Source organism: Flammeovirga sp. AWQ4_249 (assembly GCF_056161045.1).
In genome coordinates this window covers 115,343-173,013 of the sequence record NZ_JBSWYJ010000009.1, presented here as the reverse complement: position 1 = coordinate 173,013, position 57,671 = coordinate 115,343, and the positions used below count along the sequence as shown (strand labels likewise).

The following is a 57,671-nucleotide window of genomic DNA, read 5'->3' as shown; positions in this document are numbered from 1 at the left end:
TATATTCAGAACTTGTTTTTAATGCAGGGATCTTAACTTTACCGTTAAAAGACCACGCCATAGAGATGGCATATAATTTTCCATCGTTAGTAGTAAATCTAAAATCATCAGCTGTAAGGTCTTTATTTTTACCTTCAGTATGATGGCCTGTTGCTACTTTTGTTGGACCATCTCCATATATTTTCCAAGGTCTAGAACCATAAATTGCCTTACCATTAATTGCTAACCAATCTCCAATTTCTAATAAAATAGCTTTTTGATCTTCAGGAATTGTTCCGTCAGCTTTTGGTCCAACATTAAGTAGTAAACAGCCGTTCTTACTTACAATATCAACCAAGTCATCAATTAATGTATTCGCATTTTTTGATTCCCAATTAGTAACATAACCCCAAGAGTTTTTACCAATAGAAGTATCTGTTTGCCAAACTTTATCTTTAATGTCCGACATTTTACCTCTCTCAATATCTAAGACATGCGTACCTTCTGGGAAAGTCACCATCTTGAAATTTTTTGTTTGTAGCACAACATCTTTTTTCCACTCTATACCTTTATTATAATAATATGCTGCTAATTTAGGGTGATAAGGCATAAACTCTTCACGATCAATGTAAAAATCAAACCATAAGATATCTGGTTGATAAGAATCTATGATATCTTGAGTTCTTTCCCACCAATGTGCTAAAAATTCTTGATCTGCAGGAGCATAATGCTCATGAGGTTTACTGTATAGATCACTATACTCAGGGTCCATTGTATCAAACCCTTTTTTATAGGTGTAGTAGTTCCAGTTAAATGCATAATGAGAAGAAGCACCAATTTTTAAATCTCTGCTTCTTGCCTCTTTAGTAAGTTCTCCTAAAATATCTTTTTTAGGACCCATGTTTACAGAATTCCAGCGTGTATGTTTTGATTTGTACATAGCAAATCCGTCATGATGTTCAGCAACTGGTACAATATATTTAGCTCCTGATCTCTCAAATAAATCTACCCATTCTTTAGCATTAAATTTTTCAGCTTTAAACATAGGGATGAAATCTTTATAACCAAACTTATCTAAGCTACCAAAATTCTTTTCATGATATTGATTCATATTAGTTGGCCCAACTTTTTTGGCAACTCCTTTGGGGTCCCATTCTACACTATCCATATACATCATCCTTGGATACCATTCAGAACCATATGCAGGAACCGCGTAAGCTCCCCAGTGGACAAATATTCCTAGTTTAGCATCCTGAAACCATTCAGGCACTTCATATTGTTGAAGTGATTCCCAATTGGGCTCAAATACCTCTTTATCGGAAGCTACATTCTCTTTTTGAATGGAACATGCTCCGAGAAAGGCTGCCATAATCAAAATAACTACATTTCTCATACTATCTTATTTATAATTAAGTAATCTTTTATCAAGCATTAATAAACTCTATGATTTATTACAGATGACCTAAAGTTGTTTGTATTAGAGTCAAGTTTGCTTTTATCATTTACCCAAATTTAAAGTTGATTATGTTGAAGTGTTGGAAATTATCTTTTTGAATAGAGGGGTTGTAATTACTATTACACTATTATTCCACCTTTTTTGAACTCAAATAGGGTGATATGAAAAAAATACCCCTCTTAATTTATCAAGATTAGTAAAAACTTCCTTAATTCTTTAACAAGACCTTGTTTTTATACTCAAAACTTTATCTAAATACATAATTTGATAGGTATTAGATAAAAAGAAGTGTTTAATGGGGGGGGGTAAAATTTAATTTTAACAGGGGGTGTTTATAATGTTATACTCCTAAATATTGTTATGTAGGGGTATTTTTTATAGTTTTATGACGAAGATTTTTTGAAATGATCAGCTAAACGGCTTGTATGAATTATTATGACTATGAATTTACTACCATTTTTCACAAGAAGTTTTTTTGTGAAAGTCTACTTAATTATTACTACTTTTTTCTTAATTGTTCAAACATCAAATTTGTATGCTTTTGATGTATCTCCAGTATTTAAGCATTACACAACGAAACAAGGGTTGTCTCAAAATGATGTTAATTGTATTTATCAAGATGTAAAAGGGCTTATTTGGATTGGTACTAATGATGGATTTAGTAGATTCGATGGCTATGAGTTTAAAAATTATAGAATGGATACTCATGGTCTACCTTCAAACCTTATTAATAATATTATCCAGGATAATTTCGGTAACTTATGGATAGGTTCAGCAGATGCGGGTTTATTTCGTTTTGATCTTACAACTGAAAAATTTACTTTTTTTTCAAATAATGAGGCTTCTCCAAAATTATTTACGGAGAATAATGTAGTTACATTAGTAAAAGATCACTCTGGCAATTTGTGGTTTGGTAATCTTAAAGGATTAAATAAAATCGCTTCTTCCTCTCTTCAAGATAATAATTTACTTGTAAATAAGTTTTATCATAATCCACATAATTCAGAAAGTATTCTCTCAAATCATATAACTGAACTATATGTTGACAAAAGAGGGAATTTATGGGTAGGAGGAAAAAAAGGTATACAGATACTTACAAATCCTAAAAAAAACAACGAATTCAGTATTTTTAAAAGCTTTACGAAAGATTTAGATAATAGTGTATTAGCGATCACTGAAGGGACAGAAGGTCTTCTTATTGCTTATTTTGATGGAATTTATGAGTTAACAGTAAATGATAAAAATAAAGGGATTGGTACATTTAAGAAATTGAGTGACATTAAAGCAGAGGCACTATTACAAGATCAAGATGAAGTAGTTTGGGCAGGAACGGGTCACGGATTATTTCGTTATCATCTTGAAAGAGAAAGTTATACACTTCAGCAAATTGATCACTTTAATAGTAATAATCACGAATCATTTGGAGCAAATATTATTACCTCAATTTATAAAGATCAACTTGGAGTAGTTTGGGTAGGAACAAATGGTAGTGGTATCAACAAATTCAATCCAAGAAGAAAAAAATTCAAACATTTAAAAAAAGGAACAGAACAAAATAACCTTACTTACAATAAAATAAGAGGTGTTTTTCAGGATGATCATGATAGAATTTGGATAGGCACTGAAGGTGGTGGCATTAATGTTATTGAAAATGGTAAAGTACAACCTATTGATATTGCTTTAAATAGTAAATCTCAAAATGTAGTTTATGCTATTGAACAATTTCAAGATAAAATGATATTCGGTATTGGATACCCTTTTAAAACCTTAGCAATACCCTGTAAAGATGCTACTAAACTAGAGGATAAATTGTTACAAAGTGTTTTTCATCCTCAAAATCATAATAATACTACTTTTGATATAGAAAATGATGGTGATTCTTTGCTATGGATGGCCACTTATGGTGGAGGATTAATTAGAGGTGTTGAGAAGGAAAATAAAATGTTTTGGTCTTTCCCTAAAATAATTGATAACGATAAAGAAGAAATCAATATAATACGTAGTTTAACTACTGATAAAAAAGGTAATTTATGGATAGGAACTAATGCGGGGTTAGTTTATTTACCAAGGGATGAGAAAATTAAAGAAAATCCTAATTTTAAAATTATCCAAAATAAATCCAATGACTCAAGTAGCTTAAGTTATAACTATGTTATGCCTATTTTTGAAGCTTCAAATGGTGAAATTTGGATTGGAACAATGGGTGGAGGTCTAAATATTATTCAAGCCAAAGGTATTGAAAAAAACACTATTATCTTTGATCACATTTCTACAGAAAATGGTTTACCAAGTAATGTGATAAAATCTATATTAGAAGATGATTACGGTAATTTATGGATAGCAAGTAATAGAGGGCTTTCTAAAATTAATTTAGAGACAAGATCAATTAAAAACTTTGACTTTTCGGATGGTCTGCAAGATGATGAATTTGGGGAACTTTCTGCTTTTAAATTAAAAAATGGAGAACTGTTATTTGGAGGTGTAAACGGTATTAATATCTTCAAACCTCATGAAATTATTGATGATAATACCATAGCTGATGTGATTTTTACTGAATTAAAAGTATTAAACACCAAAGTGAACATTTACGATGAATTTGATGGAAAAGTAATTTTAAATACTTCATTACAGACAACTGAAGAAATTGAATTGGAGTATAGTCATAATAGTTTTTCGGTAAAATTTGCTTCATTACATTTTGGTTCATCGGAAAATAATCATTACAAATATAAATTAGAAGGTTTCGACAAAGATTGGGTAATTGCTGATGCAGAACAACGAGAGGCAAAATACACCAATTTATCTCCAGGGGAATATACATTATACGTAAAAGCTTCCAATGGAGATAATATTTGGAACCCATCCCCTATTACTCTGAGTGTAAATGTACTTCCTCCGTTGTGGTTAAGTTGGTGGGCAAAAATTATTTACTTTATTTTATTAATAGGCATTATTGTATTCTTCTCAAGGTACTCTGTGATAACAGCTAGAAAGAAAGATCAGCTAGAAATGGAGAAGTTTGAAAGAGAAAAACTGGAAGATCTTAGTCAATTAAAACTTCAATTTTTTACTAATATCTCACATGAATTAAGAACGCCACTTACCTTAATTCATACGCCAATTGAACAACTTATTAAGAAAGGTAGTGCACTGTCTCAAACAGAAAAAGAGAAAAGTTACCAGTTGATATTCAAGAATGTACAACATTTAATGCGTTTAGTAAATCAGTTATTAGATTTTAGGAAAGTGGAGCAGGGACAGATGAAACTACATCTTTCGAGGGGGAATTGGTCTACTTTTCTAGATCAAGTGTACCATTCGTTTAAAGAATTTGCAGAGCATGAAAATATTCATTTTTCATATGAAGTATCTTCCAATAATATTCACGGTTATATGGACACGGATAAACTTGAAAAGATTTTATACAACCTATTATCTAATGCTTTCAAATTTACTTATGATGGTGAGATAAAGTTATTCTTAAAACAAGAAAACAATAAAGTTAAGATTGAATTACAAGATACTGGTATAGGTATCTCTGAGGAGAAATTGGATTATTTATTTAATAGATTCTATCAAGTATCTAACCTTAAAAAGGCAAAAAATAGAGGAACAGGTATCGGTTTAGCTTTCACAAAAAGCTTAGTAGACCTACACCATGGAGAGATAAGTGTTAAAAGTGAGATAAACAAAGGGACCACTTTCTTTTTAGAATTTCCAATTGATAAAGAGGCATATGATGGGGAAGATTTCAGTGATCTTGAAATCGGAAATTTAACTAATGAAGAAGTTAATGAGCACCATGAAGAAGATGAATTAGAGTTTGCGACTAAACCAAAAATTCTTGTTATCGATGATAACTTTTCCATAAGAGAAATGTTAAAAGGTATTCTTGAAGAGGAGTATGATGTAACAACTGCTGAAGATGGCCAAAAAGGATTAAAATTAGCAAAAGAAATAATGCCCAATTTAGTCCTATCAGATATTATGATGCCAATTATGGATGGCTATGAACTCACAAAAAATATTAGAGGAAATAAACAACTGTGTCATTTACCTATTATTTTACTTACTGCAAAAAACTCTGAGAACAGTAAATTAAAAGGTTATGAATATGGTGTAGATGCATATGTTACTAAACCTTTTAATTCAGATGTTTTATTAGCAAGAATTCATTCTCTAATTGAAAATAGAAAGAATCAGCAAAAGAAATTTAGAACTAAGGTTGATGTAAAACCTAGTGAAATCACTTACACTTCAATCGATGAAAAGTTCTTGAAAAAGTTAGTAGCTATTGTTGAGGAAAATATTTCAGATTCCGAATTTACAGTAGATAAATTAGCGTCTGAATATGGAGCAACTCCAATACGTCTAAACCAGAAATTAAAAGCATTGACTGGACAAACCGCTAAAGGCTTTATCAGAAATATTAGGTTGAAAAGGGCTGCTCAAATGTTAAAATTAGGTAGATTTAGTGTTAGTGATGTAACCTATGAGGTAGGCTTTAATGATCTGAAATATTTCAGAAATTGCTTCAAAAAGGAATTTGGCGTACCACCTTCGGCCTATTTGAAAGAAAATTTAGAAGAAACAGAAAATATTGATGTCATGGAAGAAATTGAGTTAAGTTAATTTTAACAGTATGTGGCATACAATATGCTGCATACTTTATTTTCATGGTTTATATCAATTACAATTTTTTAAGCATAAATTTTTTACTATATCATTAAATTAAAACATTCTATTCATCATTATATTAAGGCTATGAAAACTTATTAATAGAGAGGGGGTATTTTTTTTTAAACGACACATATCTTTCTATTTAAATTACAATTATTTTTTTCCCCCCTATTTTATAATAGTTTTTTCAACACTTGTAAGATTTTAACACTCTAGTTTTGAGTTGTCAATGAAAAATGAATTGAATTATAAACATTAGTATGTAGAGACTATGAGTTGTTATTTTACAAAAGCAAATCTATCCAAATACTTAGGAGTAACATTCTTCTTGGTATTGATCTCTTCTTTCCAGATTATGGCACAAGGCATTATTTTAAAAGGTAATGTGATTGATGAAGAGAATTCTCCTTTAATAGGAGCGTATGTAATCGTTAAAGGTACTTCAATAGGTACTGTAACTGATTTTAATGGAAATTTTGAATTAAAAGTTCCTAATAATGAAGGAACTTTGGTTATTTCTTCCATCAGTTATAAAACACAAGAGTTCACGATTGGTGACAGAACTACCTTTGATGTTGTTATGGCTTACGACCAAAAATCACTTGATGAAGTTATTGTAATTGGTTATGGTGAGCAAGAAAAAAGGGAAGTGACTGGTGCAATCACTCAAGTTAAATCTGAAGATTTAGATAAACTAGCTACTTCAGACATTGGTACAGCATTACAAGGGCAAATGGCTGGTGTAAGTGTAAGATCAGCAGGTGGTTCCCCAGGTGCAAATTCAACAATTACTATTAGAGGTGTGACCTCATTCCAAGATGGTGGTTCTGAGCCTTTGTATGTTGTTGATGGTGTTACTTACACGACTAATCCAAACATTTCTCCTCAAGAAATTCAATCTATAGAAGTCCTTAAAGATGGTGCATCTGCGGCAATTTATGGATCAAGAGCTTCAGCAGGTGTAATATTAATTACTACAAAGAGAGGTGAAAAAGGTTCGTTAAAAGTAAACTTTGATGGTTATTATGGTATTCAAAACATTACTTCTGGAGTCCCTTTAGCAAACACAGTAGAGTCGTTATATATTAATAATATAATTAACGATGGAAAAGAATCAGGAAAATTTAACCCACTTGAAACTGCTCCAAATGGTTTGTATTATAATACAGACTGGATGAAGGAATTACAGGTTGATAATGCACCTATTCAAAATTACAGTGTTAGATTATCTGGTGGATCTGAATATCTAACTTATAATATTACAGGGACAATTTTTGATCAGAAAGGTGTTTTGATCGGATCAGAATATGGTAGACAAACATTAAGAGCCAATACAACTTTCAAGAAAGATAAATTTAGACTCCAAGTGAATATGGGTCTGAATAATAGTCAGAAGAAAAACGAGCCATGGGCTTTACAATATGATGCCATTCGTCAAGCGCCTTACAGACCAGGTATTACTGCTGGAGGTACGGATTATGTTGTGCCAGGTTCTAACCCTGAGACTATGGGTCGATTCATTGGTAAATTAAATGAGGTAAATGAAACTGATGTAAATGGATATAACGGTAATGCTATTTTAAACTATGAATTATTTGATGGTTTCAAATTGAACGCCAATGTAGGTGGATCAGTTTCTAGAAACGAAAATAAATGGTTTAAACCGACATATTCAGTTTATAACGAGGATGGTGAATACTTATTAAATGCATCAAATCCTATATCTGAACTAAAATATAATGATTATGAGTATATAAGAACAATTCAAGAATATACAGCTACTTACAACAAGTCATTTGGTAAACATAAAGTCGGTTTTGTAGGGGGTGTTACTTTTGAATCAGCAAAAGCTAGTAAAATTTTTATCTATGGAGCAGATTTCCCAAGTAATTCAGCACAATCATTAGGTGCAGCAAATGAAATTAGAGCATCTGATGAACGTTATTCTGAAAATAGAAATATTGGTATGTTAGGTCGTATTCAATATAACTATGACAACCGTTACTTATTAAGTGCTTCAATTCGTAGAGACGGTTCATCTCGTTTCCACTCAGATAATAATTGGGGTACCTTCCCTTCAGTTTCTGCAGGATGGAATATATCAGAAGAAAAATTCTGGGAACCATTAAAAAAGGCCGTTTCAAACTTTAAAGTTAGATATGGTTATGGTGAAACAGGTAGTGATAAAGCAGGACAAGGTTTACAGAATTTAATGGCAGATCTTCCATACCAGTCTATCGTAACACCACAAGTAGATTATACTTTAGGCCGTGAAGGAAGTGATAATTTATATTACGGTTCTACTGCTCCTACTTTCGTAGATAAGTCTATCCAATGGGAAACAAACATCTCTCAAAACTTGGGTATAGATACAGAGTTTTTTGATGGTAGATTAACATTCTCAGCTGATATATATAAAGCAGAAAAACGAGATATGTTATTAGCTGTAACAATTCCTCCTTCTACGGGTGCAACTCCATCAAATAGTTATAATAGAGTATGGCAAAATGTAGGCAACCTTACAAACGAAGGGATAGAATTAGCTTTAGGATACAATAACCATATCGGAGATGTTCATTTTACAGTAAATGGTACTTTTACAAAAAATAATAACCGTGTTGTATCTCTTGCTCCTTCAATTGAATCTATTTCAGGAGGAGAACCTATAATGGTTAGAGGTAGTGAACCAACTACATTCTTAAAACCCGGCTTTACAGCAGGTTCATTCTTCTTAATTCCTACTGAAGGAACAATAAAAAATGAAGAAGAATTAAGCGCTTATCAAGAATTAGTACCAACGGCAAGATTAGGTGATCTTAAATATGTTGATGTGAATGGAAACGGTGAAATTGATCAGGGTGATAGACAATATATGGGAAGTGGAACACCTGAATGGGAAGCTGGTTTAAGTTTAAATGTTAGCTACAAAGGTTTTGATTTAGGAGTACAATTATTCGCTGCTTACGGTGCAAAAGTTTACAATGGTTCAAGAGCATATTCTTATTTAGTAAAAAGAAATAAAGAGTTAACAAATGCTTGGCAACCTGTTAATCCAACTTCTGAAATCCCAACTCCACGTGATGAAATTGAACACTATAATACACGTACTTTCTCGGATTACTTCCTTGAAGATGGTTCTTATTTAAGAATTCAGAACCTTTCTTTAGGTTACACATTCCCAGAGCGTTGGATGGAAAAAGTAAAAGTTAGAAACCTGAGAATATATGCAAGTGCTCAAAACCCTTTTACATTTACAAATTATAAAGGTTTTGATCCTGAAGTAGGTTCACAAAACATATTCTTAAGAGGTGTAGATAGAGGTAACTATCCAATATCTGCAATCTATAGAGGTGGTTTATCATTAGAGTTCTAAAAACTGTATTTGAAGTTATGAAATATATATCAAAATTAATTATTGGATTCTTACTCTCATCATCATTAATGAGTTGTAGTGATTACTTCAATGTAGAGAATCCAAACACAATTACAGAAGAATCTTTTTGGCAAAATGGAGAGGATGCTTTTAAAGGTTTAATGGCAACTTATAGTGCATTACAGCACTCTGGTTCCATGGGTGGTACAGCTGCGGCAAGTTTGCCTGTACGTTCTGACACTGGTAGACCAAATAACTGGAATGCCGGTGCTCAAGCTTTGCAAAAGTTGTCTTTCAATGACAATACGAATGTCGTAAAGGAAATGTGGTCAGACCTATATACAGGTATTCTAAGAGCTAATCAAGTAATTGAAAAACTACCTGAAATTGAAATGGACGAAACTGAAAAAGCACTTTACATTGCTGAAGCCCGCTTCTTAAGAGGAGTTTATTATTATTGGTTGTTTAGCTCTTACAACAAGGGTAATATTATCCTCCATCTTACCGTACCTTCTTCTAAAGAAGAATTTGCTAAACCACTTTCTGATAGAGAAGAAGTACTTGCAGTTATTCTTGATGATTTAAAATTTGCTCAAGAAAATTTACCTGAAACTTGGGATAAAGAAATGTTAGGTAGAGCCACTTGGGGTGCAGCAACTGCTTTTTTAGGACATGTTTATATAAATGAACATGATTATCAAAAAGCACATGACGAATACAAAAAGGTAATAGATCGAACAGACCTATATCAATTAACACCAGAAATTTCTTGGAACTTTGATATTGAACATGAATTTAATTCTGAATCTATTTTTGAGGTAGTATTCTCAGCAGTACAAAAAGCAGGTTCTACAGGCTATGTTGATGATGGTCCTACAGGTACTGAAGGTACTACTAGAGCAAGACAACTTGCACCTACAATCGCTGGTGGATGGAGAATTATCATGCCTTCATATTGGATGACAATGCAATTTAAAGAAGAAGAAATGGATATGAGCGATCCTCGTAATGCTGGAAGAGTTTATTCATTAAGAACTGAGGCATCCATTGCATTAGCAGATGACGGAACGACTTTCTATCAAAAGGAAGTAGAAAAAGCTGGGTTTAACAATAATGAAGCATCTTACTTAAGAAAGTATCAAAATCACTGGAGTGATAACGATGGTATGGGTGATATCGCTAACTCAGGTATTAATGAAAGAGTGATCAGATTAGCAGATATTTATCTGTTATATGCAGAATGTCTTTTAGAACTAAATGGTGATGGCGGAGTAAATGAAGCTGTTCAATTAATCAATAGAATTAGAGCTCGTTCTGGAGTTGTACAACTTGATCCAATCGATTATAATTCAAGATCTCTTATGGAGCATATTATGTGGCAAGAAAGACCACTTGAATTAATGTTCGAAGGACATGACACAAGATGGGTTGATTTAAGAAGATGGGGTAAAGTAAAAGAGCAGTATGAACGTCTTGCAGATATGGAGTTCATTATTGAAGAAAAAGTAATCAGATACGCAACCATTGATGATATAGGTACACCAACAGTAAAGGAATATGTTGAAGGTGCTGAATCTTATAATTCTGATGCTCATGATTACTTCCCTATTCCGGTAGATGAAGCATTAACTAATCCAAATATCGGGTCAACTAGTAATTAATCTTCTCTGAGAGTATAAACGATTAAACAAATGAAACAATTTAAAAATATATTAATCAGCGTATTTTCTGGTTTGTTGTTTATGACAGCCTGCCAGGAAGACGAGGTAATTCCTTATGGTGACTTTACTGATATTGCAATCTTTTCTCCTAAAGATGGTGGTGTAACTGTACAAGTTGAAGGTAGAGCATCTTTCGCAGATGGATCAAGAGGTACTTCTTCAAGAATGTGGTCAGTACCTTCTCCATCGTATTTCATTAACAATGAAGAATCTGAATTAACTGAGGAAATTGCACATATCCAATTTATGGAGGTAGGTAAAATCCCAGTTACATTACACTTAGAATTCCCTGATTCTACTTTAAATACAGATTCAGTAATGATGGTTACAGTACTTGATTCTATTACAACAGATATTGAAGTACTTGAAGTTGTGGGTAATTATGAAATGAATGGCGATAAGTACATCTTGGAAGCAGGGTCAATAATTTCAATGACAGATACAAGTTCTGGAAGTCCTGATACTTACGAGTGGATCTTAGAAGGTTTTGAAGGGCAATCATTTACTTCAAAAACAGTGCAAGCTCAATATAAAAAACTAGGTACTTATGATGTAACATTAGTATCTTCAAGAGTAACTCCATATGGACGTCCTGATACATTACACTTAGCTGATTTCATAGAGGTTGTTCCTTCTAGCCTACCAGTTGTTGTTACGTCTGTAAATGAAACTGCTGAAGGTGTAATTCAACTTCAATTCAGTAGAGAATTAGACCCACTTGGAGATGAACTTTCCAATTTTTCAGTAATGGTTAATGATGCACCAGCAACAATAACTTCTGTAAGGTTGAATGCTAATGATCCAAGTATCCTTGAAGTAACAACTGAAGAAGAACTTCTAAATTCTCAAACGGCAACAATAAGCTATAATGCTGATAATGGAGCGGTGAAGTCATCAGATTATGTTGATGTGGATACTTTTGAAAACCTTCCTGTTACAATATATGCATTGAACTTATTTACGTTGAATAATGATTTTGAATCAGGTGAAATTTTCCCTTTTGGAGCTCCTTACATAGAAAATGCTGCAGCAGGTGGAGCTGGATCACATGAAATTATTTCAGGTGGTGCGATTAGTGGTGATAACTCATTATATATTTCTATGGAAGAAAAATCAAAAATGTCATTCGCTTTAATTGATGGCTTCTTCCCTATTGAAAAAGATAAAGTTTATGCTTTCGAATTCTGGGTTAAGATAAATGAATCTCCAAAATTCGAAATGACAGTAAGGTTTATGCCTTCAGACTCATGGAGTGATGGTTATAAACAATGGATGGGTGACTGTTGTACCCCACAATTAAAATCTGAAAATCACGGTGAGTGGCAAAAAGTGACTATTCTAACGGACAAAGTTGCTCCTGCAGATTGGGAGCTTACTAAAATTCACTTTCAGCTATTTAGTGGAGCTGGTGGCCAAAGTAATCTACAAATCGACAATATGAGATTCTTTGAATATGAGGTAGGACCGACCGAGTAAAATAAAGAAAAATCTTTGAGCCAGTCTCTTCTAAAATTTATTATTGTACAGGGCATCTTTAATTAGATGTCCTGTCACTTTTTTTATAATAATTATTGAAAAATCTTTAATTAAATGCCTTGGGGCTATATTTTATAAATAATTACCCCCCTATTTTAAGAGAAATTTTACCCATATTTGATTTACTAAATCATCTATATTTGAAATATGAATTATTACTTATAAGCAGTCAATATGAAAAATTTTTATAAACCATTAAGCAAGATATTGGCTTGTGTTTCTATATTTTTTTATACAAATGAAACTACAGCACAAACTGCAATATCTATCGACTTTCAAACACAACGCTACTTGGATGATGTTTCTGAATTAGATCGTGAAAAGTATTTTAATATTCATATGATTCCTAACAAAGATCATACGGATGCTGATATGCAAGTATTAGAAGATTGGGGGGTAACACAAGGTAGATCATTCTGGGGTGCTTTTGGTCGATATAGAGAGTTTCTTAAAACGAATAAGATCTTCCCACAAGATTCTCAAATAGAGAAAGATGGTTTAAAAAATATTGAATATACAAAATCACAACATTTCTATAAGCATATAACACGTCAAATGGTGGTTACAGATCACCCTAGTGCCATGATTCATATGGGTATGGATACTGAAGAAGCAGGTCATTTTGCCGCTCATTACTTTAAGCATAATTATGAAGACCATCTAAGACCATTATACTACGAACCTGTAAACGAACCATATGTACATGCTGATGAATTTACAAATGATGGAGAATATACAGAAGGTGAAGTACGTAGAAAAACAGCTGAATATTTTAGGGATATAGGTAAAGCATTTAAAGAAGAAGGACTTGATACCAAAATTTTAGGGTATTCTTCTGCTTGGCCATCAATGGAACTTTGGGATTTTGGTCACTGGCAATCAAGAATGAAAATGTTTATGGATGTTGCAGGTGATTATGTAGATGGTATATCTACCCACCTTTATGATGGTATAAACGTTACCGGTCAAGCTACAGAAAGATCTGGTAGTAATGCTGATGCTATTCTCGATCTAATTGAAACATACAGTTTCATAAAGTGGGATTCTGTAAAAGATCATGCAATAACTGAGTACGGAGGAATTTCAAAAGGATACGAAGAAGGTTATTCTGATATTGAAAGTATTCAAACGGTACGCTCTATAAATCATTTAATTTTTGGTTTAATGGATAGAGAAGATAGAATGCTCATAACTATTCCATTTATAACAGGTAAATCTACATGGCATTACGGTAATAATTTTGAACCTTATGGAGCAGATTTATGGAAACCCGTAAAAGAATCTGTAGTGAATGGAAAAGCGACAGAATTTGAGTTTACTGAAAAAGAAAAATTTTATGATTTATGGGCAAATGTAAGTGGAAAAAGGGTAAGATGTTCATCTTCTAATCCAGATGTATTTGTTCAAGTATTTGTACAAGACACTAAGGCTTATATATGTTTAAATAATATAGCAGAAGATAATCAAGATGTAGAACTTCAATTTTTATCCTCACTAGGCGATATAAATGCCGTTAATAAAAGATCATTGAAGATCTATCAGAATGAACCTGCTGTATATATTGATGAAAATTTATCAAATTCCCCTTCAAAGGTGACTCTTGAATCTCATGAGACTGTTATTTTAACCTATGATTTACAAAGAGCAATCACTTTCAATAAAAAATCAATTCGAAAAGATTATTATTCTAAAACCTATATGCAAGAAATTGAAGTTGGTGAAACTTTAAAGTTTGATTTCAATAATATTTCAGGATTAACAAGTGAAGGAGAAGCACGTTTAAGAATGTCAATCGGAAGAAAACATGATGTATCGAAAAAACCAACTATAAAATTCAATGGTGTTAGTGTTAGTACACTAGATAATTGGAAAGGATATGATCAAGCTAATAGAGATGATTTCTTCGGTGCTATTGAAATACCAGTCCCATATCATTTAGTAAAGAAAAATAATACTGTAGAATTCAAATTCTCTGATGAAGGTGGAATGGTTTCTTCTGTTGTTCTTTCTGTGAATAGTATTGATAAAATCGGTAATAAAAGACCTTTTTTAGGTAATAAATTCGAATTGCCAACTACCATTGAAGCAGAAGATTTTGATTTAGGTGGTCAAAATGTAGGTTATTATTCTTTAGATAATAGCAATTCAACAAAGAGATATAGATTGAGTGAAGGTGTTAATATTCAAGACAGAGGTGAAGGTTATGAGATTGTATTAAATGAGAAGGAATGGACATCTTATTCTCTTTCCGTACCTGAAAACGCTGTCTATAATTTATCAGTTTCAGGTAGAGCATTAAATGAAAATGCTGCATTAGAAGTTACAGTAAATAATGAAGCACTTACAGAACCCCTAGTTTTATCTACTGATGGTATTAGTGAAACATCTATAGAATTACCTTCTGGTGATTACGCTATACAAATGATGGCTGATAAAGGAATGATTTCTATAGATAAATTTGAGTTGAGCAATGCACAAACACTTTCTGATGAAATATCTTTTACCTCAAACAATACTGAAGTAAAAGCAGGAGAAACTAATACTTTTGAAGTAGATTATACTACAAGTAAAAATAGAGATATTATCATAGAATTATGGGGAGATGCTTTTATGTTGGGACAAGTAAAAACTACGGTTGAAGCTGGGACATCAACGCTATCACTACCAATGTATGTTTTTGCAGAACCTTTAAACTATGAAAATCTAGAGGTAGTCGCTCGTATAGTAAATGTGAATAGTATGAACCCTGTTAGTATAGCAGAAGATGTTTTATTTGAATTTGAATATGATCCAATTTTAAGTTTAGAAAATGATCTGCTAGAGCACTATGCCCTCACAGTATTCCCTAACCCATCTTCTAATAATCAAAAGATGGGAATAAGAGGAAAAACACTCATTCATAAAATTGATATTATTGGTATGGATGGAAAAGTTTATGATCAGTTTAATTATTCAATTCCCAATAAAGAAGTGAATTTTAATTTAAAAGCCTCTTATCCCAAAGGAGTTTATCTGATAAAAGTATATGGAAACGAAAATAATTTCGTTAAAAAAATCATCATACAATAAAATGAGAATAGTAATTAAAACAATAAGGATACTTCTTTTTAGTAGTATCCTTATTTATTCGAATGTTTTTGCACAATCAACTCAAGAGTTAATACAAGCTAGAACAAAAATTGACATCAATGATCAATGGTCTTTTTTTAGAGGGGAATTAAGTGAAGAAGAAGTTACAGCTATAGATTTTAATGATGAGGCGTGGGAGAAAGTGAATGTACCTCATAGTATGAAACTATCTTCAAATGATTTAGATAATTGTCAAGATTCATCCTATCAGAAAACTTTCCACCGCTATATTGGCTGGTACAGGAAAACGTTAACTGTTGATGCAGGTGCTGATCAAAAAGTGTTTTTAGAATTTGAAGGTGCACATCAGCATACAAAATTATGGGTAAACGGAAAATTTGTAGGTGAAGATATGGTAAGTGGTTATACTCCATTCCATTTCGATGTGACAGATTTTATTCATAAGGATGGTAAAGAAAATAGTATTGTCCTTAGTGTAGATAATAGACTTAACCCTAATATTCCACCCGATGGTGATAGAAGAGACTATATTTTATTTAGTGGTTTATACAGAGATGTTTATTTAGTAGTGAAGAACCCTTTAAATATTACTTTTGATTGGGAAAGTAAATATGCAGGAGTTTACATCACTACACCTACTGTTTCTAGCTCTAATGCTACAGTAAATGTCAGAACTACAGTAAGAAATGAAAAAGATACTCAGGTGAAGGCAAAGGTTATTCAAAGAATAATTGATAAAGAAAATTATGTTATTGCTAAAGTAGAAAACAAACAAACAATTTATCCTACATCAGACTTCACCTTTCAACAAACAACAGGCATAACTGAAAATCTACATTTATGGTCAATAGATGACCCTTATTTATACAGAGTACAGACATTGGTTTATCAGGAAGATAAACTTATGGATATGGTTGAAAATCCATTAGGTGTAAGAAAGTTTGATTTCGTTGATGGAAAAGGGTTTTTATTGAATGGGGAAAATATTGAACTTGTTGGTGTAAATAAGCATCAGGCCTACCCTTTTATTGGAGATGCTGTACCGAATAGTTTACATCGGAAAGATGCTTTGCAATTCAAAGAAACAGGTTATAATGTTGTGAGACTTGCACATTATCCACATGATAATTCATTTATTGAAGCTTGTGATGAATTGGGAATTCTTTTAATTGAAGAGGCTCCATCATGGATTCACTTTGTAGAAGGAGAATGGTTTGATAACCTTGAACAAGCAACAAGAGTGATGATCAGAAACCACAGAAATCACCCTTCTATATTAATGTGGAGCGGGGGATTAAACCATAGAGGTCCTGTAGAAAGGTTACATTATGCTTGTAAAGAAGAAGATCCAACAAGAATGACAGGTTCCAATGGTGCTCCATGGACAGGCCCAGTACATTCAGGAATATGTGATATATATACACCAATGGATTACCAGAATATGCCGATTACCGAAGATGATTTTTCATTTTTATGTGAACATGGTTCTTCAGCAGATGCATTAACTAATCAGTTTGAAGTATCTAAATCTAAGGCTTCTGCTAATCGTTTTGGTGTGGCACTTTGGACTGCACATGATTATTTTTCTTTTCAAAAAGATTGGGGAATGCAAGTAAGAAGACCCTATTCAATATATAGAGTGCCAAATCCTGTAAATTATTGGTATAAGTCAGAAATGACAAAAACACCAATGGTATATATTGCTGATGAACGTGCTAGTACAGATCAGAAAGTAGTCATTTTTAGTAACTGTGATGAAGTAGCATTATACAATAATGGGAAATTAGTAGCTACACAAAAACCGGATACTGATCCTAATAGAAGATATTGTAATTCACCATCTTATACATTTAAATTAGAAGAAAAGAAAAGTGACTTACATGCTGTAGGTTATATTAGAGGTGTAGAAGTAGCAAAATATGATCTAAAGGAATATGGAAAAGCTTTTAAGTTAAAACTAGAAATTGAAGATCAGAATATGTCTATGCTAGCCAGCGGTTCGGATATGAGAATGGTTAGAGCTTATATACTTGATAAAGAAGGGAATCATGTAATTAATAATACCAGTGATGTTTCATTTACAATCGAAGGAGATGCTGTATTAATTAGTGAAAACAATATTGGAGCTAATCCTAATAAGGCTTATTGGGGTACAGCATCGATTATTTTAAGATCAACTCTAAAAGCTGGAAAATTTAAAATAACAGCAAAGGCAAAAGGCTTAAAGTCAGCGATAGTTGAAGGTGAAATTTTACCATATGACAGAAATGTTCGATCACAAACTATAAAAGAAGTATATGATTATCCTATAGTAAAAATAGACATGGGAGGAAATGATCAATTATTACAATTTGATTGGAATAGATGGGACGGTTCTCAAAATAATACCTACCATCTTACCGAATATAATAATGCTTCAATTACTGTAAATGCAGATAAAGATGAACTTGAATGGTCAACTGCTTTTGGTCTATTAGGTAATAAACCTTACCTAGCAATGGATGCAGTAAAAGTAAAGGGTGATGATCAATTGATCCTTACTTTTAAGGGGTTACCTAAAGGATGTTTTGAAGTAATTTCATACCATCATTCATTTAAAGTCTTGGCTAAAGTAAAAGGGAATGCCATTTTGGAAAAAAAGCTTAATACTTATCAGATTGGTGTTATTGATGCTAATGGTAAACGTAATGTTGTAGATGCGATTGAACCAACAAGTGGATCAAAATTACGAAATTTGTATCCTGCAAGTGCGAAATATAAATTATACTCAGACGGTGAATCAGAAATAAAGTTAATTATTCAAAATCATGCACAAGATGTTCCTGTGGTCTTAAACGGAATTGAATTAAGACAATTAACCTCTTCTGAAAACACTATAAAGAAAACATTATAACAGTAATTAATAATTTCATTTCATTATAGTTTTCCCACTATTTCTTTTAGAAGTAGTGGGATTTTTTATGAGATCTATACAATGTTTTCATTTTCAGCATAAAATTTATTATTAAAAATTACACCCCTCTTTTTACATGAAATTTATACCCATCAATTAATGTAGGTTAAGGTAAATTTAAGTATCAAAATGAAATGATTAAACCTTTTTTAATAGTTGTATTGAAATGAATAAATTTTTTAAAATAGCTAGTTGTCTAATACTAACATCAATTTCAATTTCTGTGAATGCACAAGAGGAGTTTATTTGGTTAGACCCTTATAGAGATACAGATGAAAGAATTGATGCCTTATTAAATGCTATGACTTTGGAAGAAAAAGCTTCTCAAATGGTTGATGTGAGTGAAGGAATTCCGAGGTTACAAATTCCAACATACAATTGGTGGAATGAGGCTTTACATGGTGTAGCTAGAAATGGAAGAGCAACGGTATTTCCTCAGGCAATTGGAATGGCAGCAAGTTTTGATAAAGAACTTATTAAAGATATAGCAACTGCAATTGGTAACGAAGCTAGAGCGAAGTTTTTAGTTGCTCAATCTATGGACAATAGATCTAGATATGCAGGTTTAACATTTTGGTCTCCAAATGTAAATATTTTCAGAGATCCTCGCTGGGGTCGAGGTCAGGAAACATATGGTGAAGACCCCTATTTATCAGGACAGATGGGCCTAAATTTTGTAAAAGGTTTACAAGGCGATCATGATAAATACCTAAGAGCAGCGGCATGTGCCAAACATTATGCTGTACATTCAGGCCCTGAAGAAGATAGACATGTTTTTGATGCATCTCCAACACTTCAAGATTTAAGAGAAACCTATTTGCCTGCATTTAAAACCTTAGTGGAAGAAGGAAAAGTAGAAGCTGTTATGGGTGCTTATAACAGAGTTTATGGTGATCCTGCTTGTGGAAGTGATCTATTACTAGAACAAATTTTAAGGAATGAATGGGGATTTGATGGACATGTGGTTTCTGATTGTGGTGCAATTAAAGATTTCTATGCTCATCATAAAGTATTTGAAACACCAGAAGAAGCAACTGCTGCAGCTATTTTAGCAGGAACAGACCTGAATTGTGGTAAGGTTTATAAAGAAAATATTGTAGCTGCTGTAAACAAAGGTTTAATTTCAGAAGATATTATTAATGAAAGAATGAAAAACCTTCTTTCAACAAGAATAAAATTAGGTTTACTTGATCCAGCAGAAATAAACTTATATAATAAAGTTAGCCCAGATACAGTAGAATGTTTGACTCATAGAAATTTAGCTTATCAAGCAGCATTAAAATCAATAGTTCTTTTGAAGAATGATGATAATGTTCTTCCACTAAATAAAAATATAAGAAGACTATATGTAGTTGGACCCAATGCCAATAATAGTGAAGTATTATTAGGGAATTACTTTGGTGTAAGTGGAAATATGACAAATATACTAGAAGGAATTGTAAGTAAAGTTAGTTTAGGTACTAGTATTAATTATAAACAGGGTATTATGCTTGATAGGCCAAATAATAATCCAATAGATTGGTCTACAGGTGAAGCTGCAGGAGCTGATGCATGTATAGCTGTTTTGGGAATTTCAGGATTAATTGAAGGTGAAGAAGGTGAAGCAATCGCTTCTTCTAGTAAAGGGGATAAGAATGATTTGAAACTTCCTAAAAATCAAATTGATTATCTGAAAAAAATCAGATCAAAATCTAATAAGCCACTCATCGTAATTATTACTGGAGGGAGTCCAATAAATCTAACTGAAATCGCTGATGTTGCAGATGCCATTTTATTTGCCTGGTATCCTGGACAAGAAGGAGGAAATGCTATAGGTGATATTGTTTTTGGTAATGCTTCACCATCTGGAAAACTGCCAATTACATTTCCAAAATCAATAGATCAACTCCCTGATTATGATGATTATTCTATGAAGGGTAGAACGTATAGATACATGGAAAAACAGCCTATGTATCCCTTTGGTTATGGAATGACATACACTAAATTTGACTACTCCCCTATTACTTTTTCTTCTGAAAAAATTAAAACAAAGGATTTATTAAAAGCAACTATTACAATTACAAACAAAGGTAATATTGAGGCTGAAGAAGTTGTTCAACTTTATCTTTCAGATTATGATGTAAAATTTAATGCTCCAAACTTTTCTTTAAAAGGATTTGAGAGAATTAACCTTAAAGCAGGAGAATCAAAAGAAATAGAATTTGTATTGAATCAAACTGACAGACAAATTTTTGATAATGAAGGTAAAGCAGTTGACCCTAAAGGTAAACTAACAGTATTGATTGGAAATGCTTCACCTATGCAGAGAAGCATTGAATTAGGTGCAGAATTTCAACGAAAAAGTGTGACTATAAAATAGCTGTGAAAGACACAGAATAGTTAAGAATGCAGGAGGCGACTTTTGTGCCTCCTGTTATTTATTTAATTCATTAGCGAAACATGAAAAATCTATTCATTTTTTTTGTCTTTTGTTCATTATTTTCATGTAATAATACCTCTAAGCCCAATGTAATTTTAGTTGTGGTTGATGATCAAGGATATGGTGATATTGCTGCTCATGGGAATAAAGTTATTGAAACTCCTAATATTGATCAATTACATAATGAAAGTACCCGTTTAACCAATTTTCATGTAAGCCCAACTTGTGCACCTACAAGAGCTTCAATTATGACAGGAAGATACGCTAATCGTGTTGGAGTTTGGCATACTGTTATGGGTAGATCTCTTTTGCGTGAAAAAGAGACTACTATTGCTGATATTTTTAAGCAAAATGGTTATTCAACAGCAATATATGGGAAATGGCACCTTGGTGATAATTACCCTTTTTCACCTCAATATAGAGGTTTTCAAGAATCTTTAACACATGGTGGTGGTGGTGTTGGTCAAACACCTGACTATTGGAATAATGATTATTTGGATGATGTATATCTTCGTAATGGAAAAGAAGAGTTAGTACAAGGGTATTGTACAGATGTATGGTTTAAAGAAGCACTTTCTTTTATCGAGATAAATAAAGAAAAACCATTTTTCTGTTATATCTCAACGAATGCCCCTCACTCTCCTTTAAATGTACCAGAAGAATATGTAAAACCTTATTTAGCAAAAGGGGAACCTTCTAACAGAGCTAAATTTTATGGTATGATTTCTAATGTAGATGAAAATTTAGGAACTCTAAGAGAAAAACTTAATGAGCTTCAAATTGAAGATAATACTATACTCATTTTTATGACCGATAATGGAACTGCTTATGGAGCAAGCTTCAAAAATGGTCAACTTAAAAGCGGTTATAATGCTGAAATGAAAGGGACAAAAGGAAGTCCTTATGAAGGTGGACATAGAGTTCCTTTTTTTATTCATTGGAAACAGGGTAAGTTATCAAAACCTCAAACGATTAATACCTTATCAGCTCACATTGATATACTTCCAACATTAATTAATTTGTGTGGTTTAAATTCACCAAATGCAATAGATTTTGATGGGAAAGACCTTACTCCTGTTTTTTATGGTGACAGTTCTTTAGGTGATAGAATCTTAATTGGAGATTCACAGCGCTTAGAATATCCTGAAAAGTGGAGAAATTCATATACTATGAAAGGATCTTGGAGATTAATTAATGGTAAGGAATTGTATAACGTAAAATCAGACCCTAGCCAGCAAATTAATGTTGCTAATAATAACCCTGAAATAGTTAAAGAGCTTAAAAGGGCTTATGAATTGAATTGGATTTCTCAGGAAGCATCTTTTAATGAATTTCCATATATCAAGTTAGGGTCTTCTTATGAACCTAATTCCGTTTTAACTGCTCATGATTGGCATGCTTCTGAGGAAAAAATGATTCCATGGAATCAAAAGTTAGTAAGAAAAGGAATTGCAGGAAATGGCGAATGGAGAGTTCATTTTTTAAAATCAGGGAAATATAAAATCTCTCTTAGGCGATATCCAAAAGAGTCAGGTTTAGGTATAAACTCAGTATCTCCAAAGCTCAATAGTAAATTCAAAAATTATATACTCCCAAAAGGAAAAGCTTTTTCAAGTAAAAGTGCAATACTAAAAATTGGTAGCAAAAGCTGGACGAAGCCAATTTCTGAGAATGATAAAGAAGTTGTTTTTGAAGTAGATATCAACGAAGGTGAAACAGTATTGAGTGCAACACTAATGTCTGACAACACTACTCAAGGAGCATATTATGCATATGTAAATAAAATATAAATTAGTAGATAAGAAATAATACCAATGGAAAAATATATACTATTACTTCTTTTATTATTAACCTTAGGTGCAAAAGCACAAAAAATAAAAGATCAGAGACCTAACATCATTTTCATTCTAACAGATGATCAACCGTATGATTATCTTAGTATTACAGGTAATAAGGTTATTAAAACTCCTCATATTGACAAATTGGCTGAAGAAGGAACATTATTTACCAATGCTCATGTGACCAGTCCTATTTGTATGCCGAGCAGAGTGTCTATTTTTATGTCTCAATTTGAAAGAAAACATAGCGTAAATTTCAATTCTGGGACAGCTTTATCGGAAGAGGCTTGGCAAAACTCCTACCCTATGTTAATGAGAGATGCTGGATACTTTACAGCGTATATTGGTAAAAATCATACTCCTATAGGTAAAAACGGCTATAATTCTGAAGTAATGGAAAATTCTTTTGATTATTTCTATGCCGGCCATCGTCATTTAGGGTTTTATCCAAAAGAGAGACATTCAATATTTAAAGGGGCAAAAAATGATACACAAATAGAAATCCTAGAAGAGGCCACTTTTGATGTGTTAGATAATAACGAATTTAGAATTCAGGAGGCTTTCAAATTCATGGATACGAGACCTAATGATAAGCCTTTCTTGATCAATATCTGTTTCAATTTACCACATGGGGCAAGTACCTCTTCAATGCAACAAAAAGAAAGTGATGATGCTATTTATAAGTCTCTTTTTAGAGATATCGAAATCCCACTTCCTGATAATTATGTTGCCAAAAAAGACATTAATTCACCCAAATTATCTTCTGAACTTTTACATGCTGAAGACAGGCAAGATATTTACAATCATGTCGATACTCCAGAAGGAACTAGAGAACGTTTAATTCGTCAATATCAAGCCATGGTTGGTATCGATCGGTTAGTAGGAAACCTACAGGCTAAACTGAAGAAAATGAAATTAGATAAAAATACAATAATAGTATTCTCTTCAGATCATGGATTATTAATGGGTCAATACGGATTAGGAGGTAAAGCATTATTGTATGAGTATTGTACAAAAGTGTCGACAATTATTTACGACCCTAGAATCCCTAAGAAAAAACGAATTCATCGAAATAATGCACTTGTTCAAAGCATTGATATAGCTCCTACTATCTTAAAAGCTGCAGAAATAGCAATTCCTAAAGCTTATCAAGGTAAAGATATTTCTTCATTGTTAACTACAGAAAAAGAAGTGAGAGAATATTTATTTACAGAAAATTTATGGTCAACTCAATTTGGAAACCCTAGGTGTGAAGCTGTTCAGAACAAAGAATGGAAATACATTAGGTATTACGCAAACAACAACTTTTCAGCAAATAAAAGAATTGAATATGCTAAAGCAATGGGAATGAATGTCAATAAAGTACTATATGGTATGACTGATAAAGAAATTCCTATTTATAGAAGCTATGTAGAAGGTCCACTGAATGGTGAAAAAGCGGTTTATGAGGAGTTATATCACCTATCTAACGACGAAGGTGAACTACATAATTTAGCAAATGACAAAAATTATAGTAAACAACTTGAAAAATTAAGAATAGCTTGGAAAAGAGAAATTAAGGTAGCTCGAGGTGAAGGTCAGCCACTTGTTGAAAGATTTACCACTGAGTCTACTCAAGAATATAAAACGAAAAATAAACCTATAATACACGATTAATTGAATAGGATTTAAAGAAATGAATAAATTAAAGAAATTAAGTTTTGGCGTGCTGTCTATTTTAGTAGCATGTTCTCAGCAATTGCCTCAAAAAGAGGTAAATAATTTAGAAGAAATAAGTTTTAATGATCATTGGAAATTTTCTAAAGGAGAGATAAACAATGGAATGGCATTAGACTTAAACGATGACAATTGGAGATTATTAGATTTGCCACACGACTGGGCAATTGAAGGTCCTTTTGATAATGCCTATAATGCACGTTGTGGAGGCCTTCCCTTTCATGGAGAAGCTTGGTACAGAAAGGATTTTAAGGTACCTGTTTCTATGACTGGAAAAAAAGCATTTATTCATTTTGAAGGAGTGATGAATAATGCCGAAGTTTATGTGAACGGTCAAAAAGTTGGTGAAAGACCTTATGGTTATATTGGTTTTGAATTAGATATGACTCCTTATATAAATTTTGGAGGTGAAAATACGATTGCCGTTAAATGTGCTCCTGAGGATTTAAGTTCTAGGTGGTATCCGGGAGCTGGAATTTACAGAGATGTTTGGTTAGAGTATAAAAACCCAATTCACATCGATTTTGATGGAACATTTGTAAAGACCCCTTCAATTTCAAAAGAAGAAGTAAAGATTCAGGTTGAGGTTGACTTAGTAAATACTTTAGAAGAGGAAGAAAATATCACACTGGAAACGATATTTTTTGATGCCAACGCTAATAAAGTTGGGAATATTTCCACAGAAGTTACATTGGCACCTAATGAAAAGAAAACATTCTCTCAAAAAGCAGCAATTTCTAATCCAGTATTATGGAAAATGAATGCTCCTCATCTTTATAAGGCAACAACTTTTGTAAAGCAGGGGAACCAAACACTCGATAAATATGAATCCACTTTTGGTGTAAGAACAGTAGAATTTTCTGCTAAAGAAGGTTTCCTATTAAATGGTGAGAGAATTCAATTACAAGGGGTTTGTTTACATCATGATCAAGGTCCATTAGGCACTGCTGTTAATAAAAGAGCAAAAGAACGACAGCTTCAGATTATGAAGGATATGGGAGTTAATGCTATAAGAACTAGTCATAACCCTCCTTCAAAAGTATTACTAGAATTGTGTGACCAAATGGGTTTAGTTGTCATTGATGAAGCCTTTGATAACTGGAGAATGGGTAAAGTAGAAAACGGCTACAATAAAGTGTGGGATGAATGGAGTGAAAGAGATCTAAGAGATTTAATTAGAAGAGATCGTAATCACCCATCAATCATAATGTGGAGTATAGGAAATGAAATTCTTGAACAAGGGAGAAAAGACGGTTGGAAAGAAACAAGACGATTAGCTCAAATTACAAAATCAGAAGATACTACTCGACCTGTAACAGCTGGTTTTAATTATCATCCAGCATCAATAGTTAATAAATTAGCACACGAATTAGATGTCGTAGGTTTTAACTATTTTCCGATGCGTTATGATAAAATCTTAGAAGAGCATCCAGATTGGGTCGTTTATGGTTCAGAGACCTCTTCATGTACAAGTTCGAGAGGATATTATGATCATCCGATCGAACCTAAAGTGACAGAAGGTTCAATGCAGGTAACTAGTTATGATTTAGTGGGGCCACCTTGGGCTTATCCTCCAGATTTAGAGTTTGATATGCTCGCTAAAAGTCCTAGAATTTTAGGAGAATTTATGTGGACAGGGTTTGATTATTTAGGAGAACCTACCCCATTCGGTGGAAAAGATAATTCAACAAATGGATATTGGAATGGAGATTGGCCAATTCATTCATCCTATTTTGGTGCAGCAGATTTATGTGGTTTTCCAAAAGATAGATACTTCTTATATCAAAGTCAATGGACAGATAAGCCAATGGTACATGTATTACCTCATTGGAATTGGGAAGGAAAAGAAGGAGAAATTATTCCAGTACATGCTTTTACAAATGCGGAGGAAGTAGAATTATTCGTTAATGGTAAATCATTTGGTAAAAAAGTGAAGGGAGTAGATTTAACTCCAATAAAAATGACACACAGAGACTGGAAGGAAGAAGGTCCATTAATGTCAAAATATCGATTAAATTGGGATGTACCTTACCAGGCTGGAACACTTGAAGTTGTCGCTTACACTAAGGGAAAGGAAGTTGCTCGTAAATTGATTAAAACAGCAGGTAAGCCGCATCATATTGTATTAGAAGGAGATAGAACTTTAATTGCAGCTGATGGTAAAGATTTATCCTATGTAACCGTTAAAGTAGTCGATAAAGATGGAAACTTTTGTTACAAAGCAAAAAATGACATAAAATTTACTGTTAATGGTGATGGAAACCTTGCAGGGGTCGGTAATGGTGATGCAGCATCATTAACTTCTTTACAAGGTGATCATATGGAAGTTTTTAATGGATTAGCATTAGCAATAATTAAAGGGAATAAAAATGCTCAAGAAGAAATAACTTTAACAGCAACTTCACAGGGTTTAGAAAGTGCTTCATTAACAATTTCGTTTCAAGCTTCACTCTAAAAATAGCAAACAATGAAAATATCAAAATTACTGATGATCCCTATAGCTATATTAGGTATAGGGTGTCAAAAAAAATACTTCTCAAACTGAAGAATAACTAAATGCTAAACCTAATATTATATTTGTATATATGGATGATTTGGGTTATGGTGATATTAGTGCTAATGGTTCTACTACTATCAATACCCCAAATATGGATGCCTTAGCAAATGGTGGTATCAATTTTAGTAATGGTTATGCAACCTCAGCAACTTGTACTCCTTCAAGATATGCGGCTTTCACAGGTGAATATCCTTGGAGAAAAAACGCAAGAATTTTACCAGGTTCTGCACCAATGTTAATTAGTACTAAGCAAATGACTTTGCCTAAAATGTTAAAAGCCCAAGGTTATGAAACAGCTATTACAGGTAAATGGCATTTAGGTTTAGGAACACATGATAAGAATTGGAATGAACATATTTCACCGGGTCCTAACGAAGTTGGTTTTGATTATTCTTACATCTTAGCAGCTACTCAGGATAGAGTTCCAACAGTATATATTGAAAACGGATATGTTGTAAACTTAGATAAGAGTGATTCTATTAAGATAGATTACAAAAAGAATTTTGAAGGTGAACCAACTGCTTTAACCAATCCAGAAATGGTAGAAATGAAGTGGCACCATGGTCATAATAATTCTATAGTGAATGGCATTCCAAGAATTGGTTTTATGAAAGGTGGTAAATCAGCTTTATGGAGTGATATAGACATGGCAGATCATTTCTTAGATAATGTAAAGAAGTATATCAAGGATAATGCAAAAACAGAAAAACCATTTTTCCTAACTTACACAATGCAGCAGCCCCATGTACCAAGAACACCTCACCCAAGATTTGTTGGTAAATCTGGTATGGGTCCTAGAGGTGACGTAATTATGGAAGCAGATTGGTGTATTGGTGAATTAATGAATACAATTAAAGAAAGTGGTATTGAAGATAATACACTTATTATTTTTACATCTGACAATGGTCCTGTCTTAAATGATGGGTATTATGATCAAGCTGTTGAATTAGCGGGTAACCACGATCCAAACGGTGGCTTAAGAGGTGGAAAATATTCATTATTCGACGCAGGGGCACATGTTCCTTTTATCACTTACTGGAAAGGAAAAATTCAGCCTGGAAAATCTTCTGCACTTGTTTGCCAAATTGATTTATTAAATTCGTTATCAGCTTTAGTGGGAAGTACAGTAAGAAGTGAAGATTCAGAAGATATTTTAAATGCCTTGTTAAATCATAAAGAGGAAGGTAGAGAATCCGTTATTTTGGAAGCAACAACAAGAACATCTTTCAGGAAAGGAGATTTTGTATTAATTCCTCCATACAAAGGTAAAAAGGTGAACATGGAAGTTAATATTGAATTAGGTAATGATGATGCAATTCAATTATATAATTTAAAACTAGATCCTACTCAGAAAAATAATTTGGCAAGTCAACAGCCAGAATTAACACAACAACTCCTTGAAGAATTTAAAAAACTTAGAGGTGATGGATATAAAAAGACCGAGAAATTAAAATTGATGTAGTCTAATATTCCTTTCTTTTAAATGAATGGAGTCTTTGATAAAAGGGCTCCATTTTTTTGTTCCACAAAATTAAACACTTAAATATTCTATTTTACAACCTATATTTTCTATATTTCACAATACTTTTTTACTAGAGTTGAAATAATTACTTATTTATTTAAGGGAATGACACTTCATTTTTTAAGGATATTTCTTTAAAAAATTACCCCCCGTAAAAGGGGATTTTTTTACACCCTATTTTTTAGTGTAAGAATTACATATTTGAAAAGTTGAAACACTTTTTTAACAAACTATTATTTAGTACGTGATGAAATATATTTACAATCTAAAGTCTCTCTTAAGTCTTTTTATGTTGCTATTCTCATTGGGCAACATTCAAGCTCAGACGCTTTCGGGGACTGGAACTGAAGAAGATCCATACATAGTAAACTCAAATGATGATTTAATTGAGTTATACTCAAATACTACTTATTGGTCAGGATACATATCACTAACAAGTGACTTAGATATGGACGGTCAAGTTTTCCATCCTATCGGTTACAAGCCAGCAGGTATTGATGCGATTACTTTTACGGGAACATTTAATGGTAATTTTCATGTAATCGAAAATTTAACTATTACACCACATGATGATAATGGAGACAATAGTTTAGGATTTATAGGTTATTCTCAAAATGGAACAATAAAGAACTTAGGAATACTAAACTTGAACTTTGATAGCCGTAGTTATGCAAGAGTTGGTGGAATTGTAGGGTTTGCACAAAACACAACTATTATAGATAGATGTTTTGTATTAGGTGGAAATATCACTGCTAATGGTAATATTGGTGGTATTGCAGGACAAATGGATGGACAATCTATTACTAACTGTATATCTAATATTACTTATGCCTCTAATGGATGGGGAAATGATACAGGTTTAGTAGGGAAAATTGATGCAATGTACCCTAACACTGTACTATCAACATCAATTAATTATGGTGATAACAGAGCTTTAATGCCTGATGGTAGAATAGGTGGTGCAGCTGATAGAGATTTCTCAGGTTTATATGCGATTCAAACCTCTACAAACGCAAATGAAAGTTCATATGTTACCGTACTTACATCAATGGAGATGACTGATGTAAATAATTTCCCAGATCTTGATTTTTCTGAAACTGGTGCATGGGAAATGAGAGAAAATTCATACCCTGTTCTTAAGGGTTTTCCTGCATCTGCATTTGCTTCTTTAAAGTCTTACACTCCTGTTCCACTTAAAATCACATCAAATGGTACCGATCCAATTGTAGGAGCAACTATTACAATTGATGGAACAGATTACACGACAGATGCAGAAGGTATGTCACCTGAATTACTTGATGAAGGTGTTTATGATTATACTGTTAATGCTGATGGCTATCAAGAGTATATGGGATCATTTACAATTGATGAAACCACAAGCCTAACTACAATTACTTTAGTACCTGCAGGAATTCCTACATATACTACATCAATCATTGTAAATAATAATAAAGGAGAATTATTAGAGGGTGCTGAGGTTTCAATTACCAATAATGATACATATACAGAAGAGGGAACTACAGATAGCAATGGAGAAGTAGCTTTTGAACTAATGGTTAATGGTACTTATGATGTATCAGTTACAAAAGCAATTCATGAAACATATACAGGTACGATTACTGTTGCTGATGCAAATGTAAATGAAACAATTACAATGACAGTAATAAATATTGCTCCTGTTGCAGTAGTACAATCTAACTTTTCAGTTGAATCAAACCAGTTAGTAACACTTGATGGTACTGCTTCTTATGATGAAAATAATGATGATTTAACTTATGATTGGACTGCTCCTGATGGAATAACACTATCTAGTACTACAGAAGGTATGCCTACTTTTACTGCACCTGCAGTAACTCAAAATACTAATTATACTTTTACACTAACTGTCAATGATGGAACGGTTACATCTGAAATAGCTTCAGTAACAGTAACTGTAAAAGAAAAAATTATTAATGGAGAAAATATCCTTGTTAATGGAAGCTTCGAAGAAGAACTAACAGTAGGTTGGATGGGAACAGCAGCTTATGAAAGATCTAATGAAATTGCTGGTGATGCATTAGGAGCATATAGTTTATATATAAACGAAGTAAATAGAATTGATGCCCTTGAGACAAGTGAGGATAGCCGTTTTGATCTTACTATAGGGAAAAGTTACACGTTAAGTGGTAGAGTAAGAGTAGATCAAATGGATGTACCAGTTTTCAATATCCGTTTAATTCCAAATGGTGAGTGGCCTGCTGATGGAAAAGATAACTACAAAATAGCTATTACAGATCCATCAATTGATTGGGGTGATTATTCAGTGACACTAGGTGAATGGTTATATTTTGAAAAAACATTATTAATTGATGAAGAATATACTAGCCAAGTAGTTTCAAATGGAGACATGGTAACGTCTAGAGTTTATTTTCAAAGCCCTAATGGAGCAAATGCTCAGATATACTTAGATGATTTTAAATTAATCGAAAATGATGTTGATTTAAATTTAAATGCAGGAGAAGATATTACAACAACTCCTGGAAGTACAATTAACTTAAATGCTTCAATTAACTCTTCTGATCCTTTTGTTTATACTTGGACTGCTACAGAAGGTGTAACACTTTCTTCTAATGATCAATTAAGTACTTCTGTTACTGTAGATGAAAACATTACTGAAGAGGTAAGTTATACACTATCTATTACAGCTACATTAGGTGAATTTAGTGTTTCTGATGAGGTTGTTGTTACTGTTTTGCCAAGTATGACTGCATCAGCAGGCGAAGACCAAAGTGTCGAAGCTGGAGAAATAGTAACTCTTGATGCTTCAGGTACCGAACCAGCACAATCAACTTTATTATGGACTGCTCCTGAAGGAATAGAACTTTCGGATGTAAATGCTGTGATGCCGACATTTACAGCGCCAACTGTTGCTGTCAGCACTACCTATACTTTTACTTTAACAGCTTCACTAGGTGAACAAAGTGAAATGGATGAAGTAATCATAACAGTAAATCCAAGTACAATTCCGGTTGCAGATGCTGGTGAAAATCAAACGGTTTTTGTGGGCAATTTAGTTACTTTAGATGGTTCTAATTCAATGGCTCAAACAGCAAACGAATTAGTATACAACTGGGTAGCTCCTGAGGGAATTGAGTTATCAGATGCAACAATAGCAATGCCTACTTTCACAGCTCCATTTGTTGAAGATCCAACTGATTTCGAATTTACATTAACAGTAACTGATGGTGATCAAACTTCAGCAGTAGCTACAGTTGTAATTACAGTGATGAGATCTGGTATCTTAGGTAATGAAATTATTGTTAACGGTGGATTTGAAGAGGAATTAACAGTAGGTTGGTCAGGTTTAGGGAGCTATACACGTTCAGACGTAGTTAGTGAAGATTCTGAGGGAAGCTCTAGTTTATTCATTGAAGAAGCAGGAAGAGTAGATGCAGTACAAACCAATGAGGAAAGCTTCTTTGATATTAAAATTGGAAGTCATTATAAATTAAGCGGTAGATTCAGAATAGACCAAATGGAAGTTCCTGTGTTTAATATTAGAATAATGCCTGATGGTGAATGGCCAGCTCCTGAAGTTGATAATTATAAAGTAGCATTTACTAATGAAGGGATTACTTGGGGTGATGTTACCGTAAGAATTGGTGAATGGATTTATTTTGAGAAAACGATTCTTTTTGATGAAGCTTATACTGTTCAAGATGTTGCAGTAGGTGATGCAATAACGTCTAAATTATACATGCAAAGTCCAGATAATGCAAACATCATTGCTTATCTTGATGATTTTAGTTTAGTGGAAAGTGGAATTGATTTTGAGCTAACTTTAGGAGATGATTTTTCTGTATTGCCAGGTATGACCGTTGATCTTATTGGATCACATAATTCATCAAGTGACTTTACTTATACTTGGGTAGCACCTGAAGGTATCACATTATCAAATTCAGATCAATTAGCGACTTCATTTGTAGCGCCTTCTGATATTACAGAAGAAACTAGTTATACATTTACTCTAACAGCAACATTGGGAGAATATTCTACTACTGAATCAGTTACAGTAACTGTTCTTCCTTCAATAACTGCTAGTGCTGGAGAAGACCAAGAAGTTGATGCGGGTGATTATGTAATGTTAGATGCAACAGGTACGATGCCTTCTCAAGCAACTTTAGTTTGGACAGTCCCAGAAGAAATTGAATTGTCAGATGTAAATGGTATTACTCCTACTTTTACAGCTCCAATTGTAAGTGAAATAACAGAATTTACACTAACATTAACAGCTACTTTAGGAGAAATATCTGCTACAGATGAAGTGGTGATTACTGTTAACCCTAGTGTTATACCAATTGCAAATGCAGGAAATGATAGAGTGGCTTACGTGGGCGGTTTGGTAACTTTGGATGCTTCAAACTCAATTAGTCAAACTGATGGAGCATTAACTTATAATTGGAAGGCCCCTGAAGGAATAACACTTTCAGATGCGTCTTCTTCTATGCCTACTTTTATTGCTCCTGAAGTTGAAGAACCCACTGATTTTGTTTTCAATTTAACAGTAAGTGATGGTACTAATACTTCACCTGAAGTAAGCGTAACAATCACAGTAATGAATTCATACTTAAGTGGTGAAGAATTAATTATAAACGGTGGATTTGAAGAGGAATTAACAGTAGGTTGGTCAGGCTTAACGAACTACACACGTTCAGATGTGGTCAGTGAAGATTCTGAAGGAAGCTCTAGCTTATACATTGAAGAACCAGGAAGAGTAGATGCAGTACAAACCAATGAGGAAAGCTTCTTTGATATTAAAATTGGTAGTCAATATACTTTAAGTGGAAGGTTCAAGGTAGATCAAATGGATGCTGCTGTTTTTAGTATGAGAGTTATGCCTGATGGTGAATGGCCAGCTAATGGAGCAGATAATTACAAAGTTTCCATAACAAATGAAGGTATTACTTGGGGTGATGTTAATGTAAGAATTGGTGAATGGGTATATTTTGAAAAAACAATTCTTTTTGATGAAGCATATACTATCCAAGATGTTGCAATAGGTGATACAATTGCTTCAAGATTATACTTGCAAAGTCCAGAAAATGCTAATATCATCGCCTATCTTGACGATATTTCATTAACGGAATATAACATTGATTTTATGGTAGATTTAGAAGAAGAGATAAGTGTTAAAACTGGTGAAACAGTAGAGCTGTCAGCTACTCATAATTCTTCAAATGAATTTACTTACACTTGGGAAGCTCCTGAAGAATTAATGTTATCAGCTTCTGAAGGAGAAACTGTTTCAATTACAGCTCCTAGTGATATAGAAGATGTTACAGAGTATGTAGTTACTTTAATACTTCAAAGTGGAGATTTTACAGCAACAAAAGAAATAACTGTCACTGTTGTTCCTGGTGTTACAGCCAATGCAGGGGAAGATCAATCAGTACAAGCAGGTACAGAAGTTCAATTAGATGCTTCAGCTTCCGCTCCTTCAAATGCTGAATTTATGTGGATTGCTCCTGAAGGAATAACTTTATCAGATGTTACGGCAATTATGCCAACTTTCATGGCTCCTGAAGTAGCAGATGAAACAGAATATCAAATTGTTCTAAATGTAACAGTAGATGGATTAGTAGTTTCTGATACAGTAACAGTTACTGTTTTCCCAGCTCTTACTGCTAATGCAGGGGAAGATCAAGTAGTATTCATTGATCAAGTAGTAACTTTAGATGGTTCAGGAACGGTACCTTCAAGTGCGGACTTAACTTGGACTGCTCCAGAAGGAATTACATTATCTGACTTAAACGTAGCAATGCCGACGTTTACTGCACCTGATGTTACAGAAGAAACTGAATTAACTTTTGTTCTTACTGCCAATTACGATGGTGAAACGGCAACCGATGAAGTGACAATTACAGTTATGGCATCACGTTTACCAGTAGCTAATGCAGGAGAAGATCTAACAGTGAATATAGGTGATGAAGTAACTTTAGATGCCTCTGCTTCTACTCCAACCAAGGCAATCTTGGAATGGGTAGCGCCAGAATCTATTGAGCTATCAGATGTTAATGCAATTAACCCAACATTCATAGCTCCATCAGTTGAAGTGGATACTGAATTTATGTTTATATTGAAGGTGACAATTGATAATAATACTGTTTTAGACGATGTGATTGTGACAGTATTAGCTGAAGAAAGTGTTCCAACTTCAATTGACTCAGAGTTATTATCGTTAGCTGTTTATCCTAATCCAGCGCAAGAATTGATCACGATAAAGACTGCTGAAAAAGCTACAGTAATTATTGTTGATCTAAACGGAAGAGTTTTAAAACAACAAGAATTAATTCAAGGTACTCATAAGATGAATATTTCAGATTTAAATACTGGAGTTTATATACTTCAAGCAATTTCTGGAGAAACATCTCAAAGTGTTCGTTTGATTAAGAATTAATAAATAAGCGATATTTCATTAAATGAATATGAATAATTTTAATATACCGGGGTTTATGACCTCGGTATATTTTTTTTACCCCCCCTGTGGTCTTATTAAATATATTTTACCCCACTAAATTGAAAGATTTATTCTTCACCTCCATCACGGAACCTCATTACATTAGTACAATAATTATTACTTATCAACTAAAAACTTTTGTACTGCATCCAATTTTTTTTTTAAAAAAGATCTTGTAGTTCAGGAGTTTATTCTTTTGGTTATTACTTATGAGCAATTCTACAGACAAGTGGCAAAAACCATTTTATCTTCTGATTACTATTAGTCTGATTTTTCAGCATAACTTATTATTTGGGCAGACTAATGTTGAAATAAATACAGAAGTTCAGAGATACATTGGAGATGTATCTTATTTAGAAAGAAATAAATTTTTTAATCTTCATTCTAATTCAAATGATCAAGATTTATTTCAATTTTATGAAGAGTACAATGCCTATCCAAGTAGAGGTTTTTGGGGGCCATTTTCATATTCTAAAAACCGAGGAAATAATCTTGGTCAATACCCAAGCTTTAAAGCAACTAATGATAATGTAAAAAATGTAAGTCGTTTTGTAGCCACAGAACATCCACGAAGTTTATTTTATGATGGAATAAATGCAAACGAAGCGGGTGATTGGGTAGTGAATTACTACAGTGCATGGGTGAATGATAATGAGAGGCCTATGTTTTTTGAACCTATGAATGAACCTTTTGTACATGCTGTAGATTTTTATGAAGGAAATTGGATTTCAGAAGAAGAAGACCGAATAAAAAGACAAATGGCGGAAGTATTTAATACAATTGGTGCAAAAATACATAATGCTCCAGCGTTGTCGAATATGAAAGTAATTGGTTATTCAGCAGCATGGCCATCAATGGAATTAAGAAACTTTTCTCATTGGGATGAAAACATGAAAATGTTTATGGATGTTGCTGGTGACAATATGGATGCCTTTGCCACTCATTTGTATGATGGGGTAAATGTAACAGGCCAGAATAATTTACGCTCAGGAAGTAACTCTGAAGCAATTTTAGATTTAATTGAAACCTACAGTTACAATAAGTGGAATTTAGTAAAACCTCATGCATTAACAGAATACGGAGGTATAACTAGAGGTTTTAGCGAAGGTTATAGCGATTTAGAAAGCATTCAAACAGTGAGGAGTATTAACCATATGCTTTTTAATTTTCTTGATCGCGAAAATGTTATTGATATCTCCATCCCTTTTATTACAGATAAATCAACTTGGCATCTTACTGCAGAAAATAACTACCAACCTTATGGTGCAGCTTTATTTATACCAACTAATATTGGAGAAGCAAATGTAGAAGCTTGGGAGTTCTCTCCTAAAATATATTTTTATGAATTATGGAAAGATGTAAATGGAAAAAGACTTCAAATAACTTCTGATAATCCAGATGTTCAGGTACAATGTTTTAATGATGAAAATATTATATATGTTGCATTTAATAATCTTAGTGAAGAAGAGGAATCTATAAATCTTTCATTTATAAATAACCTTGAAAATATCACGTCATTATCTAAAAAATCACTTAAGATTTATGATGAATTAAACCCTGAATTTACCATCACAAATGAAGAAATAGATTTAAATACTTTAGCCTTAATTCCAGGTGAAACTGTTCTATTAACTTATACTTTACAATCATCTCTAGAAATTAATGAAGTTTTAAGGGAAACAAAATATTACACTTCAACGCATCTTCAACCAATCTTGGCTAATAACTCACTGAAATTCAATTTTGATAACGTTATCACTACTAATGCTAATTTTGCTACTATACAAATGGGAATTGGTAGAAAACACAAAAAATCAAAAACTCCAGTTATTACAGTGAATGGTACAGAGGTATTATGTCCAAATAATTGGAAAGGTTCAGATCAATCAAATAGAGATGATTTTTTTGGAGTAATAGAGATTCCTTTTGATGTGTCTTTATTACAAACCTCTAATGAAATAAGTATTACTTTTCCCGATAATGATGGTCATGTGAGTTCAGTTATATTAGAAGTACATAACTTAGAAGCACCCACAACACAAGTAGATGATATAGGTATCATCTCCCCTTTAACAGAAGTGTTAAGTGGAAATTCAGTTACTATTAATTTATCATATAGTGCTACACAATCAAGAGACGTGGTTGTAGAATTTTGGTCTGCAGATGCATGGTTGGGAGAAGCTCGTCAAACGGTAGAGGCAGGAGAAGATTCAGTATCATTAAATATTCAATTTACTAATGAAATAGTAGTTGGTGATGGGTATATAATTAAAGCAAGTATACGACCTGTTGGAACTGATTGGACTGAGAATATAAGCAGAGATCAAATTAATGATATCATGGTAGTAAGTGAACTAACTGGTGATATTGAAGAAGAGGAAGAGGAGGATAATGAATCTAATCCTTTATTTACCATCAATTTGACCTTTACTGATGAAAGTCAATCACCAATAAAAGATGTAGAACTTAACTTTCATGATGATTCTTTGTCTTTTCAATCTGATATAAATGGACAAATTAAAATTGATAGTTTAGTTTCAAATAATTATCATTTAGTTGCCGAAAAAGAAGGTTATAATACAATTGATACTTTATTAGAAATTACAAACGCTGATATTGATATCACTTTAGTATTAGTACTTGAAGAAGTCGAAATTGAGGAAATTACTTTAATTGCTGATGCAGGTGAAGATCAGACAGTTTATAGTGGTGAAGAAGTAACCTTTGATGGAAGTAATTCTTCCCCTAACGATGTAAGTTATTTATGGCTTTCTAATGACGGATTGAGTTTTCCAAATAATAATGCCTCTACTTTTTCTTTTATTGCTCCAGAAGTAGAAGAAGAAAAATCTTTTACTTTCAGATTAACTATTAGTAAAGATACTATTAGTGCTTTTGATGAGGTAATATTAAATGTTATCCCTAATATAGAAGAGCCTAATTCTATTGATGACTTACAATCACTTTATTCCATATATCCTAACCCTGTTATTTCAGAATTAATTATTGACACCTCATCATCTAGTCAACTATATATATATGATTTAGTCGGAAATAGTGTCTTCAATTATAAACTAAAAACAGGTATTAATAAGTTGGATTTAAGTGGTTTAACTAAGGGTATGTATATTGTTTCAATGGAAAATGGACAAAGTATATACAGTAAAAAACTTTTTAAAATGTAAAATATTTTCACTTTATGATAATATGGAATACTTAGGCATTTTGTCTAAGTATTTTTTTTCTATAATAAATAATTACCCCCCATTTTTCATGCAAAAAATTAGCCTGATGTTTTAGGATATGAAAGTAATTTAGCACTGATAATCAATAATAAATTTCTAAAACTAACGCTTATTCAACCCTTTCAGGATTGTCAAAGCTAAACTATTAATTATGAAAAGAATTATACTTAACATTAATCTACTTCTACTCACTATTCTATTTGGACTGCAGAATAATATTCATGCACAAGAGGAATGCGAGAAAACAGTATTTATTGAAAACGACGGTTATGTTGTTTTTGAAGCAGAAAACACTACACTTAACAGTTTCTGGAAAGTGAATAACTCATTTTCAGAAGATGCTTTGGGTGAAGGTCATATAGAATTCCAAGGTAATAATAGTTATGGGTCGGTGAATGAAGAAACCATTTTAACATACAAGATTCAAATTAATACACCCGGAACTTACCAAGTAAAATGGCGTTCACGAAACGGTAAAAACGCTGCAAAGTTTGATGAAGAAAACGATAGTTGGTTAATGGTTAATGCTTCAGATTTCTATGGTATTAAAAACGCAACAGGACAAAAGGTGAATAGCAATAATCATTTTATGAAAATGTGGATTCAGGATATTAATAACTGGTCATGGAATTGCTTTGGAGAGCACGGAGGTGTAAATGGTTTAAATGTTTTTGCAGAGTTTGACGTTCCTGGTGTATATGAAATTAAAGTAGCCGGTAGATCAAAGTTTCACCCTATTGATAGAATAGCTTTATATATGGCTGGAAAAGGAGGCACTGCCATGGCAAATTCAACCGTGGTAGCTGAATTAGAATGTGAAGATGAAGCTTTTAAGGAATATGCAGCAGAAAGGAACTATGGTATTAAGCAATTAGATAATTCAATTATTATAGATGGAGAATTAGATGATTTATGGAGTTATGTAGAAGAGCAAGTTGGTAATTATGAAGCAAATGAAGAAGAGATATCTCCACATACAGATTTCAATTTTAAATTTAAATTGGCATATGATGCTGACTATTTATATCTTTTAGCTGATGTTGTTGATGAGAATTTACAAGAAGTTTACCAGGAATCAGATAGAGAAAGTGGTGATGCAATAGAACTGTATTTTAATATTGATAACCAACATAACGATAATGGTTCATATGATGATAATGACCTAATGTTAAGGCTTTATTATGGTGCAATTGATGGTTTTTATAAGTATGAAGGGAATTGGAAAACAAATACTAGTGATCTTAAATATATTACTAAATCGAAAAGAGGAGGTTATATTTTAGAAGCCAAAATACCTTGGGATGGTGTATTAACAGAGTATAGCAATCTAGAGAATTTAAAACTAGGATTTGAGATCTCTGCTTTAGATAGAGATACTAATTTAGCTGTTGAAAACCAATTACATTGGGCTAATGGGACAGGTATTAATACAGCAATTGAAGATACAAGGAAATTTGGTACTATTGAACTATTGGAATGGAGCTACCTGTACCCTTTTAAAACAGATTGGGAAGTTATTCATGTGGATAGTGAAGATAATATTGGAGTTGCCGATAGAGCAATAGATGATGACATGGCTACGTTTTGGCACACTGAATGGAGAGAAAGAAAAGCCCCTCTTCCTCATGAAATTCAGATTGATATGAAACAAGAATATGCTATTGAAGAATTACATTATTATAACAGACAAGATGAATATGGACCCAATGGTGCAATTGGAGATTATGAGGTCTATATAAGTAATGATAGTAATGAATGGGGAACTCCTGTAGCAAATGGTACTTTAGATTGGGGAGATAATTTAACTGAAAACTATAAAGTATTGCAAAAAATAGAGTTTACAGAAGTAGCTAAGGGTAGATTTTTAAAAATTGTAGCCTTATCAGAAATCCAAAATGATACTGAAGTTCCTTTTACTGCTGCAGCGGAGTTTTATATAGTAACTGCTGAAGAGGAAGAGGATGAAATAAATGATGAGGTTACTTCCAACTCGTTGGCTTCAGAATTAAAAATGAAAATTTACCCAAATCCATCAGCTGATAAAGTGATGATAAATGGTTTATCAAATTTGACTGAATATAGAATATATGACATGCAGCTTAAGTTAGTTTTAGAGGGTTATTTACCTAAAGGGGATAATTTAATCTCCATTCGATCTTTAAATAAAGGCATGCACTTAATTCAATTTAAAACAGATAAAGGTATTATAACAAAGAAAATCATTAAGAAATAATAGAACTAAAAAAGGATAGGAATTGAAGATTTCCTATCCTTTTTTAGTTTAAACAACCGATGTATAAATATATTACAAGCTTTTATTTGTTAGCTCAATTTTAAAAACATACGCATGATTGCAAGGCTTTTTAATCGGTAATTGAATGCTCAGATCATTGAGGTTTCTACTCCATTTTAGCTTATCATTATTACCTATAAGTGTTATTTTTTTATTTGATTTTGCTCTAATAAATCTTTTTTTTGGCCTAGACTATTTATTTTTAACATATCATTTTTTGGCCAGTCAAGAGCAATAGCATAAAGATAATTCTCCTTTGTTGTGAATCTAATATCTTCTGCAACTGCCTCCAAATTTTTAAATTCACTCAAATGTCCTTCTTTAATATCTTGAGGTCCTTCCCCATAGATAACCCATGGTCTAGTGTCATAAATAGCTTCTCCATTTAAAGCAAGCCACTTTCCCATTTCTTTTAAACGGTGAACAACTTCTGTAGGAATTTCACCATTTGCTTTAGGTGGAATATTTAACAGTACAGCACCATTTTTGGATACAACATCAACTAAGAAATCAATTAAACGATTCGTTGATTTATATTTTGGATCATCGATATGGCACCAAGCTTTCCAATCAATTGAATCGTCCGTTAACCATACAAAAGGCTGTTTATCTTTCATTCTTGAACGTTCCAAATCTAATACTGCAGTGCCTTCCTTTAAATCGTTAAATTTATAAGTACACACCACTTCCTTTCCCCATTTTTGAGCATTATTATAATAATTGGCTAGAAATTTTTTACGGTAATTTTCACCGATAATATCCATTCTATTATCAAACCAAATGATATCAGGCTCATATTTAAGCATTAGTTCATCTAATCTAGCTAACCAGTCTTCATTAAACTGTTTATTGGGTAGTGGATTACTTTTCGTTTTAGCCATATTGAATGTCCCATAGGGTGTATATGGGCCGTATAAACCCTCATATTCTTTAAGGCTAGCATCAGTAGTTTCATCCCAAGTTGGATACCAGGCATACATCCAGTGCCTATGATAAGTAGCGATAAATTTCATATCATATTTTTTAACAGCTTTTGCCATCTCCCCTACTATATCTTTTTTGGGGCCCATTTCCTTCGCATCCCAATGTGTTAAATCACTATCCCACATTGCGAAACCATCAGCATGTTCTGCAACAGGGCCTGCAAACTGTGCTCCTGCCTCTTTAAACAACTTAGCCCATTCGTCTGCATTAAACTTCTCACCTGTAAAAAGAGGTATGAAATCTTTGTATCCAAACTCACTTAAAGGAGCATATTTTTTTTCATGGTATTCTCTTATTTTACTACCTTTCTCATACATATAATGTGAATACCATTCTGTTTCATAGGCGGGCACAGCGTAAGGGCCCCAATGAAAATATATGCCAAATTTTGTATTTTTCCACCATTCAGGTACTTCATATTGACTTAAAGATTCCCAATTGGCATCATATTTATAAATGGAAGATTTTTTAATATTGTTACTAGCACAACCTGTAATGAGCAAGCTCAATACTGATGCTTTTATATATTAATATATCATCTATTAGATATTTATAATGCAATACGATTAAATTTTAAATCTTTTATATTCATCAAAAAACCATTTGAACCTTTAAAAACAATATAAATTTTTGTTCTTTGATTAATATTTGTATCTATATTTTTAGTAATAGAAGACCATTTTTGCCATCCTCCTGTATTGGGTATCGTTAGTGAGGAAATTAACTCTCCATCTATTTGATTTTTTCTGATTTCAATTATGCCCCCTTCTTTAGGTGTGGCGATACCTATAGTTATACTTTTTGGAGATTCTGAAAATTGGAGATTGCTAAAAACTAAATAATCACCATTATCAATATACCCTACGTTTTTACCACCAAGCTTACAAGGTTCACTCAATGTGCCTTGTTGATCAGAACAATTAATAGCTTGAATATTAGAGAAAGCATCATACACTTTGTTTGCTTTTTCTGAAGTGAAGCTAATTACATCTCCATGTTTTAATTTAGGTAACACTTCATAAGTATCCCCATTGACATGTAAATGACCCTTAGTATTTCCATTATTTACTTCTCTAATTTTTAATTTATTAAAAACTTTTGTGTTGAATAACTTTCCCTTATTAGATGTAACCTCAATGCTATGATTAAATTTATCCTCCAGCTCAATATCTACTGTTTTATTGATCAATACATTTTTTTTTGAGATACATTGAATCCAATCCAATTGTAGGTTTTCAGTGTTACCCTCAAAGTTGAAAGTTAGATTTTGTAATCCTTCGGGTTGGAACAAAACAGCTGTTTTTATCAACCTCCATTCACCTTCTTTCATTGCCGGAACCTTAAATTGAGCAAACATCGAATTATTTATAGTGATATCAATTGAGGCTTTTTGAGTTGAACTTACCCATAATGCTACATATGGATATTTATATTTCTCAAAATCAATATCATTTATCTTTATCATAGATTGTTCTGAAATATTCTTAACAATCCAATTAGGCGTTAATTCATCTGTTTTTGAAATAGATACATCTTTGACTTCAGAGTATTTATCAACTTGTATTGGGTCTTTTGCATATAGTTTAGCAATTCCTCTTTGTGTAGCTTTAATTTCAGGTATTAGTCCATTTTCATCAAATTGAATTCTATCTGCACACATAGACCTTCTATGTTTATTACCTGAGATATCCATATGATGATAAAACAATAACCACTCATTTTTATACTCTACAAATGAATGATGATTAGTCCAACAACCGTCTTTCCAACCTTCTAAGACTTTTCCTTGATATTTAAAAGGACCTCTGGGGCTATCACCAATAGCATAAGCAATCTCTTCTGATCTACTCGGAGCATGAGGGAATGTAAAGTAATATTTATCTTTTCTCTTGAAAACAAAAGGACCTTCTTTGTATTTTGGTGGTAATCCTTCAACTTTTTGAGGTTTGGTTTTAATGGTTTTCATATCCTGATTCAGTTCTACCCAAAATAACTTCTCACCTCCTCCGTAGTATAGAAAAACACTTCCGTCATCATCAATAAAAACATTAGGGTCAATACCTTCAATACCTTCTATATAATGATTTTCAGGAGTATATGGTCCCGTTGGAGTATCGGCAACTGCTACTCCGATCCTTCTAAAAGCGCTACCGTCCTTAGGCATAGCAGGAAAATAAAAATAATATTTCCCCTCTTTTTCAATACAATCAGGAGCCCACATACCATAACTATCTTTTACTACCCATGGAACAGTGTTATGAGATAAGATTTCTCCATGATCAGTCCAAGTTGTTAAATCTGTGGTTGAATATACGTGATAGTCCGGCATACAAAATCCATTATTCCCCTTTATCTGTGTACACGTTGTATCTGATGATGGAAAAACAAATAATGTATCATTCATTACCCTTGCAGTTGGATCAGCTGAAAAACGATGAGTAATCAAAGGATTTTGAGCATATACTTTTGATACAAAAATTAAGAGTATCACAAAAAGAGTATTTCTTAGTTTCATTTTTATGCTTGTTTAATTCATTTCAATCTTAATTAAACTATCTCGTAGATTAAAATAGAGGTAGTTTTTATCTTTTAGTTCAATGAATAAAAAACTTTACCCTATTAAAGATTAAATTTTTACCTATCCTATATAATGAAGAAAGCCTAAGCAGTTTTTACTTAGGCTTACGTTTGTAAAGAATCAATAGTTATTTCTTTCTTTTAATTAATGCTATCCAATCATTTTCACTATCTGGAGATGGACCAATGTTATGCTTTCCTTGTCCGTTTATGTTTTTATTTTTGGTTTGAATAAGTTCACCTCCCTCTCTTGGGTTATACCAATAAACAGAATATTTCCCTTCAAAATTTTTTAGGTTAATAGTAGGAGAACCACCATTCTTTAAATATATACAGTAAACATTACCCTCCTCAGCAAAACAAAAACTATCCTTAATATCAACAAGGTTATTATTTGGTTGCATGGATGTGAACGGGAGATACTTTTCAAAAAAATTGGTAGCATTATAAGTCATCTTCCAAATTCTATCTCTTGTGTGCCAATCTTCACAACTGAGATCTGAATTAGGATATTTATAACCAAAATAATGTTCTACTCCTGCACCGCCAGCCATAAGGTTAGCCCAAATAACATCTCTCCTAACTGTATCTTGTTGCATTGGATATTCATCAGGTAAAACACCTTTCCATGCAGGACCAATCTCATCTAGCCACACTACCCATTTTTTACCATTTTTTGCAGATTCAGTTCTCCATTTTAAAGTACTTTCATAGGTATGTTTCATGTCATGAATTTGTAAAGAGATACCATCGAGTGATTGTAAGCCTAATAATGGAGTAATGGTATTCTTATGATCTTTTTGTGATGGTAATGTATGAATGTCAACAGTATTTCCATATGGATCCAATGCTTTCATATATTCTATCATATTTTTTCTCATTTTCTCTGTTTGTCCTACAGGTGACCAGTTAGCAATACCATTTTCCTCACCCATGTTCCAAATTATCCCTGGGTGATGAGCGAATCTTGCGACCAATTCTCTGTAATAAAGTTTTCGTTGAATAGCAGTATATCCCATATCAAGTAAACATTCATTTTCTGTTTCTTGAGTTACTATATGTTTTATTAACCCAACTTTATCCATATGAGAAAAAAGTAATTCCCATTGTTCTAATTTACTGACATCGAATCGGTATCTTTCGTGTTCTTCAGTCCATGGCCAGACATTTTTACCATCACCCATCACATTCATAGTAAGAAAATAGACGGTGTTAATACCTGTAGAAGAAATATAATTCATTGCACCAATAATTCCTTTACCTTTCCCATTTTGCCATGAATGATCTCCTTCTTTCCATTCCTTCTCATGCGATAAGTACTTATGTTTTTTGGGTGTATCATCAAATTCATGATATGCAAGGAGGTCCTCCGGACTATTTACACCTCCTTTTATGAAGTAATCTTTGGTTCCTTCAAATTGAAGATAATGTTCATTTGCTGGGAGTAACCTTCCTTTTGCTCTTAAGTCTTTTCCTTTTTTGTTACTCTCCTTTATTTCAAACTCACCAGTAATATTGTGAAAATATACTCCTGAACCAGTAGATAAATCATTGGATATAGCTATATTTTTTCCTTTCAAAAAAGAAACTTCATATTTCCATGTGCCAGTTTGATTTGGAGTAAACCGAACACACCATTTATTCCCTTTACTTGCACTTGTTTCTGCTGCATTGCCATCTGCTGCATAAAAACCAGGAACTACTATCTGTGTTTTATTATTTGTGAAGGTTACCTCTAACCTATAATCTAAAAAAGGGTTTTCAGTAGCTACTTCAGAAGTATTTGGCCCATCAAATAGAATTGATAATGTATGCCAAATCATTCGTTCACCACTTATTTCTTGTGCTGAAATTGTATGTGAGAAGCACACACTAAAAATTATAAGTATTATGTATTTCATTCTAATTCTGTTCACTTTTTTCCCAAACTCTAAAATATTTTACTTTAAATTCACCTTCCAGTCGTTTATCATCAGGTAAAGCTCCAAACCATTTGTTTGATTCATTGTTAAAGTTTACCTCAAGTGGTTGATGCCAATGTGTATTTTTTGCTTCTCTGAAAAGAATTCCATCAATATAAAATCGAATATATTCAGGAGTCCATTCAAGTCCCCAAACATGATAGTCTTCTTGTAATTCCTCCGGGAAATAATATTTTTTTGTTCTTGAAAAATGTTCTTTTACATTTCCTTGATCTTCGGGTGCTCTAAATACATGAATATTAGAGTTAAGGTCATTTCTATTATAAGATAATCCGGGAGCATTTTCACATATATCAATTTCAGTCCACCAATCTGCACTAACATTTGTCATCCAAAAACCTGAAACCCATGGAGCATCCATTAATTTCATTTTGGCTTCAAAATAACCATAGAGGAATTTTTGTTTGCTTTTTATAAAACCAGAAGTATGTGTATATCCTTTTGGTAACTCTTCATTTTTATGTTGGTTAACTCTAAAAAGAAGTTCACCATTTTTTAAAGAAACATTTGAACCATGAAAATACGTTGGTTGGCGTCCCTTCCATTTTGGATTATTTGGATACCATATTTCTTCATTCAGTTCATTTGAATCAAATTCATCAGAGTATTTTTTCAAGAGTTTCCAGCCTGATTGATTTCTTTGATCTGAAAGAGGAAACTTACTATTAGAAGCTACAACTTGTAAACTAATTTCTACTGTATCTACATAATTTTTTGGAGGGATTGTTAAATCTTGAGCACATAAAAATGTCGTTGTAGAAAAAAATAAAATTATTCCCGATAATGTTTTTCTAATATTCATCTATAAAAAGTCTTGTTTTTAGTTGAGTTGGTAATTCATTTCTTAAACAAATAAAGGTGTTTTTGATGTCATATACCGTAAAAAAAAGAAGCTATCAAAGGGGGTAATTTTTGAAATGTTGAAAAGTTTAATTAGTGTAAGATTAACAAATAAAAAATTACCCCCACTTATTCCTAAAAATTTTTTCTGAGCTCATTCAAATTCCGAAAGTAGATTGGAAGTGTAATTATTACTTATAAACTATCTATTATTTACTTATGCGTAACTTTTATTTTAAACAACCAGTTTTTGGCACAACACTTCTCCTATTCTCATTTGTAAGTTTTTTATTTAGTGATGCTATTGCTCAAACAACCGCAACAATTGATCATAATGTAAGAAGATACATTGGAGGTGTATCAGCATTAGATAGGACCAAGTTTTTTAATCTTCACTCTAATGCAAATGATGCTGATTTATTTCAGTTTTATGAAGATTATAATGCGTATCCGAGTAGAGGTTTTTGGGGGCCGTTTTCTTATTCAAAAAGTAAAGGGAATTCAATAGGTAACTACCCTTCGGGACGATCTGGAAATGATAATCTCAAAAATGTAAGTAGGTTTGTTGCAACAGAACATCCTTACAACGTTTTTAAAGATGGATTAGATGCTAATGCCGCTGCTGATTGGGTAGTCGAATATTATAAGGATTTTGTTCCTGATAACGAAAGGCCTTTATTTTTTGAACCAATGAATGAACCATTTGTACATGCAAATGAATATTATGAAGGCAATTGGAATAATGCTGAAGAAGACAGAATTAAAAGGCAAATGGCGGAAGTTTTTGCAACTATTGGGCGAAAAATACATGACACACCTGCATTAGACAATATGAAGGTGATTGGATATTCAGCTGCTTGGCCATCACTTGAAGTGAGAAATTTTGATCATTGGCGTGAAAATATGAAAATGTTCATGGATGTTGCAGGTGCAGATATGGATGCTTTTGCTTCGCATTTATATGATGGTGTGAATGTTACGGGCCAAAATAATAAAAGATCGGGTAGTAATTCCGAGGCTATATTAGACTTAATAGAAACTTATAGTCATACCAAATGGGGCACAGTAAAACCTCATGCTATTACCGAATATGGCTCAATAGCGTCAGGCTATGGCGATGGGTATAGTGATATCGAAAGTATTCAGACGGTAAAAGCAATAAATCATATGCTTTTTAATTTATTAGACAGAGAGAATAAAATTGATATTTCAATCCCATTCTTAACTGATAAATCGACATGGCATTTAACTGCAGGGAATAATTATCAACCTTATAGTGCAGCATTGTTTATACCTACTAATCTTGGTGAGTCATATGTGGCAGGTTGGAGATATTCTCCTAAAATTCATTTTTATGAATTATGGAAAGATGTAATTGGAAATAGAGTTCATGTAACAACTGATAATCCAGATATTCAAATTCAAGGCTTTGCCAATGCTAACAAACTTTATATTGCCTTGAATAATTTAGATGATCAATCTCAAAATGTAGATTTAAATTTTGTCAATGGTCTGGAAGGTTTTCAAAACTTAAAAACAAAGGCTTTAAAAATTTATGATAATTCACAGCCTTCTATGGATATAACTACTAGCAACTCAGCACCTACTTCAATTAATCTTATTGCTGGAGAAACAGTTGTATTAGAATATACTTTCAGTAATAATATTACTTTTAATAATGTGATAAGAGATAGAAAATACTATACAAGCAATCATTTAAAATACATAAATGCAAATATCTCTAACACTTTCAATTATTATAATGTGGATTTAGGGACTGGCCTAGCCTCTATTCACATGGGTATTTCAAGAAAACATGATCGATCTAAGTCTCCAATTGTAAAATTAAATGGAACTACTTTAAATGTACCCAATAATTGGAAAGGATATGATCAAGCAAACAGGGATGACTTTTTTGGTGTAATTGAAATACCATTTGACGTAAATTTACTTCAAACAAATAACACTATCACTGTTACTTTCCCGGATGAAGGAGGACACATAAGTTCTATGATCTTAGAAGTGAAAAAATATGATCAAGATGTACTACCAAATGAAGATATAACTGTAATTAATCCTCCTAGTACTATCATGAGTGATACTTCAATTGATGTAGAATTAGCTTATACCGCTAATGGCCCTAGAGATATTGTCACTGAATTTTGGTCATCCACTTCGTGGTTAGGTCAAACAGTTCAAACAGTACAAACAGGTAGCGGAACAGAGACGCTAACTATTTCTTTAAACAACCCTCCATCAATAGGTCAAGGTTATGTAATAAAAGCAAGTATACGACCTGTAGGTTCTAATTGGACTCAAAATATTGCAACTGATCAAATAAATGATATTGAAATAATACCATTAGTTTTACAAGAACCATATGGTGGAGTAGCTTCTTCAATTCCAGGTAAAGTAGAAGCAGAAAATTATGATGAAGGAGGCGAAGGAATTGCCTATCATGATAATACAGTTGATAACCAAGGAGGACAATTCAGATTTGATGATGTTGATATAGAAACTTGTAGCGATGATAATGGTGGTTATAATGTCGGATGGATGCACACAGGAGAATGGTTAGAATACACAATAAATGTAGTATCAGATAATGATTATGATATCTTTCCTAGAGTAGCAAGTGTAAACGATAACGCACAAATGAAATTATTAGTCGACGGCATTGAAGTAACAGGAAATCTAGCAGTACCTAATTCAGGTGGTTGGCAAATATATCAGACAATGCACATCAGGAATATAAATTTAACACAAGGTAAGCATGTCATTCGAATAGAAGTAATTAATGGTGATTTCAACTTAAACAGTTGGGCAGGATGGCCTTCTTCAACATCGAATGCTCGTAAATTACAAGTTAACAGTGAAAATATTTCTATATATCCTAATCCGGTAAAAGATGATTTTATATATATAAAAGTACCTACAAATGAAACATCCAAAGTAGAGGTGATTGATATAAATGGAAGACTTCTAAAAATGAAATCTTACAGAGAATCTAATTTTAAAATGTCTTTAAATGACCTTCAAAAAGGGGTTTATATAATAAAAATTACTACGGAGAATTATCAAATGACCAAGAAAATAGTTATTCAATAACCTATAAAAAGAAAAGCCGGTAGCAAAGATGTTACCGGCTTTTAAATTATATATTCAATCTAACTAATATTATTATAAGTTTTTAGACTTTTTCTCTCCTTTACTTGCTTTATCAATAAAGTACTGTCTACTCTCCTCTTCTTTTAGTACATTTTCAGCATGAGGATCATACCATTTTGCTTTTACTGTCCCTTTTGTCCAATCTGTGTATAATGCTGTTAATTGTTCAACAACATCAGGATTTTCTAAGGCTAAGTCATTATGTTCATAAGGATCTTTTGCAAGATCAAAAAGAAGATTTTTTTGTTTATAACCAGAAAAAACTAATTTGTAATCTCCATGTCTAATGGCATAACCTGCACCATCTGAATATCTCCAAAAAATTGTTTTATGAGGTGCTGCTTTCTCCTTACCTTTTAAATAGGGTAAAAGGTTTACACCATCTAGTTTCTTGTTTGGTTCATTAGAAGAGGTTGCCGCAACAGCTGTTGGGAAAATATCTAATGCAGAGATAGGTTGGTCATATCTTTGTCCACCTTTTAATTCATTAGGCCAAGAGAAAATAAAAGGGACTCTTATACCTGCCTCGAAAAGCATTCCTTTATGACCTCTAAAAGGATAACCACTTGCACCATGAATATGAGGGCCGTTATCACTATAAAATACAATTAAAGTATTCTCATAAATCCCTTTTTCTTTTAATTTTTTGATGACTTCACCAACCCCATGATCCATACCTACAACAAGTGCTCCATAAGCAGCCCTTTTTCCATCCTCAATATGTTCAACTTTTTTAAGGTATTTTTGAGGAGCTTGAATTGGAGCATGAGGAGCATTATAAGCTAAATACATGAAAAATGGTTCCTCGTTTTCAGTATATGAATCAATATAATCTGTTGCTGCTTTAGTGAAGTCGTCAGTTAAATAAGTTAGTTGGTTTTTTGGTACTAGTTTACCGTTTTTTAGAACACCCGTCATCTCACTTTTCTTTTTAGGTTCTCCCCAATAATCTGCATCTCCTCCATAAAAACCAAACCAATCATCAAAACCTCTATTTATAGGCCAAAAAGATTCATGATCACCCAAATGCCATTTTCCAATAGCACAGGTTTTATAACCTTGTTTTTTTAAATGTTCTGAAAGTAATAGTTCGTCTAATGGTAAACCATCATCTTCTTTTACATTGTTGTATGGAATATTGTTTTCATGACCAAACCTTTGCTGATAACGTCCACTTAATAATCCTGCTCTACTTGGACTACAATAAGGGTGACTCGCATAGCCTTGTGTCATAATTACTCCATCCTTTGCCAATGCATCTAAGTTTGGTGTTGGGATTTCGGAACCATTAAACCCAACATCTCCCCAACCTTGATCATCTGATAAGATAATGATCACGTTCGGTTTTTGAGTTTGTTTCTTTAGTGGTTCACTTGCAAATAAATAGTTGCTCACTAAGAGTAAAAATAATAAGGTATTCTTCATAACATCTCATTTTTTTTACATAGTTAGCGATCTACTTTTGAAAAGCTGGAAGAAATTATCATTTGTTCAATTTCCCCCTCTTTTACAGCGTTAAAATCCCCCGCTATACCATGTTTAAATGCTGATGCTGCAGTTGCAAAGTCAATACATGACTGAAGATTAGTTTCATATTTATGTAAGCCAAAAATGATTCCTGCCATAAATGCATCTCCTCCACCAATTCTATCGACGATATGTGTAAGGTCGTATTTTTTAGATCGATATACTTTTTTACCATCGTATAACACTCCTTGCCAAGTATGATGATTGGCAGAAATTACCCCTCTTGATGAGAATACTACCACCTCACAATTCGGATATTCTTCCATCATTTTCTTTCCAGAAATAGCAAAATCGACATCACTTACATCTTCTTTTACTACATCTACATCAGGATGAATACCTGACATCACATTACAATATTTCATCAATGACGGCATCACTTCTTCATGTGATTTGCCCCACTGCCAAAGTTTTGATCTGTAATTATAATCCATTGATATTTTCAACCCTTTCTCTGAAGCAACTTCTAATGCTTTTTGAGTAAGAAGTGCTGTATTTTCTGAAACAGCAGGTGTGATGCCACTCCAATGAAACCACGTTGCTCCTTCAAAAATAGCATCCCAATCAAATGCGTTAATTTCTAATTTTGAGAAAGCACTATATTCACGGTCATAAATTACTTTACCTCCTCTTTGCATCGTTGGTGCTTCTGTAAAATATAATCCCAGACGACCTTCTCTTTTAATAACATTTGAAGTGTCGATCCCATATTTTCTCATATTCAAAATCGCTTCATGGGCAATATCATGATCAGGTAACGCAGAAACTACGCCTACGTTCATCCCTAAATTACCCAATGAACTAGCTACGTTTAATTCAGCCCCACCAAAAAAAGTCTCATAATCTGGTGTTTGACCAAATCTTCTTTGCATAATTGGAGAAAGACGCATTAAGATTTCTCCAAAAGTAATAATCTTATGATTTTTCATTTCAATATATCTTCTAGTAATGTCGGTGTTTCTTCATCTAAAAAATAAGGGAATCTTCCGACTCCCTTAATTTTGAACACACACCAAAAATTATTTAGGCAAATAATTCTTCTGTTAATATCGTTTGAACACCTTCGTTATCAATCACTCTTAAATAATGAGTAATCCCCTCATGTAGTTGAGGAATCTCATTCAAATCATCTCCCCATAAAGTTGTATATCCCAATACTTTTTTCACAAGTTCCTCAAGGTTTATCACATTCGTGAAGTACTCTTCCCAAACTGTTTGTAGTAATAAAACGATATCCGCATTATCTTGAGGTTTGAATTGCTCATTGTTAGGAGAATATAAACTAATTAATGCAGCAAAGGACATTGTTAAATGTTTTGGTACTTTTTTCTCATTTTGCAATGCAAGAATTGAAGGTAGCACTCTTGTTTTAAACTTAGGAAATGAGTTTAAAGAGATACTTTTTAGGTAGTGCTTGATGAATGGATTTCTAAATCTATCCAACACATCTTCTTTAAATTCTACTAATCCCTCTGCAGGAGGTAATGAAGGAATAATTTCTTCTGTTAGGGCTGTGTCAATGAACTGACAAACATATTCGTTCTCCAAATTTTCTCTTACTGTATCAATACCAGACAAAAGACCAACTGGAACCATTAGCGTATGTGCTCCATTTAAGATTCTTACTTTACGCTCTCTGTACGGAGCCTGATTATCAGTTACTACGATGTTTAACCCTGCTTCCTCAAAAGGTAAAACCTCTTTTATTTTCTGATCGCCTTCCAAAACAAATAAGTGAAACTGCTCACCTTCTACCACCAACTGATCTTCAAAACCTAAGTCTTTTTGGATCGCTTCGATTCTATCTTTCGGATAACCTGGAACAATTCTATCAACCAATGTATTGTAGAAAGTACAAGCCTCATTTACCCAATCTGTAAACGTTTCTGCGAGGTCCCAATCTTTCGCATATTGAAAAATGATTTCCTTCAATTTCACACCGTTCTTATCGATCAACTCACAAGGAAGAATCACAAGACCCTTGCCTTTTGCACCATCAAAATGCATAAAACGGTGGTGAAGAAAGGCTGTTAATTTCGCAGGGAAACTATCTTGAACAGCATCCAAACAATCGCCTTCTTTATAAGTAATACCTGCTTCTGTAGTATTCGAAAATACAAACTGTAAAGTATCTACTTCAGCAAGTTTTAAATAAGCATTGTAATCTTCATAAGGATTCACAACTTCTTGTATACAATCCACCAACATTTGCTTGTTGATCAATTCTCCTTTCTCAATACCATTCAATAACAAATGATATAAACCATCTTGAGCATTAAGCATTTCACCTAAACCTTGTGGGATAGGTTGCACAACTGCCACACCGGCATCAAAATCTGATTTTTCATTCATTTCATGGATCATCCAATCAATAAATGCTCTTAAGAAGTTGCCTTCTCCAAATTGAAGGACTTTTATTGGGCGAGGATTTACACTTGCCGTCGTTCTATTTAATTTCATTGTTGTATTGTTAGAAGGTTTTATTAAAGAGAAATACCTCTCTTCCAAGGGATAAAGTCATCGTGACGCATACGCATAGAGTTGGTTTCTTTTTTACCACTTGCTACATCCAATAAGTAATCTAACATATTGGCAGCTCTCTCTGCAATCGATTCTTCACCAGTAATAACCGCTCCAGTATCAAAATCAATAATATCATTCATTCTATTCGCTAAAATTGAATTTGAAGATACTTTTACCACTGGTGTGATAGGGTTACCTGTTGGTGTACCTAACCCTGTACTGAAAGTAATTAATGTCGCTCCTGAACCTGCTAAAGCCGTTGTAGACTCTACATCATTACCTGGTGTACAAAGTAAGTTAAGGCCCGGTTTTGTTACTTGTTCTGTGTAATCTAATACTTCCACAATTGGAGAAGAACCCCCTTTTTTCGCGGCACCTGCTGACTTCATGGCATCCGTAATTAAACCATCTTTGATGTTACCTGGAGATGGATTGGCATCAAAACCTGACCCTACAGCTTCGGCTCTTTGTTTGTAGATCGCCATTAATTCTACAAATCGTTTGGCATCTTTTTCCTCTACACAACGATCTGTTAGACTTTGCTCTACACCGTTTAATTCTGGGAATTCTGCAAGGATAGGTGATGCACCCAAAGCGACCAACATATCCGAAACATAACCAATAACAGGGTTTGCTGAGATGCCTGAGAAACCATCAGAACCACCACATTCTAAACCTAATCTTAAGGCAGAAATTGGAGCGGGTTGACGTTCTATTTTGTTGGCTTCTACCAAACCTGCCATTGTATATTTTACAATGTTTGAGATAAAGTCAGATTCAGCTCCACTCTTTTGTTGTTCCACATAGTAAACAGGCTTGTCAAATTTTGGATTCACCTTTTTGATGGCCTCTTGCAAAATGTCTACCTGTGCATTCTGACATCCCAAACTTAAGAATGTAGCACCGGCAACATTTGGATTGTTTAGATAGCCGGCTAATAACTGACAAAGTGTATCAGAATCTTGACGAATACCTCCACAACCTCCATCATGAAGAAGGAATTTGATTCCGTCCACATTTTTGAATACGCGGTTTTTCTTTTGTTCTGATAAAGGAATAACTATATCGTCATTTAAGATCGAATTACCATCAGAACCGTTTTCTATTTTTTTTAATAAGCTATCAATGTCAAGATCATAATCTCTTCCTTTTGAGTAGCCTAATTTATCTTCAAGAATTTCTTTTGCGGCCAATACATTTCTGTTCTCACAGAAAACTAACGGCACTACCAACCATGTATTTTGAGTACCAATCTGTCCATCATTTCTGTGATAACCCATAAATGTTCTGTTTTCAAATGCAGATACATCCGGCTTGGTCCATGAAGTTCTTCGGTCTCTTACTACTACATCACTCGCAGCATGTTTTACATTGTCTACCGTCAATGCTTCTCCTTTTTTGATGGGTTGAGTGACTTTACCTACTAACACACCGTACATGATCACTTCATCACCTACTGCAAAGTCTTTTAGAGCAAACTTAAACTTGCTTTTCACAGGACTTGTAGTTGTGATTTTTTGACCTTCAAATTCTATATTTTCAGCGATTTCTAAATCTTTTAGTGCCACCATCACATTGTCTGTAGGGTGCACCATTAGTACTTTATTCATCATCTTTATTTCTTTTTTAAAAACAGATTTACTGTCTTGTCATGAAGATTAAATGAGCTATGATGTCTTTTATACTGACATTGGAACTGCTTCACCTCTGTATTCAGTAACAAATTCCATTAATGATTTGAGACGAACATAAGTAGCCTCTAAATCATAAGTCGCGTCTTCGTTTTTGACAAGTAATTTATCGCCAATTCCAACACAACTTACACCAACATCTAACCATCCTTTGATGTTATCGACAGTAGGAGATACACCTCCTGTTGGCATCACATCTGTCCATGGCATCGGTGCTTTAACTCCTTTGATAAAGCTCTTTGCATCAAAAGCATTTGCAGGGAAAATTTTCACCACTTCAGCACCACATTCGTGTGCATCAGAAATTTCAGATACTGTTGTACAACCAGGGAACCAAGCAATTTTTCTTCGATTACAAACCTTACCTATTGCTGGGTTGAATAATGGTGAAACAATAAAATCAGCACCATTCTGAATAAAAATACCAGCTGTAATTTCATCGACAATTGATCCAATACCAATCGCCAACTCCGGATACTTTGTTCGAGTAACTTTCACCAACTCAATAAAAATCTGGTCGGCTTGTTCGCCTCTATTCGTAAATTCAAATACTCTGATTCCAGCTTTGTAAGCAGTGTCTATTACCGATAAAGTTATTTCAATATCGTTGTGATAATAAACAGGAACAATCACAGTGGATTTCATTTTAGAAACCACATCAATTCTTGAAAAATTAGCCATAATTATTCGATGATTAGTTCCTTAGATTGAGGTCGCAATTTTGATGTATCTTTAACTTGACCTTCCAAGGCTGTGTATTCCTCTTTCTGATCTATTTCATAAATACGTTCCATTAATTCCCATTTACTGTCCGCAGAAGCATTAGCGTCTGCCACTTGAAAACGAGAAACAAATTGCTCCCATTCAGACTGTCTTGGTTTGGTACCAAGTTCAGTCATTTTTGTTTCATGATCAAATTCCAATACGGTATCCATGATCATAAAAAGCTGCTGTCCATGTAAGTAAATTTCCATATCAAGAATACCCACCTCTTTCATACCTTGCGTAATCTCTTTCCAAGCGTATCCTTTTGCATGAACTTTTTTATATTCTTCAATAAGGGTTGGATTATCTTCTAATGACAATGCCTTACAATATCTTTTAAATTTCATTATTTGAATTTTTTGTATTTAAGAATCTTCTATAGCCGTATATTGTTATGACACAGAAACATATCAATGGTAGTAAGAATGATATATTTTCAAATGGTAGTCCAAATAAAGTTTTCGTATTCATGACTTCTTTTAGGTCAATTATTGCACCCTGTAAAGGAGGCATTAATGCTCCACCAACAATAGCCATTACCAAACCTGCTGCACCAAATTCTGCATCTTTATCCAAACCTTCCAGTGTAATACCATAAATTGTAGGAAACATTAAAGACATAAAAAGTGAAGTTCCAATCAGTGCATATAAACCAATATCTCCACCAACAAATACTGTAATCAACATCATTAGAATTCCACCAAAAGCGAAGAGAGAAAGAAGTAGAGAAGCTTTTATGT

Annotated in this window: 28 protein-coding genes (2 of these 28 running past the window's edge); 15 read left to right on the top strand and 13 right to left on the bottom strand. The window is 33.1% G+C overall.

What is annotated here, in order from left to right:
• On the bottom strand, window positions 1-1,348 hold the 5' portion of the coding sequence (locus ACXAHM_RS09650; RefSeq protein ID WP_474960224.1) for an alpha-L-fucosidase. 167 nt of this gene lie to the left of the window's left edge; only the first 1,348 of its 1,515 coding nucleotides appear in the window; its start codon is at window positions 1,346-1,348; its stop codon lies off the left edge, out of view.
• Window positions 1,349-1,912: 564 nt separating this feature from the next.
• Between ACXAHM_RS09650 and ACXAHM_RS09645 the strand changes: the two genes are divergently transcribed.
• From ACXAHM_RS09645 to ACXAHM_RS09580, 14 genes are all read left to right on the top strand, one after another.
• Entirely contained in the window at window positions 1,913-6,067 is a 4,155-nt protein-coding gene (locus ACXAHM_RS09645; RefSeq protein WP_474960223.1) for a hybrid sensor histidine kinase/response regulator transcription factor, read from the top strand.
• A 319-nt stretch (window positions 6,068-6,386) separates the two neighbouring features.
• The gene (locus ACXAHM_RS09640; protein ID WP_474960222.1) at window positions 6,387-9,488 is read left to right on the top strand and encodes a SusC/RagA family TonB-linked outer membrane protein; all 3,102 of its coding nucleotides are present in this window, start codon (window positions 6,387-6,389) and stop codon (window positions 9,486-9,488) included.
• Window positions 9,489-9,505: 17 nt separating this feature from the next.
• Window positions 9,506-11,149 carry a RagB/SusD family nutrient uptake outer membrane protein gene (locus tag ACXAHM_RS09635; protein WP_474960221.1) on the top strand — a complete coding sequence of 548 codons (1,644 nt, stop codon included), beginning with the start codon at window positions 9,506-9,508 and terminating at the stop codon, window positions 11,147-11,149.
• A gap of 30 nt (window positions 11,150-11,179) precedes the next feature.
• Window positions 11,180-12,685 (top strand): hypothetical protein, encoded by a 1,506-nt coding sequence (locus ACXAHM_RS09630; RefSeq protein WP_474960220.1) that lies wholly within the window; start codon window positions 11,180-11,182, stop codon window positions 12,683-12,685.
• Window positions 12,686-12,919: 234 nt separating this feature from the next.
• Window positions 12,920-15,814: a T9SS type A sorting domain-containing protein gene (locus ACXAHM_RS09625; protein WP_474960219.1), complete on the top strand. Its 2,895-nt coding sequence runs from the start codon at window positions 12,920-12,922 to the stop codon at window positions 15,812-15,814.
• Between the two features lies 1 nt (window position 15,815).
• A complete protein-coding gene (locus ACXAHM_RS09620; protein ID WP_474960218.1) occupies window positions 15,816-18,728 on the top strand; it encodes a glycoside hydrolase family 2 protein in 2,913 nt (970 codons plus the stop codon).
• 226 nt (window positions 18,729-18,954) lie between these two features.
• Complete coding sequence (locus ACXAHM_RS09615; protein ID WP_474960217.1) at window positions 18,955-21,147, top strand: glycoside hydrolase family 3 C-terminal domain-containing protein; 2,193 nt, start codon at window positions 18,955-18,957, stop codon at window positions 21,145-21,147.
• Between the two features lie 80 nt (window positions 21,148-21,227).
• Window positions 21,228-22,997 carry an arylsulfatase gene (locus ACXAHM_RS09610; RefSeq protein ID WP_474960216.1) on the top strand — a complete coding sequence of 590 codons (1,770 nt, stop codon included), beginning with the start codon at window positions 21,228-21,230 and terminating at the stop codon, window positions 22,995-22,997.
• A gap of 24 nt (window positions 22,998-23,021) precedes the next feature.
• Window positions 23,022-24,701 carry a sulfatase-like hydrolase/transferase gene (locus ACXAHM_RS09605; protein WP_474960215.1) on the top strand — a complete coding sequence of 560 codons (1,680 nt, stop codon included), beginning with the start codon at window positions 23,022-23,024 and terminating at the stop codon, window positions 24,699-24,701.
• Between the two features lie 19 nt (window positions 24,702-24,720).
• On the top strand, window positions 24,721-27,216 hold the full coding sequence (locus tag ACXAHM_RS09600; protein WP_474960214.1) for a glycoside hydrolase family 2 TIM barrel-domain containing protein: 2,496 nt from the start codon (window positions 24,721-24,723) through the stop codon (window positions 27,214-27,216).
• Window positions 27,217-27,331: 115 nt separating this feature from the next.
• Window positions 27,332-28,780 carry a sulfatase-like hydrolase/transferase gene (locus ACXAHM_RS09595; RefSeq protein ID WP_474960234.1) on the top strand — a complete coding sequence of 483 codons (1,449 nt, stop codon included), beginning with the start codon at window positions 27,332-27,334 and terminating at the stop codon, window positions 28,778-28,780.
• Window positions 28,781-29,129: 349 nt separating this feature from the next.
• Complete coding sequence (locus ACXAHM_RS09590) at window positions 29,130-35,276, top strand: PKD domain-containing protein (protein WP_474960213.1); 6,147 nt, start codon at window positions 29,130-29,132, stop codon at window positions 35,274-35,276.
• Window positions 35,277-35,545: 269 nt separating this feature from the next.
• Complete coding sequence (locus ACXAHM_RS09585) at window positions 35,546-38,521, top strand: T9SS type A sorting domain-containing protein (protein WP_474960212.1); 2,976 nt, start codon at window positions 35,546-35,548, stop codon at window positions 38,519-38,521.
• Window positions 38,522-38,732: 211 nt separating this feature from the next.
• Window positions 38,733-40,814 (top strand): sugar-binding protein, encoded by a 2,082-nt coding sequence (locus tag ACXAHM_RS09580; protein ID WP_474960211.1) that lies wholly within the window; start codon window positions 38,733-38,735, stop codon window positions 40,812-40,814.
• 72 nt (window positions 40,815-40,886) lie between these two features.
• Here the strand turns inward: ACXAHM_RS09580 and ACXAHM_RS09575 are convergent, their stop codons facing one another.
• The 5 genes from ACXAHM_RS09575 to ACXAHM_RS09555 all read right to left on the bottom strand — a co-directional run bounded on the left by ACXAHM_RS09575 (window position 40,887) and on the right by ACXAHM_RS09555 (window position 47,219).
• Window positions 40,887-41,012 carry a hypothetical protein gene (locus ACXAHM_RS09575; protein ID WP_474960233.1) on the bottom strand — a complete coding sequence of 42 codons (126 nt, stop codon included), beginning with the start codon at window positions 41,010-41,012 and terminating at the stop codon, window positions 40,887-40,889.
• Window positions 41,013-41,017: 5 nt separating this feature from the next.
• Entirely contained in the window at window positions 41,018-42,367 is a 1,350-nt protein-coding gene (locus ACXAHM_RS09570) for an alpha-L-fucosidase (protein ID WP_474960210.1), read from the bottom strand.
• A gap of 41 nt (window positions 42,368-42,408) precedes the next feature.
• Window positions 42,409-44,373: a family 43 glycosylhydrolase gene (locus tag ACXAHM_RS09565; protein WP_474960209.1), complete on the bottom strand. Its 1,965-nt coding sequence runs from the start codon at window positions 44,371-44,373 to the stop codon at window positions 42,409-42,411.
• A gap of 190 nt (window positions 44,374-44,563) precedes the next feature.
• On the bottom strand, window positions 44,564-46,306 hold the full coding sequence (locus ACXAHM_RS09560; RefSeq protein ID WP_474960208.1) for a DUF5060 domain-containing protein: 1,743 nt from the start codon (window positions 46,304-46,306) through the stop codon (window positions 44,564-44,566).
• Between the two features lie 31 nt (window positions 46,307-46,337).
• Complete coding sequence (locus ACXAHM_RS09555) at window positions 46,338-47,219, bottom strand: family 16 glycosylhydrolase (RefSeq protein WP_474960207.1); 882 nt, start codon at window positions 47,217-47,219, stop codon at window positions 46,338-46,340.
• A gap of 257 nt (window positions 47,220-47,476) precedes the next feature.
• Here ACXAHM_RS09555 and ACXAHM_RS09550 point away from each other — a divergent pair, with 257 nt between their 5' ends.
• Entirely contained in the window at window positions 47,477-50,365 is a 2,889-nt protein-coding gene (locus ACXAHM_RS09550) for a carbohydrate-binding protein (protein WP_474960206.1), read from the top strand.
• 72 nt (window positions 50,366-50,437) lie between these two features.
• Here the strand turns inward: ACXAHM_RS09550 and ACXAHM_RS09545 are convergent, their stop codons facing one another.
• From ACXAHM_RS09545 to fucP, 7 genes are all read right to left on the bottom strand, one after another.
• Window positions 50,438-51,850: a sulfatase family protein gene (locus ACXAHM_RS09545; RefSeq protein WP_474960205.1), complete on the bottom strand. Its 1,413-nt coding sequence runs from the start codon at window positions 51,848-51,850 to the stop codon at window positions 50,438-50,440.
• Between the two features lie 23 nt (window positions 51,851-51,873).
• Window positions 51,874-52,881, bottom strand: coding sequence for a PfkB family carbohydrate kinase (locus ACXAHM_RS09540; RefSeq protein ID WP_474960204.1), 1,008 nt, complete (start codon window positions 52,879-52,881; stop codon window positions 51,874-51,876).
• Between the two features lie 94 nt (window positions 52,882-52,975).
• Window positions 52,976-54,412 (bottom strand): tagaturonate reductase, encoded by a 1,437-nt coding sequence (locus ACXAHM_RS09535; protein ID WP_474960203.1) that lies wholly within the window; start codon window positions 54,410-54,412, stop codon window positions 52,976-52,978.
• 23 nt (window positions 54,413-54,435) lie between these two features.
• Window positions 54,436-56,088 carry a UxaA family hydrolase gene (locus ACXAHM_RS09530; RefSeq protein WP_474960202.1) on the bottom strand — a complete coding sequence of 551 codons (1,653 nt, stop codon included), beginning with the start codon at window positions 56,086-56,088 and terminating at the stop codon, window positions 54,436-54,438.
• A 66-nt stretch (window positions 56,089-56,154) separates the two neighbouring features.
• Window positions 56,155-56,847: a bifunctional 4-hydroxy-2-oxoglutarate aldolase/2-dehydro-3-deoxy-phosphogluconate aldolase gene (locus ACXAHM_RS09525; protein WP_474960201.1), complete on the bottom strand. Its 693-nt coding sequence runs from the start codon at window positions 56,845-56,847 to the stop codon at window positions 56,155-56,157.
• Between the two features lie 2 nt (window positions 56,848-56,849).
• Window positions 56,850-57,278 carry an L-rhamnose mutarotase gene (locus ACXAHM_RS09520; RefSeq protein ID WP_474960200.1) on the bottom strand — a complete coding sequence of 143 codons (429 nt, stop codon included), beginning with the start codon at window positions 57,276-57,278 and terminating at the stop codon, window positions 56,850-56,852.
• Window positions 57,268-57,671: the end of an L-fucose:H+ symporter permease gene (gene fucP, locus ACXAHM_RS09515; RefSeq protein ID WP_474960199.1), read on the bottom strand. The gene runs 991 nt beyond the window's last position; only the last 404 of its 1,395 coding nucleotides appear in the window; the start codon falls outside the window, past its right edge — the gene reads right to left on this strand; it ends in the stop codon at window positions 57,268-57,270. The genes ACXAHM_RS09520 and fucP overlap by 11 nt, the downstream gene beginning before the upstream one ends.

What these genes read in the sequence shown, in the direction of transcription:
- ACXAHM_RS09640 (WP_474960222.1), top strand. Translation starts at nt 6,387, where the DNA reads ATGAGTTGTTATTTTACAAAAGCAAATCTATCCAAATACTTAGGAGTA.
- ACXAHM_RS09635 (WP_474960221.1), top strand. Translation starts at nt 9,506, where the DNA reads ATGAAATATATATCAAAATTAATTATTGGATTCTTACTCTCATCATCA.
- ACXAHM_RS09630 (WP_474960220.1), top strand. Translation starts at nt 11,180, where the DNA reads ATGAAACAATTTAAAAATATATTAATCAGCGTATTTTCTGGTTTGTTG.
- ACXAHM_RS09625 (WP_474960219.1), top strand. Translation starts at nt 12,920, where the DNA reads ATGAAAAATTTTTATAAACCATTAAGCAAGATATTGGCTTGTGTTTCT.
- ACXAHM_RS09620 (WP_474960218.1), top strand. Translation starts at nt 15,816, where the DNA reads ATGAGAATAGTAATTAAAACAATAAGGATACTTCTTTTTAGTAGTATC.
- ACXAHM_RS09615 (WP_474960217.1), top strand. Translation starts at nt 18,955, where the DNA reads ATGAATAAATTTTTTAAAATAGCTAGTTGTCTAATACTAACATCAATT.
- ACXAHM_RS09610 (WP_474960216.1), top strand. Translation starts at nt 21,228, where the DNA reads ATGAAAAATCTATTCATTTTTTTTGTCTTTTGTTCATTATTTTCATGT.
- ACXAHM_RS09605 (WP_474960215.1), top strand. Translation starts at nt 23,022, where the DNA reads ATGGAAAAATATATACTATTACTTCTTTTATTATTAACCTTAGGTGCA.
- ACXAHM_RS09600 (WP_474960214.1), top strand. Translation starts at nt 24,721, where the DNA reads ATGAATAAATTAAAGAAATTAAGTTTTGGCGTGCTGTCTATTTTAGTA.
- ACXAHM_RS09590 (WP_474960213.1), top strand. Translation starts at nt 29,130, where the DNA reads ATGTTGCTATTCTCATTGGGCAACATTCAAGCTCAGACGCTTTCGGGG.
- ACXAHM_RS09585 (WP_474960212.1), top strand. Translation starts at nt 35,546, where the DNA reads ATGAGCAATTCTACAGACAAGTGGCAAAAACCATTTTATCTTCTGATT.
- ACXAHM_RS09580 (WP_474960211.1), top strand. Translation starts at nt 38,733, where the DNA reads ATGAAAAGAATTATACTTAACATTAATCTACTTCTACTCACTATTCTA.
- ACXAHM_RS09565 (WP_474960209.1), bottom strand. Translation starts at nt 44,373, where the DNA reads ATGAAACTAAGAAATACTCTTTTTGTGATACTCTTAATTTTTGTATCA.
- ACXAHM_RS09555 (WP_474960207.1), bottom strand. Translation starts at nt 47,219, where the DNA reads ATGAATATTAGAAAAACATTATCGGGAATAATTTTATTTTTTTCTACA.
- ACXAHM_RS09550 (WP_474960206.1), top strand. Translation starts at nt 47,477, where the DNA reads ATGCGTAACTTTTATTTTAAACAACCAGTTTTTGGCACAACACTTCTC.
- ACXAHM_RS09545 (WP_474960205.1), bottom strand. Translation starts at nt 51,850, where the DNA reads ATGAAGAATACCTTATTATTTTTACTCTTAGTGAGCAACTATTTATTT.
- ACXAHM_RS09540 (WP_474960204.1), bottom strand. Translation starts at nt 52,881, where the DNA reads ATGAAAAATCATAAGATTATTACTTTTGGAGAAATCTTAATGCGTCTT.
- ACXAHM_RS09535 (WP_474960203.1), bottom strand. Translation starts at nt 54,412, where the DNA reads ATGAAATTAAATAGAACGACGGCAAGTGTAAATCCTCGCCCAATAAAA.
- ACXAHM_RS09530 (WP_474960202.1), bottom strand. Translation starts at nt 56,088, where the DNA reads ATGATGAATAAAGTACTAATGGTGCACCCTACAGACAATGTGATGGTG.
- ACXAHM_RS09525 (WP_474960201.1), bottom strand. Translation starts at nt 56,847, where the DNA reads ATGGCTAATTTTTCAAGAATTGATGTGGTTTCTAAAATGAAATCCACT.
- ACXAHM_RS09520 (WP_474960200.1), bottom strand. Translation starts at nt 57,278, where the DNA reads ATGAAATTTAAAAGATATTGTAAGGCATTGTCATTAGAAGATAATCCA.